Raw genomic sequence first — 54,306 nt, 5'->3', positions numbered from 1 at the left:
CTTCGTCCGTCGCGAGCGCAACTTCACCCGCGACGCCAGCCATGAGCTGCGCACGCCGCTGACCGTCATCCGAGTGGCCACCGACCTGATGCTGGCCGACCCGGAAACCAGCCCGCGCGCGCAGCGCTCGCTGGCGCGCGTGCAGCAGGCCGGCCGCGACATGGAGTCGGTGATCGAGGCCTTCCTGATCCTCGCCCGCGAAGCCGACGTGGCGCCGCAAAGCGAGGAGTTCGAGGTGCGCGACATCGTCGCCAGCGAAGTCGAGCGGATCCGGCCGATGCTGGCCGGGCGACCGGTCGAGCTGACCTTCCACGATGAGGGTGGCCCGCGGCTGGTGGCGCCGCCGCACGTGCTGCGGGTGATGGTCGGCAACCTGCTCAGCAACGCCGTGCGCTTCACCGGCAGCGGACACATCGAAGTGCGCGTCATGCCCGACCGGGTGGTAATCCGCGACAGCGGCATCGGCATGTCGCCGGAGATCCTGGCCAAGGCCTTCGACCCGTTCTTCCGTGCCGAGTTTGTCGAAAGCGACGGCAAGGGCATGGGCCTGTCGATCGTGCGCAGGCTCGGCGAGCGCTTCGGCTGGCCGGTCACCCTGGCCAGCGAACCGGGACAGGGCACGACGGCGGTGATCCGGTTCCAGTAAGGCGCGGTGTTGCGTCGATAGGCGGATGGCGCCACCGGGATGACAATGGGCTGAACCATCCGGTCCTCCTGCTGTCAACGCAACGCCACTTCGCGCGTTGGCGCGGGCATAACCTTTGAATCGAGCCACATGAGCGCAGCCCGCAAGTCCCCCCAGTCGTCGAGCCCCGCCCGCAAGTCCAATGTGTGGATCCGCCGCGGCATCGCCGCCGCCATCGTGCTCGCGCTGGCCGGAGGCGGATTCTGGTATTTCCGCCAGCGCGATGCCGAAGCCGCCACTGGCGCGTATCGCACTGCTCCGGTCGAACGCGGCGACATTCGCGTCGCCATTTCCTCGACCGGCACGCTCAGCGCCATTTCGACCGTCACCGTCGGCAGCCAGATTTCCGGCCAGGTGACCGACGTGCTGGTCGACTTCAACGACCCGGTCAAGCGCGGACAGGTCATCGCCCGCATCGACCCCAAGACCTACCAGGCGCAGATCGCGCAGGGCAACGCGCAGATCGCCAATGCCCGCGCCGCACTGTCGCAGGCGCAGGCGGCGCTGGTGAATGCCGAGCTCGACTACCGCCGCAAGGCCGACCTCGGCGCGCGCCAGCTGGTTGCGCGCAGCGACGTCGACCTGGCCCGCGCCGCGCTCGACCAGGCGCGTGCACAGGTCAACGCCGCGCAGGCTTCGATCCAGCAGCAGACCGCATCCACCGAAACGACCCAGGTCAACCTCGACCGCACGGTGATCCGTTCGCCGGTCGACGGCGTCGTGCTGACCCGCAGCATCGAACCGGGCCAGACCGTGGCGGCCAGCCTGCAGGCGCCGGAACTGTTCAAGATCGCCGAGGACCTGGCGAAGATGAAGATCGAACTGGCGGTGGACGAAGCCGACATCGGCCAGGTCCGCACCGGCCAGGGCGTGTCGTTCACCGTCGACGCCTTCCCGGACCGGCAGTTCCGCGGCACCGTCGAACAGGTCCGGTTGTCGGCGACGACCACGAACAATGTTGTCACCTATCCGGTCGTGGTGACGGTCGACAACAGCGACGGCACCTTGTTGCCGGGGCTGACCGTCAATGCAGAGATCGAAGTCAGCCGTCGCGACAATGTGCTGAAGGTCTCCAACGCCGCGCTGCGCTTCAAGCCGGCCGACGATGCGGGCAATGCCACGGCGGCCGCACCGCAGGCCAACCGCCAGGGCGGCGGCAGCGGCGTGATCGATGACCTGACCCGCACCGCAACCACGCTCAACCTGAGTGCCTCGCAGCAGGCGGCATTCGACGCTGCGATCACTGCCGTGCGCGAGCGCCAGGCCGCGCGGCAGGCGCAGGCGGCGCAATCCGGCGGCGGCAATCGCCTGTTTGGTGGCGGCGGCGGTGGTCGCGGCCCCGGCGGCGGTGGACCGGGCGTGGTGGTGACGGGCGGCGCCGGCGGCGCGGGCAACCTGCAGGCGCAGATGCGCCAGCGCATGGCCGACCGCTTCCGCGAGGATTTCGCCGGGTTCCGCGGCAGCCTCGACGATGCGCAGAAGGCCAAGTGGGACGGCGCGCTGGCGGCCCTGCTCAGTGCCAAGCGCGCGCCGCTTTACCGTCTCGCCGGCGGCAAGCCTGAGATGGTGATGGTGCGTATCGGCGCCAGCGACGGCAGCAGCACCGAAGTCTCCGGTGGCGGCCTCAAGCAGGGCGACCTGATCGTGACCGGCGAGCGTGCGCAGCAATGAGCGCGGTCGCCTCCTCACCGGCAGCGCAACCGGCGGTGATCCTCACGCGCGGATTGTGCAAGACCTATTCGGCGCACACCGAGGCAGAAGTGCTGGCCCTGCGTGATGTCGACATGCGCATCGACCGCGGCGAGTTCGTCGCGATCATGGGGCCGTCGGGGTCGGGCAAGTCGACGCTGATGAACCTGATCGGCTGCCTCGACACCCCCACCGCCGGCAGCTACCACTGCGATGGCGTCGACGTGTCGACGCTGGATGCCGAGGACCTGGCGGTCCTGCGCCGCGACAAGATTGGCTTTGTCTTCCAGGGCTTCAACCTGCTCCCGCGGATGAGCGCGCTGGAAAACGTGGCGATGCCGCTGGGCTACGCGCAGGTGCCGCCCCACGAACGGCTCGAGCGCGCCCGTGCCGCGCTGGTATCGGTGGGTCTGGGCGAACGCGTCGGCCATCGTCCCAGTGAGCTGTCCGGTGGCCAGCAGCAACGCGTGGCGATCGCCCGCGCGCTGATCAACCGGCCGCCGATCCTGCTCGCCGACGAACCCACCGGCGCGCTCGACAGCAAGACTGGCGAAGAGATCCTGGCGCTGTTCAAGCGCCTGCGCGACGACAACCACACCGTGGTGCTGATCACCCACGACGCCGAAGTCGCTGCGCACGCCGACCGCATCTACGTGATGCGCGACGGCGAGCTGCATGCGCAGGAGGACGTGGCATGAACTTCTCCGACATCCTGCGCACCGCGATCCATGCGCTGCGTGGCAACTGGATGCGCAGCGCCCTGACGTCGCTGGGCGTGATCATCGGAATAGCAGCTGTCATCGTGATGGTGTCGGTCGGGCAGGGCACCCAGGCCGAGATCGACAAGATGGTGTCGGGGCTGGGCTCGCAGCGCCTGGACATCAGCTCCGGCGCCGCTCGCGGCCCGGGTGGTGGTGGTGCGCGGCAGAGCTCGTCGAGCTTCTTCACCCTCAACGAGGGCGACGTCGAGGCGATCCGCAGCGAGATTCCGGAAGTGCAGTACGTCGCCGGCGCGCTGCGCGGCGGCACCCAGGTCGTGTACGCGGAGAACAATGCCTCGACCAGTTGGCAGGGCGTGCAACCGGACTTCTTCGACATCAACGCCTGGGTCATCGACAACGGCGAAGGTTTCGATGCGCAGGACTACACCAGCGCGGGCAAGGTGGTAATCCTCGGCGAGACGGTGCGACGCACGCTGTTCGGCGACGACCCGGGCGTGGGCCAGACCATTCGCCTGGGGCGCGTGCCGTTCACGGTGGTCGGCACGCTCAAGCCCAAGGGCCAGGGCGGCTTCGGCCAGGACCAGGACGACGTGGTGATGGTGCCGCTGCAGACGGCGCGCCGTCGCCTGATGGGCGCGATGGGCCTGCCGGCCGGTGCGGTCACGCAGATCGCGCTGACGGTGGCCGATGCCAAGGATCTGGGCTACGCGCAGGGCGAAGTGGAAGCGCTGCTGCGCCAGCGCCATCGCATCAAGCCGGGCGAGGATGATGACTTCAATGTGCGCAACATCTCCGAGATCGTCGCCACGCGCACGGCGACGACGCGATTGATGTCGCTGCTGCTCGGTGCGGTGGCGACGATTTCGCTGATCGTCGGCGGCATCGGCATCATGAACATCATGCTGGTGTCGGTGACCGAGCGCATCCGCGAGATTGGCCTGCGCATGGCGGTGGGCGCCGGTCCGTCGGACGTGCGCCGGCAGTTCCTGGCCGAGGCGATGCTGATCTCGCTGATCGGCGGTGCGCTGGGCATCGCCATAGGCGTGGTCGGGGCGTTGCTGGTCGGAAAGTTCGGTTCGCTGCCGGTTGCATTGAACGGCCAGGTGATTGCGCTGGCGGCGAGCTTCTCGATCATGACCGGGTTGTTCTTCGGCTATTACCCGGCGCGCAAGGCATCGCAGCTGGATCCGATCGAGGCGTTGCGGCAGCAGTAGCGCCACGGCAAAAGCGCCCCCCGAAGCGGAGCACCTCCACGGGCGGCTCAGTGCGGCAGCTTGCTGGCCAGCAGGTCGACCCGGTCGATCTGCGGCGGCTGCGACAGCAGTTCGTCGGCGCGTTCCATCAGCGCCGCGGCGATCGGGCCGTCCAGGTGCGCCTGGCGGCCGGCCTCGGTGTCGAAGGTGTCATAGATCCCGAAACTGCTCGGTCCGAAGCGCAGGGCGAACCAGGTGCGCGTGCCCGGCTCGGCTTCGGCCAGCGGCAGGGCGCTGCGAAGGAACTGCTCGAGCTGTTCTTCCTTGCCGGGCTTGGCCTCCAATCGTGCCAGCAGAGCGCATCGGGACATGGCGTCTTCCTCCCATCGGGCGGGTCACTCAGGTTAGGGCCTAGCACGCTAACGGCACGCGAAAAACACGCTAGGCGGCCATGACGGGCTGCCGTTCAGAAAGGCCGGGGCAGGCGCTCGGGGCTTGTGGCAAAATCGGCCCCCTGCCGCGACCGCCGGTCGCGCCTTCACACCTTTCCCAGACACCCGTCCATGCCGATCTTCGAGCAGTCCCAGCACTTGTGCGAGCCGCCGGAGTGCCGTCACGGTGGCTGACGAATTCGGACACATGCCGCGCGGTCCCGCGCGCGTTCTCAAGGCTGCCAGGTGGTCGATGCAGGGCCTGCGTGCGGCATGGCTGCACGAGTCTTCGTTCCGGCTCGAGGTGTACCTGTTCGTGGTCCTGGCGCCGCTGGGCTGGTGGTTGGGGCAGACCGCGGTGGAGCGCGTGCTGCTGGTCGGGTCGATGCTGCTGGTGCTGAGCATCGAGTTGCTCAATTCGGCGGTGGAGGCGGTGATCGAGCGTTACGGTCCCGAGTTCCACGAACTGGCCGGCCGGGCCAAGGACATGGGTTCGGCGGCGGTGTTCGTGCTGATGATGAACGTTGTGCTGACCTGGGGCGCGATCGTCGTGCCCCGCCTGTGGTGAACCCTGCGTTCGCCGCTCGCATCCATAGATAAGAATCCCAAAAGCCAAAGTGCAGGAAACCGCAAGTGATTGTTGAGCTGCTGACCGATCCGCAGGTGTGGATCACCCTCGTTACCTTGAGCGCCATCGAGATCGTGCTCGGTATCGACAACCTCGTCTTCATTTCGATCGCGGTCAGCAAGCTGCCGTACACGCAGCGCGAGAAGGCCCGCAAATTCGGTATCGCCGTGGCCTGCCTCACCCGTATCGGCTTGCTGCTGACGCTGGCGTGGCTGGCGGGTCTGACGTCGGACCTGTTCTCGATCTTCGGCCAGGGCATTTCGGTGCGCGATCTGGTGCTGATCCTGGGCGGCGCCTTCCTGCTGGTGAAGGGCTCGATGGAGATCCGGGACCTGGTCGTCGGCGAGGACGAGGCCGAGGACATCCACACCAAGCCGGTCGCGTCGTTCATGGGCGTCATCGCGCAGATCGCGGTGATCGACATCGTGTTTTCGCTGGACTCGGTCATCGCCGCGGTCGGCATGGCCAGCCACACCCCGGTCATGGTCGCGGCGATCCTGATCGCGGTGGGCGTGATGCTGCTGGCATCCCGGCCGCTGGGCAATTTCATCGACCACAATCCGACGATCAAGATGCTGGCGCTGGCCTTCATCGTGCTGGTCGGTGTGTACCTGATCGCCGACGGTTTCGAGCTGCACATCCCGAAGGGCTACATCTACGGTGCGATGGGCTTTTCGGCGCTGGTGGAGTGCCTGAACCTGTGGGCGAAGCGGCGCGCTCAGCGTCGCCTGCAGCCCGAGTAGGGGCCGAGCAGGGCCGAGCAGGAGGCCGTTACACATTCGTTATCCCGCGGTCGGTTTGCATGCCGCCGCGGTAGATGCTGCAATGCCTGCCATCGTCACGGAAGGAGTCGCGCGTCATGACCCGCTTTGTTCAAGCGCTCGTTTTGGTCCTCATGGCCGTCGCGCTCAGCGGCTGCGGCTACAACACCATCCAGTCGAAAGACGAAGCGGTGAAGGCAGCCTGGTCGCAGGTGCTCAACGTCTACAAGCGCCGTGCCGATCTGGTGCCGAACCTGGTCGCGACAGTCCGCGGTTACGCCACCCACGAGCAGCAGGTGCTGACCCAGGTCACCGAGGCGCGTTCGAAGGTCGGCAGCATCAACGTCAACGCCAACGATCCGGCCTCGCTGGCGCAGTTCCAGCAGGCGCAGGGCGAATTGCAGAGCGCGATCGGCCGCCTGCTGGTGGTCACCGAGAACTATCCGCAGCTCAAGGCCGACCAGAACTTCCTGCAGTTGCAGGCGCAGCTGGAAGGCACCGAGAACCGCATCACCGTCGAGCGCCAGCGTTACATCGGCACGGTGCAGGACTACAACACCTACATCCGCCAGTTCCCGACCAACCTCACCGCGATGATGTTCGGCTACAAGCCCAAGCCGAATTTCACGGTCGAGAACGAGGCGCAGATCCAGGAAGCGCCGAAGGTCGACTTCGGCCAGCCGGCGCAGCCTCAGCAACCCCAGCCGCAGCAGCCGGCGCCGCAACAGCAGCCGGCACCGGCCAACGGCTGAGCCGGGCGTGAGCCGTAGCGGAGCATTGCCGTGAACGCGCGGCGGTTGTGGTCGCAGGTCGCCCCGGTCGTGGCCGGGTTGCTGCTCGCCTGCGCCTCGTTGCAGGCGCAGCAGCTGGCGCCCATCCCGGCGATGACCTCGCCGGTGGTCGACACCACCGGCACGATCGACGCGACCACCCGCCAGCAGCTCGAGGCGCAGGCGTTGGCGTTGCAGCAACGCAAGGGCAGCCAGCTGCAGGTGCTGATGGTGCCGACCACGGCCCCCGAGGACATCGCCCAGTACGCGGTGCGCGTGTTCGACGAGTGGAAGGTCGGGCGCAAGGGCGTCAATGACGGCATCCTGCTGGTGGTCGCCAAGGACGACCGCCGGGTCAAGATCGAAGTGGGGTATGGCCTGGAGGGTGCGATTCCCGATGCCACCTCCTCGCGGGTGATCCAGGAATACCTGGTGCCCAGGTTTCGCGCCGGCGATTACGCCGGTGGCATCGCCGACGCCAGCGGCGCGCTGGTCAAGCTGATCGACGGCGAGCCGCTGCCGGCGCCCATGGCCGATCACGCTCCGGCGCGCGGCAACGGTGGCAGCGGCTGGTTGTTCGCGTTGTTCGTCGCCTTCATCGTCGCCCAGATCGCGCGCGGCATCTTCGGCCGCGCGCCGTCGCTGCTGCGCGGTGTGATCGGCGCCGGCGCTGCCGGCGGCATCGCCTGGTTGATCTCCTCGATGATGGTGGTCGGCGGCATCGGCGCCGCCATCGGCTTCTTCATGGGGCTGGCCAGCGTGCCGTCGGGACGCTTCGCGCGCGATCGCGGCCACGGTGGATTCGGCGGCTGGGGTGGCGGTGGCTTCGGTGGTGGCGGCGGTGGGGGCTTCGGCGGCGGTGGCGGCTGGGGCGGTGGCGGCGGCATGAGCGGAGGCGGTGGCGCCTCCGGGAGCTGGTGACCATGCGGCTGTTCAAGCACCTTTTTCCGCCTTCGGCCAAGCGACTGTTTCCGGCCGCGAGCCTGCAGCGCATCGCCGAGGCGATCGCCGCCAGCGAGCTGCACCACACCGGCGAAATCTGCTTCGCGGTCGACCCGAGCCTGCATCCGCGCCAGGTGCTGTCCGGCGTGGAGGCGCGCGAGCAGGCCAGCGAGGTTTTCGCCCGCCTGCGGGTATGGGACACGCAGGCCAACAATGGCGTGCTGCTGTACCTGCTGCTCGCCGACCATCGCATCGAGATCGTTGCCGATCGCGGCTTCGAGGGCCGCGTCAGCGCCGAGCAGTGGCGCGGCGTGTGCCAGCTGATCGAGGAGCGGATGCGCAGCGGCGAGGCCGAGGCCGGCGTGCTGGCCGGCATCGACGCGCTGTCGGCGCTGCTGGTCGAGCATTTCCCGCGCGGCGAAGGCGTGCACGACAGCAACGAGCTGCCCGATCTGCCGTACATCCTCTAGCCGTTGCGGTCAGCCCGCCCGCCCAAGGCGGGCGGGGAGAGGGCACAATAGCCACCACGCCGTCCGGAGCCGAACCGCCGCATGACCGTCCTGCACCAGATCGATCCGATCGCATTCCATCTCGGCCCGCTCCAGGTGCACTGGTACGGAATCATGTACCTGCTGGGCTTCGGCGTTGCCTGGTGGCTCGGCCGCCGCCGTGTCCGCGCCGGCCGCCTCCCCGGCGTCAACGAACAGGCCTACGGCGACCTGCTGTTCTACGGGATGCTCGGTGTCGTCCTGGGCGGGCGACTGGGCTACGTCTTCTTCTATTCGTTCCCGGCATTGCTGCAGGATCCGTTGATGCTGCTGCGCATCTGGGAAGGCGGCATGAGCTTCCACGGTGGCCTGATCGGCGTGGTCGTGGCGGCCTGGTGGTGGTCGCGCCGGCATCGTCTGCACCTGTTCGACACGGTCGACTTCATCGCGCCGCTGGTTCCGCCGGGCCTGGGCTTCGGGCGCCTGGGCAACTACATCGGCGGCGAGTTGTGGGGCAAGTTCACCGAAGCCGGCTGGGGCGTGGTGTTCCCGCGTGCGCCGGAGTTCGACGGCTGGAGCCAGGAGCAGATCTACAGCCAGTTCGCCAGCGGCGCGCTGGATCGTTACGCGCGCCACCCCTCGCAGCTCTACCAGGCGCTGCTCGAAGGCCTGGTGATGTTCCTGGCGTTGTGGTGGTTCTCCAGCAAGCCGCGCCCGCGCTATGCGGTGTCGGGACTGTTCGCGCTGCTGTACGGCTGCTTCCGCTTCCTCGTCGAATTCGTGCGCGTGCCCGACCAGCAGATCGGCTACCTCGCCTTCGGCTGGCTGACGATGGGGCAGGTGCTGAGCCTGCCGCTGATCGCGCTGGGTCTGTTCTGGCTGTGGTGGTCGCGGCGTCAGCCGACGTTGCAGCCGCAGCCGCTGGCCGTTCCGCCGAGCGCGGGCTGAGCCACGGGAGTTGATGCAATGAAGCAATACCTCGACCTGCTGCGTCACGTCCTGGAAAGCGGCAGCGACAAGGCCGACCGCACCGGTACCGGCACGCGCAGCGTGTTCGGCTGGCAGATGCGCTTCGACCTCGCCGAAGGCTTCCCGCTGGTCACCACCAAGAAGCTGCACCTGCGCTCGATCGTGCACGAGCTGCTGTGGTTCCTGCAGGGCGAAACCAACACCGCCTACCTCAAGGACAACAAGGTCAGCATCTGGGACGAGTGGGCCGACGCCGATGGCGAGCTTGGCCCGGTCTATGGCAAGCAGTGGCGGCGCTGGGCCGGCGCGGACGGCATCGAGATCGACCAGATCCGCTGGGTGGTCGATGAGATCAAACGCAATCCCGATTCGCGCCGGCTGATCGTGTCGGCGTGGAATGTCGCCGACCTGCCGCGCATGGCGTTGATGCCGTGCCACACGATGTTCCAGTTCTACGTCGCCAACGGAAAGCTCAGTTGCCAGCTGTACCAGCGCAGCGGCGACATCTTCCTCGGCGTGCCGTTCAACATCGCCAGCTATGCGCTGCTGACGCACATGGTCGCGCAGGTATGCGGCCTGGGCGTGGGCGATTTCGTGCATACGCTTGGCGATGCGCACCTGTACTCGAACCACTTCGAGCAGGCGCGCGAACAGTTGTCGCGCACACCGCGCGCGTTGCCGACGCTGCGGCTCAATCCGGACGTGCGCGACATCTTCGGCTTCACGTACGACGACATCGCCATCGAGCATTACGACCCGCTGCCGGCGATCAAGGCGCCGGTCGCGGTCTGACCCGATGCAGCCGGTGCAGCTCGAACTGGTCCTCATCGCGGCACTCGACCGCAACCGCGCCATCGGCCGCGACAACGACCTGCCTTGGCGCCTGCCCGACGACCTCAAGCGCTTCAAGGCGCTGACGCTGGGCAAGCCGGTGCTGATGGGGCGCAAGACCGCGCAGTCGCTCGGGCGCGCGCTGCCCGGCCGGCTCAACCTGGTGCTGACACGCTCGGGACAGGTGCCGTTCGACGGCATGCAGGCGGTTGCGTCGCTGGACGATGCCATGCGCGTTGCGGCAGCAGCCGGCGCGATCTCGCTGTGCGTGATCGGCGGCGGCGAGGTCTATGCGCAGTGCTTGCCGATGGCCACGCAATTGCATCTGACCCATGTCGACACGGTGGTCGATGGCGCAGACGCGTTCTTTCCGATGGTTGATGCCGCGCAATGGCGCGCTCTCGCCCGCGAACGGCATGGGGCCGATGCGAAGCACGGCTGTGCGTTCGAGTTTGTCGACTACCTGCGCGCCTAGTCCTGGTCGGTTTCCACTGGCGGCGGTGCGGCTGCGGTTTCGTTCTGGCGCTGCCGGCCTTGCCCCTGGCCACCCTGGTTGCTGCCCTGACTGCCCTGACTGCCCTGGCCGCGTGGCTGACCCTGGCGCGGCTGTCCGCCCTGCGGCTGCCGCTGCTGGCGCTGACGGTTGCGGTCGTCGGCGTGGTACGGCGGCCGCGGACGCGGCGGCGTGGCCGGCACGTCGCGCCCGGCGACCTGGACGATCCGCAGTTCATCGGTATCCAGCTGCAGTGCAGTGAGCTTGCCGCCCCACACCGCGCCCGAATCGATGGCATGGACGCCATGACCGATGAACAGTCCCAAGGTGGACCAGTGGCCGCAGACGATCTTGAGGTCGCGTTCGACGCGGCCGGGCACTTCGTACCAGGGGTACAGGCCGGCCGGCTGCGTGCCGGGGCTGCCCTTGTCCTCGAACGAGATGCGGCCGCGCGGCGTGCAGTAACGCAGGCGCGTGAAGATGTTGATGATCGCGCGCTGGCGCTCGAGGCCGGCCAGCTTGGGGTGCCAGGCCGGCTTGTCGCCGTACATGTTCTTGAGCAGCCGGCGGAACTGGTCGCTGTGCAGGCGCTCCTCGATCTCGCGCGCGAAGCGCTCGGCCATCTGGGTCGACCACTGCGGCGCCAGCGCGGCATGGACCATCATCCAGCCCAGCTTGCGATCGACGTGGGCCAGCTTCTGCATGCGCAGCCAGGTCAGCAGTTCGTCGCGGTCTTCGGCCAGGACGATGCGCTGCAGGTCCTGGTTGACCTTGCGCTGCTCGTCCTCGCGCCGCTCGCCAATGGCCAGCAGCGACAGGTCGTGGTTGCCCAGGACGACCACGCTGTTGGCGCGCAGCGAGTGCACCAGCCGCAGCGTTTCCAGCGACTGGCCGCCGCGGTTGACCAGGTCGCCGCAGAACCACAGCTGGTCGCGCGCCGGGTCGAAGGCGATCCGTTCCAGCAGGCGCTGGGTCGCGTCGTAACAGCCTTGGAGATCGCCGATGGCCCAGGTGGTCATGTGTTCAGGGGCCCGGTCAGTGCAAGGTTCGCGGCACGGACAGACTGAACGCCGGAATCGGCGCATCGAACTGCGTGCCATCGTCGGCGAGCATGTGATAGCTGCCTTCCATCATGCCGTGGCTGGTTTCCAGCACGGCGCCGGAGGTGTATTCGAAGTCTTCGCCGGGGCGCAGGTACGGCTGCTCGCCGACCACGCCTTCGCCCTCTACTTCCTGGATCTTGCCGTTGCTGTCGGTGATCAACCAGCGGCGGCTGAGCAGGCGTGCCGGCACGCGGCCGCGGTTGTGGATGCTGATGGTGTAGGCAAAGACGTAGCGGTCCTGCCCAGGCTCGGACTGGTCGTCGAGGTAACGGGTGGCGACGGAGACGTCGACGGCGTAGTCAATACTGCGTTCCATGCCGACAGTGTAGGGCGACCGGTCGAAAATTGGTCAACGTTATGTATGCAAACAGTGGGAATCGCCTTCTATTCGCTGTTCCCGCGCGTCATTCCCGCTTCAGGGAATTGGCCAGGCGGACGAAATCCGCCACTTCGATCTGCTCGGCACGCGCGTCCGGGCGCACGCCGGCGGCCTCGATCGCGGCCGCGTCGCAGAGCTTGGACAGGGCATTGCGCAGCGTCTTGCGACGTTGCCCGAACGCATCGCGCACGACGGCCGAGAACATCGCCGGATCGGCTATGCCGATCGTTTCCGGTGCGCGAGGCACCAGTCGCACCACCGCCGAATCGACCTTCGGCGGCGGCTTGAACGCGCCCGGCGGGACGTCGAACAGCGCGGTGACCTGGCAGTAGGCCTGCAGCATCACGCCCAGGCGCCCGTAGACCTTGCTGCCGGGGCCGGCAGCCATGCGATCGACGACTTCCTTCTGCAGCATGAAGACCATGTCGCTGATCGCCGCGGCATGTTCGAGTGCGTGGAACAGGATCGGCGAGGACAGGTTGTAGGGAAGGTTGCCGACCAGGCGGATCTTGCCGTCACCGGCCTGGCCTTCGCCGGAGGCGCTGTTGCGCGCGATGACGCTGAAGTCGACCGACAGCACGTCGCGATGGATCACTTCCAGCGTGCCGTGCGCACGCGCGGCTTCGGTCAACGGGAAGATCAGGTCGCGATCGAACTCGATGACGGTCAGTTCGCCATGGCGATCGAGCAGCGGAAAGGTGATCGCACCCTGGCCCGGGCCGATCTCGACGAGACGGTCGCCAGGCTTCGGATCGACGGCCTGCACGATCATGTCGATGATCCTGCGGTCATGCAGGAAGTGCTGGCCAAGGTGTTTCTTTGCCGGCTCGGTGAAGTTGCGCGTGCTCATGCGGGCATGCTCGTTGCAAAGTGGCTCGTGCCCCGCCGGATGCGGGCGATGCGGGCGCAGGTGTCGGCGGCGGCGAACAGGCTCGACGGGTCGGCCACGCCCTGGCCGGCCAGCTCCAGGGCGGTGCCATGGTCGACCGCGACGCGCGGGTAGGGCAGGCCCAGGGTCAGGTTCACCGCCTGCTCGAAACCGCTGTATTTCAGCACCGGCAGGCCCTGGTCGTGGTACATGGCCACCACTGCGTCGAAGCCCTTGAGTTTGCCGGGCAGGAAGGCGGTGTCGGCCGGAAGCGGCCCGACCAGACGCAGTCCTTGATCGCGCAGGGCGGCCAGCGCCGGCTCGATGACGTCCAGCTCCTCGCGGCCGAGGTGGCCGCCTTCGCCGGCATGCGGGTTGAGGCCCAGCACCGCGATCACCGGCTCGGCGATGCCGAAGTCGTCGCGCAGCGCCGCGTGGGTGGTCAGCAGCGTCCGCGCCAGCGACGGTGCGTCGATGGCGTCGGCGACCGCGCGCAGCGGCAGGTGGGTCGTGACCAGGGCCACGCGGACGATGTCGTTGGCCAGCATCATCACCACCTCGCGGCCGGCCTGGCCGGCGAGCAGCTCGGTGGTGCCGCTGTAGGCGATGCCGCCTTCATTGATCACCGCCTTGTGCACCGGGCCGGTGACCATGCCGTCGAAGCGGCCGTCCAGGCAGCCTGCGGCGGCCTGCAGCAGGGCGTCGATCACCGCCCGGGCGTTGCCCGGCTCGGGGCTGCCGAAAGCCGGCACGGTGGCATTGGGGATGTCGACCAGGGCCAGCGTCCCGGCCTCGAATGCCGGCTGGTCAGGCGCAAGCAGGCGCAGCGGCAGGCCAAGGGCCGTCGCGGCGGCCTGCAGGCTGCGCGCGTCGGCGAAGGCGGTCAGGGAGTAATCGCGTGGGCGCTGGGCCAGGCGCACGCACAGTTCGGGCCCCACACCCGCCGGCTCGCCCGGCACCAGCGCGAGCCGAACAGGGTTCATCCAGGCGTGCTCAGCCGCCCGTGGCAGGCGTGGCGGGCGCTGCGGCCGGCTCGGCGGCCTTGCCGACGCGGACGTCGACGAAGGCTTCGCCACGCAGCTCGCGCAGGAAGCGGTTCCACTCGTCCTCGAGCTTGCGACGGCCGATGGTCTCCTGGACCTGGGCGCGGCGGTTGCGGTCGCCGACGTCGGACTGGCGGGTGCCTTCGAGCTTGACCACGTGCCAGCCGGCCTGGGTGCGGATCGGTGCGGACACCTGGCCCGGCTGCAGCGCGGCGATGGCGGCGCCAAAGTCAGGACCGAATTCGTCGCGGGTGAACCAGCCCAGGTCGCCGCCCTTGCCCTTGGAGCTGGCGTCGTCGGAGTTTTCCTGAGCCAGCACCGCGAAATCGGCGCCACCGGCCAGGCGGGCCTGCAGCGTGGTCGCCTTGGCCTTGGCCTTGGCGTCGTCGGTGGTGTCGTCGACGCGGACCAGGATGTGGCGCGCCTGGTACTGGGTGACCATGGCCGGCGCCGCCTGCGAGGCGTCACGGGTCTCGACCAGCTTGACCAGCTGGAAACCGCTGGGGCCGCGGATCGGCGCGGTGACGTCGCCGACGTTCATGTTGCGCATCAGCGTGGCGAACGCCTGCGGAATCTCGTCGACACTGCGCCAGCCCAGGTCGCCGCCTTCCAGCGCGTTGGGGCTGTCGGAATAGCGCACCGCTGCCGCTGCGAAGTCCATCTCGCCCTTGTCGATCAGGGCCTTTACGCCCTCGATCTTCTTCTGCGCGACGGCGATCTGCTCGGCGGTGGCGCCTTCCGGCAACTGCACCAGGATGTGGGCGAGGTGGAACTGGCTGCCGCTGTTGGCCTGTGCGGCCATGGCGGAGTCGATCTCGGCGTCGCTGACCGTCACCCGGCTCTGCGCGAAGCGCTGGCGCAGGCGCTGGATCAGCAGTTCATCGCGGATCGAGCTGCGGAAATCGTTGTAGTTGGTGCCTTCGCGCGCCAGCTGCTGGCGCAGCTGCTCCGGGCTGACCCGGTTCTGCTGGGCGATGCCGGCGATGGCCTGGTCGACTTCCTGGTCGGTGACGCGCACGCCGGTGCTCTGGGCGCGGGCCACCTGCAGCTTGACCAGGACCAGGCGCTCGAGCACCTGGCGCTCAAGCACGTCGCGCGGCGGCAGCTGGTTCTCGCGGCCGGCGTACTGGCCGAGGATGTTGTTGACGGCGCGGTCGAGCTCGGTCTTGAGGACCACGTCCTCGTCGACCACCGCAGCGATGCCATCGATGGGCTGGACCGAGCTGGACGGCTGGGAGTCGGGCAGCTGCGAGGTCTGGGCCAGTGCGGTCGCCAGCGGCAGGGTGCCGGAGAGCACCGCGACGGCAAGGGCGGACGCGAATAGTTTCTTCATAGGGTCGGGTCGGGAGTGGGTTCGACTTGGCCGCCGCCGTTGTTCAGGCGCTCCGCGGAGCTGGGCGGCACGAGATAGAGGTCATCGCGGTTGTACCCGAGGATACCACGGCGCAGGGAGCGCTCTACGTTCTGCCCGGCCGAGCCCAGGCCCTTGAGTTCAAACTCGAACATGATGCGGGTATCCAGTTCGCCATCGCGATTGCGGAGGTAGCGGCGGGCCACCAGGCGGGCGGCCAGGCAGCAGCTTTCCCATTGGACACCGGCGATCGTCTCCAGTTCCTTCTTGTCGAGGATGGAGTAGTAGTAGCGCCCGACCACGCTCCAGGTGCGGTTGATCGGGTACAGGAACGAGAAGTCGGCCTGTTCCAGCAGGTCCTGGTTTTCCGGCGGGTCGATGCCCGGGCGGAAGCTGGCGTTGCGGCGGTAGCGGTAACCGAGGTTGACCACGCCGTTGTTGTCGAAGATGTACCGCGCCCGGAAGCTGGTCATGTCCTCGGCGCGGTACTTGGGGTTCCACATGTAGGTGCCCGAAAGCGTCCAGCGGTCGCTCGGGCTGACGCTGGCGTCGGCGATCCAGGCCGACTTGCCCTGCTCGATCGGCGTCTCGTTGGGCAGGGTGACCAGGCTGTCGTCGAAGTAGAAGATCTGGCCGATGCTGGCGGCCAGGCGCTCCTTGCCGTCGTCCTCGCTGATCAGGCGCGTGGTCAGGGCGGCGGTCAGCTGGTTGGCGTCGGCCTGGCGGTCGGCGCCGGTGTAACGGTTGTCGCGGAACAGCTGGCCCCAGCTGAAGGTGGTCGCGCCGGTGTCGTAGATCGGCAGGCCGTCCTGGTCGCGGTTGGGCACGTTCAGGTAGTAGATCCGCGGTTCCAGGGTGTTGAGGAAGGCGTCGCCGCGGACGGTGGTGTTGCGGTCGAAGTACAGGCCGGCGTCGACCGAGGTGATCGGCAGGCTGCGCGATTGCGAGTTGTCGCGGAACTGCTGGGCCAGCTCCTCTGGCGTGAGCGTGCTGCCATAGCGCGCGATGAATTCGTTGGCGCGCTCAATCGCGCTGCCGTCGTTCTGGTAGGCGGTGTAGCGCCAGGCCAGTTTGGGCCGGATGAACCAGCTGGCGCCTTCCAGCGGCACGGCGATGTAGGGCTTCACGTCGATGCGCGAGCCGCCGAGGAACTCGGTGTGCTGGAAGCGCACGGCCTCGGCGTCCACGCCGGCCTGCAGCCAGCTGCCGAAGAACGGCTGGCCCCAGTGGCCGTAGGCGCGCGGCAGCCGGTCGAAGGCCAGGCTGGAATCGGTCAGGGTGTAGTCGGCCAGCTGGTAGTGGTCGGCCATCAGGCTGGCCTCCCAGTGCTGGCCGCGACCGTACAGGCCGGCGTCGCTGCGGATCGAGTAGTTCGAGATGCCGTACAGGCTGCTGCTGAAATCCTCGAAATAGTGCGTGTCGCTGACCCAGCCGAGGTTGGTGTTGGCGTACCAGCTGCCGTTGAGGTTGTGCGTGGCCGTCATCGCGAACTGGCCGCGATTGTCCTCGGGCAGGGTCGCGCCGGGGATGGGATTGCCGTTGAGATCGTTGAGGTAGCGGTCCGGTTCGTTGCCCGGCAGATCGTCCTTCGGCATCCAGTTGCCGTAGACCTCGCCCTTGCCCTTGGGGTACAGCCAGCGGAACTCGGCGCCGAGCAGGCTGCCGCGATCGCTCATGTAGCGCGGATAGAGTGTTGCGTCGTAGTTGGGCGCGAGGTTGAGGTAGATCGGCTGTTTCCAGTCGAATCCGTTGCGACCCGACAGCGAGATCTGCGGATAGAGCAGGCCGGTGCGGCGGCGCTCGTCGACCGGGAACATGAACCACGGCACGTACATCACCGGCACCTTGCCGATGCGGATGGTGGCGTTGCGCGCCACGCCCATGCCTTCGGCGGTGTCGATGTCGATGCGGTGGGCGCGCAGTTCCCAGGCGCGCTCGCCCGGCGGGCAGGTCGAATAGGTCGATTCGACCATGCTGCCCTTGGCGCCATCGAGATCGATGCGCTCGGCGCCGCCGTTGCCGCGGCGCTGGGTCAGCTGGTACTGCACGTCCTCGATGCGGTGCTTGTCTGCGTTCTGGTCGCCTTCGGCACGGGCCGCGGTGACGCGCATGCCCGAGTCCTGGTAGCGGACGTTGCCGATCGCGCTGTACTTGCCTGTCTCGGCGTTGTAGCTGAGCTTGTCCGTGCCGAGGAACTGGTCGCCGCGATTGAGCTTGACGTTGTCCTGGACGACGATGTCCTGGTCGTTGGCCGAGCGCTCGAGCTGGCCGCCGTCGATGTCGGTGGGTTCCTGCCCGCGCGTGGCCAGGTCACCCACCGGAGCAGGCGCATCGTCGAAAGATGGCACCGCGTCGACGATCGGACACAGGCCCCAATCCTCCTCGTCGCCGTCGGCGGCGTGCGCGGGCAGGGCCAGCGCGATGCACAGCGACAACGGGAGCAGGCGTAGGGATTGGCGCACTCGGGATCCGTATCGTGGCGTGGGGAAACGGGCCGCTAGCTTGCCGTATCCACCGCAAGCGGGCAACGCGCGCATCATCATGCTCACAAGCCTGTTCATTTCCGCGTCAAGACGGCGCGGGTCCAACCAGCGCGGAAGCGGGCAATCCCACGGGCCTGGCCCACGGCGAGCCCGACGCCACCAAGCCGCGCGCAATGGCAGCCCCCTGGCGGGGAGTCAGGGCTGGGCGTCCAGCAGCGCCCCGACGTGGGCGATGCTGCACTCGCGCAACGCCGACAGGTCGTAGCCACCTTCCAGCATCGACACGATCCGGCCGTTGCCATGGCGGTTGGCCACGGCCACCAGCTGCCGCGTGAGCCAGGTGTAGTCGTCGGTTTCCAGTTCCAGTTGCGCCAGCGGGTCGCGCTTGTGCCCGTCGAATCCGGCCGAGACGAACAGCAGCTGCGGGCGGAACGATTCCAGTGCCGGCAGCAGCCGCTCCTGCCAGGCGCGGCGGAACGCATCGCTGCCGCACGCCGGCGGCAACGGCGCGTTGACGACGTTGCCCACGCCGCGCTCGTTGGCGTAGCCGGTGTCGGGATACAGCGGCATCTGGTGCGAGCTGAGGTACATCACGCGCGGATCGGTATCGAAGATCGCCTGCGTGCCGTTGCCGTGGTGCACGTCGAAATCGACCACCGCCACGCGCGTCAACCCGTGCTTCTCGCAGGCATGCGCGGCGGCGACGGCGATGTTGTTGAACAGGCAAAAGCCCATCGCCACCGTCGCGGTGGCGTGATGGCCGGGCGGGCGCACCGCGCAGAACACGCGCCGCGCGTCGCCGTGCATCACCGCATCGACGGCAGCGATGCCGGCGCCGGCGGCTCGCAGTGCAGCTTCAGCTGAGCCCGGTCCAAGCACGGTGTCCGGATCCAGCGCCATCGGCGCGTCGACCACGGTGTCCAGCACCAGTGCCAGCAAGGCGTCATCGTGCACGCGCAGCAGTTGTCCGCGGCTCGCGCGCGGTGCTTCGTGCCAGTCGAGTGAGGTGAAGTTCTCGCGCAGCGCCTCGATCACCGCGACCAGGCGCAAGGGCCGCTCGGCGTGGCCGGGGCCGGGGTCGTGACGGGTGCAGGCCGGATGGCTGTAGACGCGCATGTCAGCCGCTCCGCCGCTGCGTGCTCAGGCCTTGCGGCGCTCGTGGTTCCACAGCACTTCGCCGTGGCCACTGGCGCGCGCCAGCACGCGCGCCAGCACGAACAGCAGGTCGGACAGGCGGTTGAGATAACGCACCGCTTCGGCACGCACCGGTTCCAGCCGCGACAGGGCCACGGTTTCGCGCTCGGCGCGGCGCACCACGGTGCGTGCAATGTGGCAGCGCGCCGCCGCTTCGCCACCGCCGGGCAGGATGAAATCCTTCAGCGGCGGCAACGGTTCGTTGAAGGCATCGAGCTGCTGCTCGAGGCGGTCGATGTCGTTGTCGAAGATGGCGGCGTGGCCGGGAATGCACAGCTCGCCGCCGAGGTCGAACATCTGGTGCTGGACCGTGGTCAACAGGGTGCGGATGTCGTCGGGGACGTCCGTGGCCAGCACCAGGCCGATGCAGGAGTTGGCCTCGTCCACCGTGCCGTAGGCCGCCACGCGGGCCGAATCCTTGGCGACGCGGCTGCCGTCGCCCAGGCCGGTCGTGCCGTCGTCGCCGGTACGCGTGTAGATCTTGCTGAGGCGGTTGCCCACTGTGCCAGCGGTCCGGGGGTCAGACCGTCTGCATGCGCAGCGCCGGCACGCGGCTGCGCAGCAGGGCGAAGCCACCGAACAGCAGCGCCGCGTAGAACAGCGTGCCCAGCACGGTCCACTGGAAGAACGGGATGCCGGCGACGAAGGCCGCGCCGAGACCGCCTGCCGTCATCGGATAGGTCGGGGTCACCTGGAACGCCCACGAAGCGAAATTGGTGACGACGAAGAACAGCACCGAGCCGACCAGCGAATAGCCGAGCACGCGCGAGCCGTTGACGCGGCCACGCAGGTTCAGGCCCAGTGCCGTGATCAGGGCCACGCACAGATACACCACCCAGATGCCGGCGCTGCCGAACCAGGTCGAGTACAGGCCGCCATTGATCGCCGCCAGGGCGATGTCGGAAACGAACATGCCAACCAGCGGCACGATGAAAGCCCAGCGCCTGGACGCGAAGTAGGCGCCGCCGAACAGCGCCATGGCCTCGACCGGCGAGAAGTTCGGCGGGTGCGGCAGCAGGCGGGTGAGTGCGGCGACCACGATCATGCCGGCGAGCACCAGCGGGCCGGGGGCGAAGACTTTGTCCAGGGCGGACTTCTCGGAGGCAGGACGATTCATCGTGGTCGATTCTTGGGAAGGTAACGGCCTTCAGGAACCGCTAGCATAACGCAATGCCTGTTTTGCCCCCCACATCCCCGGCCCCCTCGTCGTCGTCGATGGCCGGACTGTCCGGCCCTTCCAGCAGCGGTCGTCACGATGTCCTCATCGTCGGCGGTGGCCTGGTCGGCGCCAGCCTGGCGATCGCGCTGGAGCGGATCGGCCTCGACGTCGGCCTGGTCGAAGCCGCCCCGGCTGGCGCGCTGCCGGCGGTGTTCGACGAGCGCAACCTCAGCTTCGCCGAAGCCACCGTCAATGCGCTGTCGGTCCTGGGCGTGCTGCAGAAGCTGCGCGCGCCCAGTGGCGCGATCGAGCGCATCCACATCAGCCGCCGCGGCGACTTCGGCCGCAGCCTGCTGGAGGCGCGGCGCTATGGCCGCAGCGAGTTCGGCCGGGTGGTGATCGCGCGCGATTTCGGCGAGGCGCTGGAGGCGAGGCTGGCGGAACTGCCGCGGCTGGCGCGGTACCGGCCGGCGCGCTTCCTTGGCCTGGCCCCGGCTGACGGCGACGGATGTGCGGTGCGCGTGAGCGAGGCAAACGGCGAGCGCGTGCTGCAGGCACAACTGCTGGTGGCCGCCGACGGCACCCGCAGCGGCGTACGCGACGCCCTTGGCATCGGCATCGAGGAACACGACTACCGGCAGACCCTGTTCGTCGCCCGCGTCCGCGCGGCGCGGCCGCCCGACGGCACCGCCTACGAGCGCCTGGGCGACGAAGGCCCGACCGCGCTGTTGCCGCGCGGCGATCGTCACTACGGCCTGATCCATGCCGTCGCCAGCGAGCACGCCGACGCAGTCGCCGCGCTGGACGAAGCCGCTTTCCTGGCACGCGCACAGGATGCATTCGGCTGGCGCGCCGGACGGTTTGTCGGCTGCGGCCCGCGCAGCACGCACGCGGCGATCCGCGTGCTGGCGCGGCGCACCACTGCACACCGCGCCGTGCTGGTGGGCAACGCCGCCCAGACCATCCACCCGATCGGTGCACAGGGCTTCAACCTCGGCCTGCGCGATGCACTGACCCTGGCCGAACTGATCGAGCAGGCGCGTCGCGCCGATCCGGCGGCCGATTGCGGCACGGCCGCATTGCTCGCTGCCCATGTCGCGCGCCGGCGCGAGGACCGCGAACGCACGATGGGTTTCTCCGACGGCCTGGCGCGCCTGAGCGCGAACGACGCGCCCTTGCTGCGGCCCTTGCGCAGCCTGGGCATGTTCGCGGTGGATCGCCTGCCGTCGGCGCAGTCGTTCCTGGTCGGCGGCGCGATGGGCTATCGCGGCGACGTGCCGGCGCTGTGCCGGGAGATGCAGCGATGAGCCGGCGCGGAGGCGTGGACGTAATCGTGGTTGGCGCCGGCGTGGTCGGTGCGGCCGCGGCCCTGGCCTTTGCCCGCGATGGCCTGCGCGTGGCGCTGGTCGAAGCGCGTGAACCGCCGCCATGGCGCGCGGAAGCAACCGGCGCCGATGCGATCGATCTGCGCGTGTATGCGTTCGCGCCGGACAACGCCGCGCTGCTCGACGGCCTCGGCGCATGGTCGGGCGTGCAGGCGGCACGCGCGCAGCCGTATCGCGCGATGCGGGTGTGGGATGCGGCCGGCGGCGGCGAACTCGCCTTCGACGCCGATGCGTTCGGCCGGCGCGAGCTGGGCTGGATCGTCGAGCACGCCCTGCTGGTCGACCGCCTGTGGTCGGCCTTGCCGGCGGCCGGCGTTGACCTGCATTGCCCCGATACCGTTACCGCGTTCGAACAGGACGAGCAGGGCGCTACCGTGCAATTGCACAGCGGCGTGTCGTTGCGGGCGCGCCTGGTCGTTGCCGCAGACGGCGCCGAGTCGAAGTTGCGCGCACTGGCCGGCATCGAAGCACCACGGCAGGATTACGGCCAGCGCGGTCTGGTGGCGTTCGTGCGCAGCGAGCTGCCGCACCAGTCGACCTGCTGGCAGCGCTTCCTGGCGACCGGTCCGCTCGCGTTCCTGCCATTCGCCGGCGATGGCCACGACAGTTCCATCGTCTGGACCCTGCCCAATGACGAGGCCGCGCGCCTGCTGGAAGCCGACGCTGCGCAGTTCCTGCGCGAGCTGGAGCTGGCGTTTGCCGGGCGCCTGGGCGCGCTGACGGAGGTGTCCAGGCGCGCTGCATTCCCGCTGCGCCTGCAACTGGCGCAGAGCCAGGCCAAGGGGCGCCTGGTGCTGATTGGCGATGCTGCCCATGCGGTGCATCCGCTGGCGGGGCAGGGCGTCAATCTCGGCTTGCGCGATGTCACGACGCTGCGCGCGGTCTTGGCGCAGGCGCATCAGCGCGGCGGCGACCCGGGCGCGGCACAGTCGTTGTCGCGGTGGGCTCGCCAGCAGCGCAGCGCCAACGCGGTGTCGGCCTATGCCTTCGACGGCATCAACCGGCTGTTCTCCAATGATGCGCTGGTGCCGACATTGCTGCGCGGGCCGCTGCTGGGCCTGGCCGGGCGCTTGCCTCCGCTCACGCACGCCTTCTGGCGCCACGCCGCCGGACTGTAGCGGTGGCGCGCTCTGGCGATGTCGGTTGCCGTTGCGCCTCCATCCCTTCCCGCTCCATGGGAAGGGATGGCCTGCACACCCCCGTGTGTACACACATTCGTAATCGGGTATTTGAAATCCAGCTGCGGCTTACATGCCGCCGGCAAGTTCCTTGCGGCTGATGCGACCGTTGTGGTCGGCGTCGATGCGACCGAAGTTGATAGCCAGCGTTGTGTCGGTGCCCACTTCGGTGCGGCTGAGATTGCCGTCGCGGTCAGCGTCGAGCGAATCGAAATCGACCTTGGTCGAAAGCGTCGAGTTCGGCGGGATCGATGTCACGTTGACCTGTTGCTTTGCGGCAACTGCCGGCACGGCAGGAGTGGCCGGCACGGCCGGGGCAGGCGGCGTCGATGCCTGCACGGCAGCCTCGGCGGCCTGCTGCGCCTGCGCGCTGGCGGCGCTGGCGGCCGACGCCGCCTCGCTCGCCTCGGCGGCGCCGGAGGCAGGATTGGCACCGGTGGCGGCGACGTCCTGCGCGGCGTGCGCATCATGGGCGGCATTGACCGAGCGGTTGGCAGCGTCCTGCGCGTCGCTGGCATGCATCGAGGTCTGCGGGCCATAGCCTGCCGCCGCATTGGCGGTGGCGTCACGCGCGCTCTGGGCACTGTCGCGCGCCGCTTCGGCGTTCGCAGTGGCCGCCTGCGCCGCGGCTTCGGCCTGCTGCTGCGACTTGGCCGGGCTGCCCTGGGTGCGTTGTGCCAGTGCAGTGCCGCTCGATGCGAGCGCGAGCAGCAATGCGACTGCGAGGACCTTCTTCGTGTTGATCGTGTGCGCGGTATTCATTGTCTGCTCTCGCCTCTGTCTGGGATGCACAGGCGACGCTAGTACCGCAGTTATCAACCGCAGATAAATTTCCCGTTCCAACGATGTGCAGCGTTCACGCAGGTGAGGGTGGCGTCATTGCCGCGCCGCCAGATGGATGAACCCTTCGCGACGCGTCATTGCCGCGTCGCGAAAACCGTGATTTCTTCGCGATCGTGATAGAGCTGGCGGGCGCGGATCAGCAGCGGCCTTTCGGCCTGGCGCTCGAACAGCTCCAGGCACAGCCGGGTTTCTTCCCAGCGCTTCTTCATCGGCAGCTTCAGGTTGAAGATGGTGTGCTTGCACCAGCCTTCGCGGATCCACGTGGCCATGCGTTCGGCGACGCGGCGCGGTTGTTCGACCATGTCGCAGACCATCCAGTCCAGCGGCCCCTTGGGTTGCCACTGGAACCCGTCCGCGCGCAGGTGTTCGACGCGCCCGCTGTCGAGCAGGTGCGGTTGCACCGGGCCGTTGTCGATGGAGATCACGCGCAGGCCCTGGCGCATCAGCACCCAGCTCCAGCCGCCCGGCGATGCGCCCAGGTCGGCGCCGCGCATGCCATCGCGGAACAGTCCTTCGCGTTCGTGCTCGTGGACCAGCGTCAGTAGCGCCTCTTCCAGCTTCAGCGCCGAGCGGCTCGGTGCGTCCGCATGCATGCGCAGGCGCGGAATGCCCAGTGGCCACGGCGAGCCGTCGCGCGGGCTGCCCTGCGCGAGCATGGCGTGGTCGCCGGCGAGGAAGATCACGTGCAGACGCGGACGCCTGGGGTCGTCGATGCGGGTCAGCCAGCCGGCTTTGCGCAGCGCCGGTCGCAGCGCGTTGCCGAATGCGCGCGCCAGGCCCGCGAGTGGCTTGGCCTCGTCGGAATCGGGATGCTCGACCCACAGGTCGCCGTAGGCAGACGGCTTGCCGTCGGGGTAGGCGGCGTCGAGCGCAGCGAGGATCGGCGTGATGCGGTCGCTCGGGTCGAGACCTTGCAGGTCGGCCAGGCGCAACAGCTTCTGGCGGGCGAAGATCAGCTCGTCGAAGGTCAGTGCGCGCGACAACGCGGCGGCATCGGTGCCGAGGAACTCGACGTAGGCCTGGTTGCGCTGCGTGCGCGCGTAACCGGGCAGGTCGACCAGCGCGGCGCGCTCGCCCAGCTCGGCGGCCAGCTCCGGTTCGAAGCCGGGGCGGCAGTAGCACAGCAGCGCGTCGACGATCGGCGTTACTTCGTTCATGGTCAGTAGCGCTCGCCGCCGCGTTCGCCGTACACGCGCAGTACCGCGCGTGCTTCGTCGCGGTGGATGTCGCGCACGACCTGTATTCCGCGGCGTTCCAGCTCGCCGGTCCAGTCGGCGGGCAGGGGGCCTTCGTCGAACTCGGTCAGTTCTTCGACGTCATCGCTGCGCGCGCCGATCAGCAGCCGGTCGATGCCGGCCCAGACCGTGGCGCCGTAGCACTGGCAGCACGGCTGCGAGGATGTGGCCAGCGTGATCGGGCCAACGCGCTCACCGTTGGCATCCTCGTTCAGACGCGCGCGCTGGGTGCGCTGCTGCGCCAGCATGTAGGCCATGGTCTCGGCGTGCGCCAGCGAGCAGGTGTGCGGCAGCACGCGGTTGACGCCGATGGAGATGATGCGGTTGTCCGGGCCGAACACCGCAGCGCCGAACGGTCCGCCGCTGCCGGCTTCGATGTTGTGCTGCGACAGCGCGATCGCGAGGGCGACCTTGGCCTCGTCGCCGTCGTAACTGCGGCCGGTGTCGACCGAGTCATGCACCCATGCCGGCAGGGTCAGGTGAACCTGTGCATACAGCATCAGCGCACCTGCTCCGGGCCGGGATCGAGACCGGACGAGACGTCGCTGCACTGCCCCTGCGTGCACTGGCAGCTGTCGATCGTCTTGAATCCGCACACGCCCATGCGCCCGCTCTTGGCGCAGGCGGCCTGGACGCTGGCCGGGTCGGTCGGGCTGTTGGCGTTGACACAGGCGGGCATCGCGCCGCAGCAGTTGCCGACGTCCTTGATGGCGCAATCGGCGTCGCTGCGGCAACTGCGATCAATTTTCACGGCCGCGGGCTTCGCTGGCGCCGCCACCGACTGTGCAGGTGCCGGTGCGGCGACCGGCGCCGGCGTGGCTGGAGTCACCGGCGCGGCAACCGGCGAGGGCGTTGCCGCGCCAGCGGCGTCCGAAGGGGGTGCGGCGCAGGCGCACAGCGTGCACAGCAGCAGTGCGATCAGTACCGTCGTCAGACGACGCATGGCCAAACTCCTCAGGCTTTGGTGGTCCAGGTGTCACGCAGGGTGACGCTGCGGTTGAACACCGGCGCGTCGCTGCGATGGTCATGGCGGTCGGCGACGAAATAGCCGATGCGCTCGAACTGGAACGACTGCTCCGGCTCGGCGACCGCGGCCGCCGGCTCGACATAGCCGGTGACGGTGCGGCGCGAATCCGGGTTGAGGTGGTCCTGGTAGGTCTTGCCGGTGCCTTCGTCGTCGTCCGGATCGGCGACGTTGAAGAGGCGGTCGTACAGGCGGATCTCGGCGGCGATCGCATGCTGCGCGCTGACCCAGTGGATCGTGCCCTTGATCTTGCGGTCGGCGCCGGCCATGCCCGGACGCGACTCGGGATCGAGCACGCCGCGGATCTCGACGACCTGGTCGCCGTCCTTGATCACTTCGTCGCAGCGGAAGATGCCGGCGCCGCGCAGTCGCACTTCGCCGCCCGGAATCAGGCGCTTGAAGCCCTTGGGCGGCACTTCCTCGAAGTCCTCGCGCTCGATCCACAGCGCGTTGGAGAACGGCATGGTGCGCACGCCGGCGTTCTCGTCCTTGGGGTGGTTGGGGAACGTCAGCGATTCCTCGTGGCCGTCGGCCAGGTTGGTGATCACCAGCTTGAGCGGGTCGATCACCGCCATGCGCCGCGTTGCGCTGGCGTCGAGGTCGTCGCGCAGGGCGCCTTCGAGGATGGAGATGTCGAGCAGCGAGTTCTGCTTGCTGATGCCGACGCGGTCGACCATCAAACGCAGCGCCGACGGCGTGTAACCGCGGCGGCGGATGCCCTGCAGCGTCGGCATGCGCGGGTCGTCCCAACCATCGACCAGCCCGGCCTGCACCAGCGCCATCAGCTTGCGCTTGCTCATCACCAGGTAGTTGAAGTTCAGGCGCGAGAATTCGATCTGGCGCGGCTTGCTGGCCTCGAACGGCAGGCCCTTGCTGGTCAGCGGAGCCACCAGCTCGCGCGAGTTGGCGAGGTCGACCTTGTCCACGCACCAGTCGTAGAGCGGGCGGTGGTCCTCGAACTCCAGCGTGCACAGCGAATGGGTGATGCCTTCGACCGCATCGCTGAGCGAGTGGGCGAAGTCGTACATCGGGTAGATCGGCCAGTCCATGCCGGTGTTCTGGTGCTCGACATGCTTGATGCGGTACAGCGCCGGGTCGCGCAGGTTCATGTTGCCGGCGGCCATGTCGATCTTGGCGCGCAGCGTGCGCGCGCCGTCGGGGAACTCGCCGGCGCGCATGCGGCGCAGCAGGTCGAGGTTCTCCTCGACGCTGCGGTCGCGGTAGGGCGAGTTGCGGCCGGGCTCGGTCAGCGTGCCGCGGTAGGCGCGCACCTCATCGGCCGACAGGTCGCAGACGAAGGCGTCGCCCTGGCGCACCAGCTTCTCGGCGGCCAGGTAGATGACTTCGAAGTAGTCCGAGGCATGGCGCAGGTCGTGCCACTCGAAACCGAGCCAGCGCACGTCTTCCTGGATCGCGCGGACGTATTCCGGGTCTTCCTTGACAGGGTTGGTGTCGTCCAGGCGCAGGTTGCACTCGCCGCCGAACTCGCGGGCGATGCCGAAGTCCAGGCAGATCGCCTTGGCGTGGCCGATGTGCAGGTAGCCGTTGGGCTCGGGCGGGAAGCGGGTCTTGATCGCCTGGTGCTTGCCGCTGGCCACGTCCTCGCGAACGATCTGCCGGATGAAGTCCTGCCTGGTGGATGCCAGGGCATCGTCGGCGGTGGGGACGGCGGTCGGAGCATTGGCGTGGGGCGTAGCGGACATTCGGGATCGCACGGGCGGGGAAGACCGGGAAGTTTAGCCGCTGGCGGACAATGGCGTCGTTTCCGGCCCGGAATCCGTCTCCGCGGCGCTCGCAGCCCGTTCAATTGCGCCGGCGTATGCTCGGACACAGCCCCCGCCGTGGATTCCCCCGTGAAAGTCGTCTACGAAGCCGCCAACCTGATCGACGCGCACCTGGTCCGGCATGCCCTGGAAGCCGAGGAGATCCCGGTGTTCCTCAAGGGCGAGGCGCTGCTGGGCGGCATGGGTGAGCTGCCCCTGTTCGGGACGATCCTGGTGTGCGTGCCGGATGTGGTCTGGCCCGAAGCCAGCGAGATAGTCGCCGCGCTGCCGCTGAACCATCCGCCAGACGAGGCCGGTGAGGCCGGTGAGGAAGCGTCGGACCTGCCCCCGGGCCTGCTGCCGGCCTGATCCGGCTGGCACCCAACTCCTGAACCCGTCGGCATGTCGGGTATCGTGACCCGCCCAGCCGCGCCCGTGCCCCCATGTCCTCTTTCGAATCCCTGATCCGCGAAGTCGCCGACTTTCCCAAGCCGGGCGTGGTGTTCCGCGATGTCACACCGCTGCTGGCCGACGCCGGCGGTTTCGCCCGCTGCATCGACGCGCTCGCCGAACCCTGGCAGGGCAGCGAGGTGCAGGCGGTGTGCGGGATCGAGTCGCGCGGCTTCATCTTCGGTGCGGCGCTGGCGCAGAAGCTGCACGCCGGCTTCGTGCCGCTGCGCAAGCCGGGCAAGCTGCCGCCGCCGCTGGTCGAGGTCGCCTACCAGCTCGAATACGGCAGCGATCGCCTGCAGGCGCGCAACGATGCCCTGCGACCGGGCGAACGCACCCTGATCGTCGACGACGTGCTCGCCACTGGCGGCACCCTCGCGGCGGCACAGGAGCTGGTGCTGAAACTGGGTGCCGAACTGGTCGGCGCGAGCGTGCTGATCGAGCTGGAAGCATTGCAGGGCAGATCGCGCTGGCCGGGTGCGACGCCCCTGCACGCCCTGCTTCGCTACTAGGCCCGCGACACAAGGCCCGCGACGGACACTTCACGCCGCCCACGCGCCCGGTCAGTAGCCTGACTGCGGCGCGGCTGCCGGGGCGGGTGGATGGACGCATTCAATTACCTGTCGGTCATGGTGTCGATGGTCCTCGGCCTGGGCCTGACCCAGCTGTTCGCCGGCATCGGCAACATGGTGCAGATCCGCCGCCGGGTCGATCACTACTGGCTGCATGGCGTCTGGGTAGGGCTGCTGATCGCGCTGCATATCCAGATGTGGTGGTCGTTCTGGGCGATGCGTTCGGAACGCGACTGGACCTACGGCGAGTTCGCCTATGTCCTGATCGGGCCGGGGACGTTGTGCATCGCCAGCCATGCCTTCCTGCCTGAACTGATCGACGGCAGCATCGATGTCCGCAAGCACTATTACGACGCCCGCAAGGTGTTCTTCGGAATGCTGATCGTGGCGGCGCTGTGGGGGATCTTCATCGAACCGCTCATGGGGCTGCGGCCGCTGCTGATTCCGTTCCGCCTGGTGCAGGTGGCGGGGATCGGGCTGATGGTGGCCTGCGCGATATCGGACCGGCCGCGCGTGCACGTGGTGTCCACGTTGCTGATCACCGTGATGCTGGCGGCGGGGACGGTGCTGACGCGCTATCGCCTCGGCCAGACCGGCCTGGAATGAGCCGCGCTACACCTGCAACGACTGCGAGGCGTGCGACCTGGGCGGCACCAGCAGCGACGCTGGCAGCTTGCGGAACTCGCCCGCCAGCTGCATCAGGAAATCGCCCATCGCCGAACTGCGTCGCCAGACCATCGCGATCTGCCGGTGCGGCGCGTCGCCGCGGAAACGCAGCAGGTGGATGTCGGAGGAGACCGGCACCGGTGGCTGCACCGCAAGCACCGGCAGCAGGGTGATGCCGACACCGGCGGCGACCATCTGCCGCAGCGTTTCCAGGCTGGTGGCGCGGAAGCCGTCGCGTTCGCCGGCACCGGCCATGTGGCACACGTCCAGCGCCTGGTCGCGCAGGCAGTGGCCTTCCTCGAGCAGGAGCAGGTGCTGGTTGTCGAGGTCCTGGACGTCGAGCGAGTCCTGGTCGGCCATCGGGTGGTGTTGCGGAACGGCCAGCAGGAACGGTTCGTCGAAGAGCACTTCGACGTGCAACTGGTCGTCGTGGATCGGTAGCGCAAGCAGGCCGGCGTCTAGGCGCCCGTCGCGCAGGCGCGCGAGGATCTGGTCGGTCTTTTCCTCGACCAGCAGCAGCTCCAGGCGCGGGAAGCGCTGGCGCAGGCCCGGCACCACGTGCGGGAGCAGATAGGGGCCCAGCGTGGGGAACAGGCCGAGCCGGACCGTGCCGGCCTCCGGATCCTGGCTGCGGCGCGCGATCTCGGCCATCTGCTCGACATCGGCGATGACCTTGCGCGCGCGCTCGGCGACTTCGCGCCCCACCGGCGTCAGCATCACCCGGCGCGGCGCCCGTTCGACCAGCGCGACGCCCAGCTCGTCCTCGAGTTTCCTGATCTGCGTGGACAGCGTCGGCTGGCTGACGAAGCTGGCCGCGGCGGCGCGGCCAAAGTGCTTGTGATCGGCGAGGGCTACCAGGTACTTGAGGTCGCGCAGGTTCAAGGGTGTTTCTCCAACACGGCTTGTGGGGCGACGGACAACTTCGGCTCTAGCGGTGGTGCCTTCGATCTACAACGCGCCCGACAAATCGGACCCTACTCTCGAATCAGGCTGCAACCGCGGTCGCGTTTTCCGCCGGTGCACTGGTGCGGATCAGGTGGTCGAACGCGCTCAGCGCAGCCTTGGAGCCTTCACCCATCGCAATCACGATCTGCTTGTACGGCACGGTCGTGACGTCGCCTGCGGCGAACACGCCCGGGATCGACGTACGTCCGAACGCATCCACTTCGATCTCGCCACGCGGCGACAGCGCCACCGTGCCCTTGAGCCATTCGGTATTGGGCAGCAGGCCGATCTGCACGAACACGCCTTCCAGCTCGACCCGGTGCGAGTCGCCGCCGACACGGTCCTTGTAGACCAGGCCGTTGACCTTCTGGCCATCGCCGAGCACCTCGGTGGTCTGGGCGCTGGTGACGATGGTGACATTGGCCAGGCTGCGCAGCTTGCGCTGCAGGACTTCGTCGGCGCGCAGCTGGTTGTCGAACTCGATCAGGGTGACGTGGCTGACGATGCCGGCCAGGTCGATCGCGGCCTCGACGCCGGAGTTGCCGCCGCCGATCACCGCCACGCGCTTGCCCTTGAACAGCGGGCCATCGCAGTGCGGGCAATAGGCCACGCCCTTGTTGCGGTACTGGTCTTCGCCGGGCACGTTCATCTGCCGCCAGCGCGCGCCGGTGGCGAGCACCACGCTGCGCGACTTCAGCGACGCGCCGTTTTCCAGCTGGATCTCGATCAGGCCGCCCGGCTCGCTGGCCGGAACCAGCTTGCTCGCGCGCTGCAGGTTCATGATGTCGACGTCGTACTCGCGCACGTGCTGTTCCAGTGCGCTGGCCAGCTTCGGGCCCTCGGTGTAGGTCACCGAGATGAAGTTCTCGATCGCCATGGTGTCGAGCACCTGGCCACCGAAGCGCTCGCCGGCAATGCCGGTGCGGATGCCCTTGCGCGCGGCGTAGATCGCCGCTGCGGCGCCGGCCGGGCCACCGCCGACGACGAGCACATCGAACGGCGCCTTGCCGCCGATCTTCTCGGCATCGCGCTGCGAGGCGCCGGTGTCGAGCTTGGCCAGCACCTGCTCGATGGTCATGCGGCCCTGGTCGAACGGCTGGCCGTTGAGGAACACGGTCGGCACCGACATCACCTGGCGCTGCTCGACCTCGTCCTGGTACAGCGCGCCGTCGATGGCGACGTGACGGATGTTGGGGTTGATCACGCTCATCAGGTTCAGCGCCTGCACCGTGTCCGGGCAGCTCTGGCACGAGAGCGACATGAAGGTCTCGAACACGTACTCGCCTTCGAGATCGCGAACCTGCTCGAGCAGTTCCGGCGCAGCCTTCGACGGATGGCCGCCGACCTGCAGCAGGGCCAGCACCAGCGAGGTGAATTCGTGGCCCATCGGAATGCCCGCGAAGCGCACGCCGACATCGGTGCCGACGCGGTTGATCGCGAACGAGGGCTTGCGCGCATCGTCATCGCGGCGCGCATAGGAAATCCTGTCCGACAGCGAGGCGACGTCCTGCAGCAGGGCCTCGAGCTCGCGCGACTTTTCGCCGTCGTCGAGCGAGGCGACCAGCTCTATTGGTTGTGTGACCTTTTCCAGGTACGCCTGCAACTGGGTCTTGAGATCGGCATCCAACATGGGGGACGGCTCCATCGTTTGTTCGAGACGGCTTTGTTCGGAATGAACGCCGCGAGCGCCCGGGCAGGGAGGGAGGGAGAGCTGCCCGAACGTCGCGACATCCAAAAAGGAAAACTGGCGGGCATCTGGCCGGCCGTGGTCCGCGGGGGCGGACGGTCGGGGCGGGCCGCTGTGAAAAGCGTGGCGCCCTGGCCCCACCCCTCTCCCGTGCGGGAGAGGGGTATCGGAACGGCTTTAGATCTTGCCGACCAGGTCCAGCGACGGCTTCAGGGTCTTCTCGCCCTCGTGCCACTTGGCCGGGCAGACCTCACCCGGGTGGGCGGCGACGTACTGGGCAGCCTTGACCTTTCGCAGCAGCTCGGAGGCATCGCGGCCGATACCGCCGGCGTTGATCTCGACGATCTGGATCTTGCCGTCCGGATCGATCACGAAGGTGCCGCGATCGGCCAGGCCGGCTTCCTCGATCATCACGCCGAAGTTGCGGGTGATCACGCCGGTCGGGTCGCCGATCAGCGGGTACTGGATCTTCTTGATCGTGTCGGAGGTGTCGTGCCAGGCCTTGTGGGTGAAGTGGGTGTCGGTGGACACGCCGTAGATCTCCACGCCCATCTTCTGGAACTCGGCGTAGTTGTCGGCCAGGTCGCCCAGCTCGGTCGGGCAGACGAAGGTGAAGTCGGCCGGGTAGAAGAACACCACGGACCACTTGCCCTTCAGGGTGGCGTCGGTGACTTCGACGAACTCGCCGTTCTTGTAGGCAGTGGCCTTGAACGGAAGAACTTGGGTGTTGATCAGCGACATCAGGGGATTCCTTATGCGGGGTGGGTGGAAGCGATGGACAGAGGTTAAGGAAGGTGTGGTGATCCATCAAGTTGATTGATGGAATTGATTCAATAGGCACAGCCTATGGCTGGTCGGGCAGATAGGCGGCGCTTATCCATCCTGAGGTGCGGATGTTTCCGCCGGCGTCAAGGCGCGCCGGCTCGCGCCGCCCGGCCGCGCACGCGACAATGCCGCGATGAACGACTCCTCCCATTCAGGTGCGGCGACGGTAGCCCGGCTGCTGGCCGATGCCGCTGCGCGCCTGCCCGGCGATGAGGCCCGCGCCGAGGCCGAACGGCTGCTGGCGCACGCCCTGGGCGTGTCGTCGACCTGGCTGTACAGCCACGGCGAGGACGTACCCGATTCCGTCCGCGCAGGCGATTTCGAGCGCCTGCTACTGGGACGGCTTGCCGGCGAACCGGTGGCCTACCTGTTGGGCGAGCGCGGTTTCTGGCGATTCGACTTGCAAGTGACCCCGGCCACGCTGATTCCCCGTCCCGAAACCGAGCGCCTGGTCGAACTGGCACTGGAACGCCTGCCGGCCGGCCGCGCGCTGCGCATCGCCGACCTGGGCACCGGGACCGGCGCCATCGCGCTGGCATTGGCGCACGAGCGGCCGCAGGCCCAGGTGGTGGCGGTCGATGTCAGCGAACCGGCACTGGCGGTGGCGCGCGCAAACGCCGGACTGCTCGGCCTGGCGCGCGTCGAGTTCCGCCATGGCGACTGGCTGGCGCCGCTGGCGGGCGAACGCTTCGATCTGATCGCTAGCAATCCGCCATACATCGCCGACGACGATGCCCACCTGCAACAGGGCGACCTGCGCTTCGAGCCGCGCAGCGCGCTGGCCTCCGGCCACGATGGCCTCGACGCGATCCGCGTCATCGTCGCCGACGCGCCCGACCATCTGGCGCCGGGCGGATGGCTGCTGATCGAGCACGGCTGGGAGCAGGGCGGTGCGGTGCGCGAACTGATGCTGGCGGCGGGATTGCAGCAGGTCGAGACCGCCACCGACTGGGAACAGCGCGACCGTGTGACGCTCGGGCGTTTGCCGCAGTAGATGCCTGCCGGCGCGCGCCGGCATTGGCATGCATGCATTGGCGTGCATGCCCAGCGGCTAGAATTGCCGACCTCTGATTTGCACCCCTGCCCAGGCGAGGCCCCGCGATGCGCACGCTCTATCCCGAGATCGAACCCTTCGACAGCGGCACCCTCCAGGTCGACGGGCGCCATACGCTCTATTTCGAGCAGTGCGGCAATCCCGACGGCAAACCGGTGGTGCTGTTGCACGGTGGTCCAGGCGCGGGTTGCAGCCCGAAGATGCGGCGCTTTCATGACCCGGCCAAGTACCGGATCGTGCTGTTCGACCAGCGCGGCAGCGGCCGCTCGACGCCGCACGCCGACCTGGTCGACAACACCACCTGGGACCTCGTCGCCGACATCGAAAAGCTGCGCGACAAGCTGGGCATCGACAAGTGGCAGGTGTTCGGCGGCTCGTGGGGTTCGACGCTGGCGCTGGCCTATGCCCAGGCACATCCGCAGCGCGTGACCGAGCTGGTCCTGCGCGGCATCTTCATGCTGCGTCGCTGGGAGCTGGAGTGGTTCTACCAGGACGGCGCCTCGCGCCTGTTCCCGGATGCGTGGGAGCACTACCTGAAGGCAATCCCGGTGGTCGAGCGCCACGACCTGATCAGCGCGTTCCACCGCCGCCTGACCTCCTCCGACGAAGCCACGCGCCTGGCCGCGGCCAAGGCATGGAGCGTGTGGGAGGGCGCGACCAGCTTCCTGCACGTCGATCCGGATTTCGCCGCGAGCCACGAGGATCCGCAGTTCGCGCTCGCGTTCGCGCGCATCGAGAACCACTACTTCGTCAACAGCGGCTTCTTCGAGGTCGACGACCAGTTGCTGCGCGACGCGCACCGCATCGCCGACATCCCGGGCGTGATCGTCCACGGCCGCTACGACGTGGTCTGCCCGGTCGCCAATGCCTGGGACCTGAAGAAGGTCTGGCCCAAGAGCGAACTGGTGATCACGCCGGCGTCGGGGCACTCGGCGTTCGAGGCCCAGAACGTCGACGCGCTGGTGACGGCAACCGACCGCTTCGCCTGACGCGCGCAGGGCCTGGGGGGAGGGGCTGCATACGTATTCAAGGACGGCCCACCCCCGCCTCGCGCAGAATCGCCCGACAGCCGCCAGCAGGCGGCCCCAGGGGAGCCCGAATGAGCGCGATTGCCGAGTCCGAGCGACAACACGTCACCGCACGCGTGGTGCTGATATCCGCCGCCGCCGCTCTAGGCGGATTCCTGTTCGGCTTCGATACCGCGGTCATCAACGGTGCCGTCGATGCCATCCGCGGTGGCTTCGGCCTCGGTGCGGCGCAGACCGGCTTCGCCGTGTCGTGCGCGCTGCTGGGCTCCGCGCTGGGCGCCTGGTACGCCGGGCCGCTCGCCGACCGCTTCGGTCGCGTCCGCACGATGCAGGTTGCTGCGTTGCTGCTCGCCGTCAGTGCGCTCGGCTCGGGGCTGGTGTTCGGCGTGCTCGACCTGATGTTCTGGCGCGTGATGGGTGGCATAGGCGTGGGCGTGGCCTCGGTCATCGCCCCTACCTATATCGCCGAGGTCTCGCCGGCGGCGGTGCGCGGCCGCCTGGGTTCGCTGCAGCAGCTGGCGATCGTGCTTGGCATCTTCATGGCGCTGCTCAGCGATTCATGGCTGGCAGGACTGGCCGGTGGCGCTGCAGGAAAGCTGTGGTTCGGGCTGGAGGCGTGGCGCTGGATGTTCCTGGTCGCGGTGGTGCCGGCGCTGATCTACGGCGCACTGGTGCTGGGCGTGCCGGAGTCGCCGCGTCACCTGGTTGCGCGTGGCCGCCCGCGTGAAGCGCGCGACGTGCTGCGCCAGGTGCTGGGTCTCAACAGCGAATCGGCGCTCGACCAGAAGGTCAGCGACATCCAGAACAGCCTGCGCTCGGAGTACCGTCCCACGCTCAAGGATCTGCGCGGTCCGCGCGCCGGGTTGCTGCCGGTGGTGTGGATCGGCATCGCGCTGTCGGTGTTCCAGCAGTTCGTCGGCATCAACGTGATCTTCTATTACTCGTCCACGTTGTGGCATTCGGTGGGCTTCAGCGAGGCCGACTCGTTCACGATCACCGTGGTGACCTCGGTGGTCAACGTGCTGGTGACGCTGGTCGCCATCGCCCTGGTCGACAGGATCGGCCGCAAGCCGCTGCTGACGATCGGTTCGGCCGGCATGGCCGTCACCCTGGCGCTGATGGCGTGGTGCTTCTCGCAGGCGACCGGCAGCGGTTCCCAGCTGAGCCTGCCCGAGCCGTGGGGCATGGTCGCGCTGGTGGCCGCCAATGCCTACGTCGTGTTCTTCGGCCTGAGCTGGGGGCCGATGGTGTGGGTCCTGCTGGGCGAGATGTTCCCCAACCGCATCCGCGCGATCGCGCTGGCGGTGGCGGCTTCGGCGCAGTGGATCGCCAACTTCGTCATCACCAGTTCGTTCCCGTCGCTGGCCGAGATCGGGCTGTCGTTCGCCTATGGCCTGTATGCGCTGTTCGCGCTGGGCTCGCTGGTGTTCGTGCTGACCTCGGTGCGCGAGACCAAGGGCATGGAGCTCGAGGAAATGCGCGACTAGAGCGCCGCTGAGCCGTCCGGGTTGTGTTCGATCATCCACAGCCCGGCCCACAGCTTCAGGTCCAGCTCGTAGCCCTCGCGCTGCTTCTGCATCAGCCATGCCGGTGCCTGCGCGCGGGGGATTTCGTGGACGGTGATGTCCTCGTTGTCGATGCCGCCGCCGTCGCCGACCTTGCTCAAGCCGCGCGCGCGCACGAAGGCGATGCGCTCGTTGCTCATGCCGGCCGAGGTCGGGCCGACCAGCAGCACGTCGACGCGCTGCGCCGACCAGCCGGTTTCCTCGATCAGTTCGCGCCGCGCCGCCGCTTCCAGTGTGTCGCCGGCATGGTCGTCGCCGACCAGTCCCGCCGGCATCTCGATCGTTCGCGCGCCCAGCGGCACCCGGTACTGCTCGACGAACAGCACGTTGTCCTCCGGCGTCACCGCGACCACGATCACCGCCATGCCGTCGCCGTTGGTGCGCTCCACGTACTCCCAGCGGCCACGCCGGCGCATGCGCAGCCAGGGGCCTTCGTAGAGGGTTTCCAGCGGTTCTTGTGCGTGATCGTCCATGGGGCGCCCTGATGTTTTGCCGTTTGCCGAATGCTACGCCTGGGCCTGTGACGTGGCGAAGTCGAGGCCGGCCGACTGATACAGGCGGCGTCGTGTCATCGGGCCGAAGCGGACCGCATCGCACAGCACGCCAAGGCCGGCGCTGTCGCCGTCGCCGCGTACGAATTGCAGGCCCGTGTCGCCCAGCGGCGCGTCGAGCGCGATCGTGGTCAGCTGCCGGCACAGCAACGCCTGTTCGCGATGCTGGCGCAGTTTCGCCGCTGCGCTGGCGGCGCCGCGCAGGCGCAGGTAGGGCACTTCCTCGACCCGGGCCAGCAACGCATCGAGGGTGTCGAAATGCGCCAGCAGCGCGGCCGCGGTCTTGGCGCCGATGCCGGGCACGCCGGGAATGTTGTCCACGGCATCGCCGGTGAGCGCCAGGTAGTCGGCGATCTGCCGCGCCTGCACGCCGTGGCGCTCGGGCACGCCGGCCGCGCCCCAGCGCTGGCCGCGGGCGAAGTCCCACTGCTCGTCGTGGTCGCCGAGCAGCTGCGACAGGTCCTTGTCGGCCGAAACGATCACCGAGCGGAAACCGTTGCCACGGGCGGCATGCACGGCGCTGCCGATCAGGTCGTCGGCTTCGTACTGGCCGTGCGACAGCACCGCCAGGCCGAGCGCGCTGCACAGCGCCTTGCAGTGGACGAACTGGCGCTTGAGCTCTTCCGGCGCCGACTCGCGGTTGGCCTTGTACGCCGGGTACAGCGCATTGCGGAAGCACGAGTCGAGCGCTTCGTCGAAGGCGATGGCGATGTGCTGCGGGCGGGTGCGGTCGATCAGCTCCAGCAGGAAGCGGGCGAAGCCGTGCACGGCGTTGGTCGGCCAGCCGTCGGCGTCGTGGAATTCGTTGGGCATCGAGTGCCAGGCGCGGAACACGTACATGCTCGCGTCGACCAGGTAAAGCGTCTGCCCCGGTGCGGGCGCTGCGGCGTCGACGCTGCTCATGCCGGTGACCACGCGCTCAGCAGGGCGGCCGGGTCGGGGCGCTCGCGCTCGGGCGCGTCCAGCTTCGGCGTACCTATATGGACAAAGCCGACGACACGCTCGTGCTCGCCAAGGCCCAGCCATTGGCCGACCTGGGCGTCATAGGCCAGCCAGCCGGTCAGCCAGATCGCACCGTAGCCCAGCGCCTGCGCGGCTTGGAGCAGGGCGAAACAGACGCAGGACGCCGTGGAAAAGCGTTCAGATTCGGGAATCTTCTCGTCCGGCCCGAGTTGTCCGATCACCGCGACCACCAGCGGGGCGTGGGAGAATCGCGTCCGGTCCTTCTCGATGACCGCGTCGCTGGCGTCCGGATCGCGCTGGCGGCTGCGCTGGGCCAGGCGTTCGCCAAACGCATGGCGGGCGTCGCCGCTGAAGCTGATGAAGCGGAAAGGCACCCGCTTGCCGTGGTCGGGGACCCGGACGGCCGAGCGCAGCAGGCGCATCAGGGTGTCCGGATCGGGGCCGGGCTCGCCCAGCTGCTTCGGCGGGACCGAGCGGCGGGCGTCCAAAGGGGCGAGGGCGAGGTCGAAATCCCGGGACGGGTCAGAAGTGTTTCGCGACATCAGTCACAATTGCTCAAAGTGGGCCTGCAAGGCGAGGTCGTATCTTGCCACTATGCGCCTACCACCTGCCGGCGCACGGCAGATTCGGTCCACGCAACTCTGGGGAACAAGCTAGTGTCCGGCTATCCGCACGGCGTCGCTCAAGCTACGCGTACCGATCCGATGCGCATGCTTGAGGAGATCAAGCGTCAGGCCCTGGAAGCGCTCGGCGGGCTGCCGGGGACGCTCTATGGCCCGATCGAGGACGCGCTCAAGCTCGCCTCCCTCAAGACCGATGGCAAAAACAACTTCTACGAAGAGCAGGCCGCGTTGTGGGTGCTGCGCCAGCAGCAGGCGTCGCATGTCATGCGTTTCCGCCAGCAGGTCGCGCAGGGCTTCGATGACTTCCGGGCGCTGCGCATCCGCAGCGGCGGCGAAGTCCAGCTGCGCCTGGTGGACGAGCAGCAACTGGAATACGAGCTTGCCAGCGGCCGCCTGAACGAGGCGCTGGTGGCGCGGTTCGCGCGCCCGCTGGACACCCTGCAAAGCCGCCTGCAGACCCTCTCCGAGGCAATGCGCGTGCCGATGGGGGTCAACCCGATCGGTCCGGACCGCCTGGTCGCGGCCTTTTCCCAGACCTTCCTGGAAGCGCAGGTCCCGGACACGCTGCGCGCACGCCTGTTCCGTCATTACGAAACCGAGCTGGTCCGCGTGCTCGGCGAGTTGTACGCACGCGTCAATACCGTATTGGCGACGTCAGGCTATGGCAGCGCCGCTCCGGCCACGCCGGCGCCGCGCGGCGACGACTCGCGCCGCGAGCGCGGCGGCCAGGGCGACGGCTACGGGCCGGCGCCGGGCTTCCCCGGCGGCGATGGTTTCGGTGGTCCCGGTGCTGGGCCGTCGTTCGCCCACGCCTCCGGGGCGGGCAATTTCGGCCGGACCCTGTCGACCCCCATGTCCAACCAGGACATGGCGGCGATGGCCAGCGAGCTGGCCGAGTTGCGCAGCCAGTTGCATGCCTGGCGCGAAAGCGCGCCCAGGGCCGACGCCAGCCCGGGCTCGGTGTCCGCGCGCGTCGGCGGGCCGCGCCGCGAGTTGCGCGTCGATGAAATCCTCAGCGTTGCCTCGCTGCTGCAGGCCGAGCCGCCGGACGCGTTCGCGCGCGCGCTGGCAGTGACCGGCAGGCTGGGCGAGACGATCCGCGACCATATCCAGGACGGCGCCCGCCGCCTCGGCCTCAATCCCGAACAGGCCTGTTTCAGCTCCGAGGAAGAGGACGCGATCGACCTGGTCGCGCTGCTGTTCGACTCGCTGTTCAAGCACAACGCCCTGCAGGACCGCGCCCGCCGCCTGTATGCGCGACTGGTGCTGCCATACGTGAAGGTCGCGCTGACCGATAACGGCGTGTTCGTCAAGCGCGAGCACCCGGCGCGCCGTCTGCTCGACGCGATCACCGAGGCCTGCGAAGGCAACGACGCCGAGACCGCGCAGGATCGCGAACTGCTCGATCGCGCCACCGAGATCTCGCAGCGCATCGTCTCCGAATACAACGAAGACCTGGCCGTGTTCGAGCTGGCCCATGCCGAGCTCGACGCCCTGCTGGCGCAGCAGCGCCGACGCATCGAGATGCAGGAACAGCGCGCTGCCAAGGCCACCTATGGCCGCGAGCGTCTGGGCGCCGCGCGCGAGCAGGCCGAGTCGGCGCTGTCCGATCGCCTGGCCGAGCCGGAACTGACCCAGGCCGTCGCCGATTTCCTGGCGATGCCCTGGCGCCATCATGTCGTCCAGACGCTGCTGCGCGACGGCGCCGATCCGCGCCGCCACGCCGAAGCCATCGCTCTGGGCGACGCGCTGTTGATGGCCGATCGCATGGCCGAGCAGAACCGCGGCCGCGAGTTGGCCGACCAGCTGCTGGCGCTGCAGCCGGCCATCGTCGAATGCCTCGCCAGTTCCGGCCTCGACGACAGCGCCGCGCAACACGGCATGGCCGGCCTGGTGCGCGCGCTGGCGACACCGGATACGCCGCGCCGCCGTCGTCCGGCACCGCCGCTGACCATGCCCGAGGACGATGTCACCGAGAACGAGCGCAAGTTGTGGCTCGCCGGCGGCACCGACACCATGAGCCACGACCAGATCCTGGCCGAGCGCATGCGCAGCCTGGAATCGGGCGACTGGGTGCGCCTGACCGACCCGCAGGGCGAGTCGGTGGCGGCCAAGATCGCCTGGGTCAGCCCGCTGACGTCACGCTTCCTGCTGGTCAACCGCCGCGGCATCCGCATGCTGGTCGCCTCGCCGGAAGAACTGGCCGCACTGGCCAGCGCCGGGCGCCTGACCATCGGCGCCGAACGCACCGCCTTCGACGAGGCGATGCGGCAGGTGCGTCGTCATCTGGACAGGGCGCCGGTCGCGCGCTGAGCGTTGTCCCGGCGATTCAATCTCGCCCCGGCGGACGCCGGGCCGGTCAAGGCAACGTCCATGGATCCCCGCCAGCGCGGGGATGACGGTTTGCGCGAAGGCTAGGCCTGCGCTGGTGAGGGTGCCGGCGCCGGCGCCTCACGCTCCGGCCATACCGTGCGCGCCAGCAGCTCATCGTTCCAGTCGATGGCAAGGCGACCTTCTTTCGACGCTTGCTCGGTCACGAACAGGCTGACGAAGTTGAGCAGGTTGCGCGCGTACATCTCACTGGCATGCACCGCGCCGCTGCTGGCGAGGTTGAGCGGGCCGGCGATGGTGACGCCATTGCGCTCGATGGTTTCGCCCGGCTGCGTCAGTTCGCAGTTGCCGCCGGTTTCGGCGGCGAGGTCGACGATCACGCTGCCCGGCTTCATCCCGGCCACCATGGCCGCAGTGATGATCTTCGGCGCCGGACGGCCCGGCACGGCGGCCGTGCAGACGATGACGTCGATGCCCCTGAGATGTTCGCCCAGGCGACGCTGCTGTTCGGCGCGCTCCTCATCGGTGAGCGCACGCGCATAGCCGCCTTCGCCGGCGGCACTGACGCCCAGGTCGAGGAACTTGCCGCCGAGCGATTCGATCTGCTCGCGCGTCTCCGGGCGCACGTCGAAACCTTCGACCTGCGCGCCTAGGCGCTTGGCTGTCGCCACCGCCTGCAGACCGGCGACGCCGGCGCCGACGATGAGCACCTTCGATGGCCGGATAGTGCCGGCCGCGGTGGTCAGCATCGGGAAGAAGCGCGGCGCAAGCTGCGCGGAAATCAGCACGGCCTTGTAGCCGGCCATGCCGGCCTGCGAACTGAGCACGTCCATCGCCTGCGCGCGCGTGGTGCGCGGCAGGCGTTCGAGCGGAAAGGCGAGCAGGCCGCGCGCGGCGATGGCTTCGCCGCGTGCCGCGTCGCCCTGCGGCGCAAGGATGCCGACCAGCACTGCGCCCTGGCGCAGCCCGGCAAGTGCCTGCGCGCCCGGCGGTTGCACGCACATCACGACATCGGCATCGGCCCATGCCGCGGCGGCGTCATCGGCGAGGTCCGCACCGGCGTCGCTGTAGGCCTGGTCGTCGAAGCTGGCCGCACGGCCGGCGCCACGCTGCACACGCACGCGCGCGCCTCGCGCAACGAGTTTCTTGCAGGTTTCCGGAGTCACGGCGACACGGCGTTCGCCGGTTGCGGTTTCGCTTGCAACGCCAATGGTGATGCCCGCCATGCTCCGCTCCAGAACCTGATGGCTGCATCCTAGTGTAGGAGCGAGCTTGCTGGCGACCCCTGGCCGCGGAGATCGCCGCCAGCCGGGTCCGGCTGGCGCCTGCGAGCTGCGCCTGTCAGCGGCGCCGTGGCTGGTCGTCGCTGTCGGCCGGGGCGGGGTTCGCCTGCACCCAGGCGCGGCGCTGTTCGGGCGTCATCGCCCGCCATTGCTCCTTGAGCGCGGCCCGCTGCGCGTCGTCGAGGCCGCGCATCCGGGCGTACAGCGCCCGCATCTGTTCGCGCTGCTCCGGGCTCATGTGTTCCCAGCGATTCATGCCGTGACGCGCGCGCTGGCGCTGGTCGGGCGTCATCTCCTGCCAGCGCCCGGCGCGATCGAGCATGCGCTGGCGCTCGTCTGGCTGGCTGTTCCAGCGCTCGCGAACCGGCGCGATCAATTGCTCGCGTTGCGCCGGGGTGAGCTGCTCCCAGGCAGGCAATGGCTTGGCAGGTGCGGCTGCAGGCGCGCTGGTCGCGGCCGGCGCTGCGGCCTTGGGCGGATCGGCCGCGAATGCCGGCGTAACCGCCAGCAGCAGCGCCATCACGGTTGCAACGCGCCCGAGGCTGGAGGGAAGGGAAACCTTGCGCATGTCGTTGCTCCGCATGTCACTGTTCCAGATCATCACTGTTCAAGATCCGGCATGGCATCGTCGTTCGCTGCCAGCCACAGGTAGAGGTCGGGGTTTTCGTCGAGGACGGCGACGGCGCTGTCGGGGTCGTAGTGCGGCGCGGCCGTCGTTGCGACTGCCGCCGCGGGCTGGGACACGGCCACGGCTGCTGCCGGTACCGGTGCCTGCGGCGACGGCCGCAGCAGCAGTCCGATCGCCAGCGCGAACACTGCGGCGAAGCCGCTGGCCATCACCCAGCCCGGGCCGCGGCGGCGATCGCGCGCAGACGCCGGGGTGGTGGCTGCCTGACGCGCAACGCGCAGGCGCGTGCGTGTCGCCGGCGAGACCTGGTCCACGGCCTGCGCGTGCAGGCGGCGCATGGCCTGGTCGAATGCGCGCTCGTCAGCGGTGCGCTCGTCTTGTTCGTTGCGGCTCATCGCCAGTCCTCCAGTTGTCGCTGCAGCGCTTCGCGTGCACGCGACAGGTGTGTCTTGACCGCGCCTTCGCTGCAGCCCATCGCCCGCGCGGTCGTGGCGACGTCGAGTTCTTCCAGGATGCGCAGGCTGAAGGCCTCGCGTTGCCGGCGCGGCAGTGTTGCCAGTGCTTCGGACAGCTTGGCGTAGGCCTCGCGTCCGTCGAACGTGCGCGCCGGATCGGGGCCGTCGTCGGCCCAGTCCAGCGGGCCGTCTTCGCGCCCGTTCTTGTCCAAATGCGGCGTCGGCATCAGCCAGCGCAGGCGGAACGTGCGGCGGCGCTGCACATCCACGATGCGGCTGCGCAGGATGCTCCAGAACAGCGGCGTCCATTCCTCGGCGGGGCGGTCGCGGTAGGACAGCATCTTCATCATCGCGTCCTGCACGGCGTCGAGCGAATCCTCGCGCTGGCGCAGGCCGAGTTCGGCGAAGCGGAAGGCGCGGGTGCCCACACCCGCCAGGAACTCCTCCAGCGATGCCGGCAAGCGCGCAACCGCCTCCTCGCTGGAGGCGGCGCGCGCGTGTGCCTGCGCCGCAGTGGCGGTCAGCACGTCGTCTTCGGGTTCGCGGCTCACGGGTCGAAGCATACGGGGCCTGGCTTAATGCCGACGGTCTCCATGCTGATAATCCCAGCGGGCGTCGAAACGGTCGCCACGACGGTCCCAGCGCGCATCGGCGAGGTCGCCGCGGCGGTCCAGGCGGCGCTCGATGCGATCGCCCTTCCTGTCCAGCTGGTAGGCGCGGCGGTCATGGCCGAGTGCCTGCTGCCAGGCGGCACGCTGGTCCAGGCGGTGGTCGATGCGGTTGCCACGGGCGTCCAGGCGCGCGTCGATGCGGTCGCCCTTGCGGTCCATACGCTGCTCGACCCGGTCGCCCCGGTCGCCGGCGAATGCGCTGGCGGCGGTCATCAACCACACGATCCCGAGTGCTGCCAACAGCGTGCGCTTGCGTGCTGCATGCCTCATTGCGGTTTCTCCCGGTCCGACGAGCCGGCATGGCCCGTCCTGCGGGGGAGACAACGCCCGCCGGTGGCGGCGGTTGACAGCGCTGGCGCCGCGTTCATCCGCGGTTATGATGCGGGAGACATCGAGATGGGGTACGGATGATGGGTGACGGGTTGGTAGCTCTGTACATCTTCATGCTGGCGGCCATCGCCGGCCACGTGATCATCTCGCGGGTGCCGGTGATCCTGCATACCCCGCTGATGTCCGGGTCCAACTTCATCCACGGCATCGTCCTGATCGGCGCCATGGTCGTGCTCGGCCATGCCGACACGACGCTGGAAAAGGTCATCGGGTTCGTCGCCGTCCTGCTCGGCGCCGGCAATGCCGCCGGTGGCTACGTCGTCACCGAGCGCATGCTGGAAATGTTCAAGGCCAGCCGCAAGCCCGGCGCCGGCCAGAGCGGAGGCAAGGCATGAGCGGCGTCCAGAACGCATTCGCGTGGATCGCCGCGGCCAGCTATTTCGTTGCCGCCACCTTGTTCCTGCTGGGCCTGCAGCGCATGGCCTCGCCCGTCAGTGCGCGCAGCGGCATCCGCTGGGCCGGCCTGGGCATGGTGATCGCGACGGTGGCGACGTTCCTGCTGCCGGGCCTGCACAACATGGCGCTGATCGTGCTGGCGCTGGGTATCGGCACCGCAGCGGCGTGGGTGTCGGGCAAGAAGGTCGCCATCACCGACATGCCGCAGATGGTTGCGCTCTACAACGGCATGGGTGGCGGTTCGGCGGCGGCGATCGGTGCGGTCGAGCTGTTGCGTTTCTCCGGCGAGGGCCAGGCGCCGCCGATGACATCGCTGGTGCTGGCGGTGATCGGCGCGGCGATCGGTTCGGTGTCGCTGTCGGGTTCGATCATTGCCTGGGCCAAGCTCGACGGACGCCTGGACAAGCGTGTGGTGTTCCCGGGGCAGCAGTTGTTCAACCTGGCGGTGTTCGTGGCGATGATCGTGATGGGCGGCATCGCCATCAACACGCTCGCCACGCCGGCGATCATCGCGTTCTTCGTGCTGGCGCTTTCGCTGGGCGTGCTGATGACGCTGCCGATCGGCGGCGCCGACATGCCGGTGGTGATCTCGCTGTACAACGCGCTGACCGGCCTGGCGGTGGCGTTCGAAGGTTATGTGCTCGGCAACGAGGCATTGATCATCGCCGGCACCATGGTCGGTGCGGCCGGTACGCTGCTGACGCAGTTGATGGCCAAGGCGATGAACCGGCCGATCCACGGCGTGCTGTTCTCCAGCTTCGGCGGGGGCGGGCAGGCGCAGGAGATCAGCGGTACGCAGAAGCCGATCGAGGCTGGCGATGTCGCGGCGATGATGGCCTATGCCGAGCGCGTGGTGATCGTGCCGGGCTACGGCATGGCGGTGGCGCAGGCGCAGCACAAGATCTGGGAACTGAGCCAGAAGTTGATGGAGCGCGGGGTCAAGGTGAAGTTCGCGATCCATCCGGTGGCCGGGCGCATGCCGGGGCACATGAACGTGCTGCTGGCCGAGGCCGGTGTGCCGTACGACCTGATCGCCGACATGGACGACATCAATCCGGAGTTCGCCAACACCGATGTCTCGCTGGTGATCGGCGCCAACGACGTGGTCAATCCGGTTGCCAAGACCGATCCGGCGTCGCCGATCTACGGCATGCCGATCCTGGACGTGACCAATTCGAAGAACACGATCGTGATCAAGCGCGGCAAGGGCACCGGCTTCGCCGGTATCGAGAACGCGCTGTTCTACCAGGACAACACGCGCATGCTCTACGGCGACGGCGCGGAGATGGCCAGCGCGCTGGTGAGCGAGCTGAAGGCGCTGGACGGCGGCGGGCACTGAGGCGCCAACTGCAGAAGCTTCAACTGCAGGAGCGTCGCCTTCGTTTTGGCGCCGTCCGCCGGGCCGGGGATTGCTCCGCCCCTTAATCAGCCATCCATGGCTGATGCGGGGCGCGGGACATCCATGTCCCGCTGCGGATCAATCCCCGGCCCGTCGAACGACGCTCTGCCAATTCATTGCCCGGTCTTCGTCCGAAGCGTCATTCCCGCCTTCGCGGGAATGACGAGTACCCGTTCTTTTGGAACCACCTGATCCTTTCGCGGGCGTCCGGGCCCGAGCTCACCGAGCGGACGCGCGAATGAGTAGGGCACGGACCCCGCCCTCGATCGCTGCACCCCACCTCCTCCCCAAGCGACCACGCATGCAAAAACACCAAAAAACCCCCTCAACCGCGTCCGGAAGAGGGGTAGGGGGAGGGAAGACCCTGCTGCTGGCGGATCACTTCTGGAAGCAGATCTCGCCATTGATGAAGGTTTCGACCAGGCCCAGGCCGTCCTTCTCGCCGCTGACGAAGAAGTAGCCCGTCGCGCCGGCGAACTCGCCGGTTCCGGCGACGATCTTCTGGTAGGCCGTGACGACGCCAGGTACCGGGCCGGACGTGGTGACGCCGGTTTCGCGCATCGTGAGGTTGCCCTTCTCCAGGCGGTACTCGAACGGCCCGCTGTAGGAGATGAACCCCGGCGACGTCGACGGCCCCGCGGCGCCGCTGTCGGCAGCGAAATGGGTCACGCCGCGTACGCCATGGTTGCCGTCGACTTCGCCCAGGAAGCATGACGACAGACCGGGGTTGCAACCTTCCGTGGCCGACACTTCGACCAGGTCGGCGTGGATCTTCTTGCACTTGTTGCCGCCACCGTGGGCGTAGGCAGGTGCAGTGGCGAGAGTGAGCAGGACGAGCAGTCCGGGGGCGAGGTGGTTCATTGCAGTCTCCGTGCAGAGGGGCGGAACCGCGGCGCGTGCGGAATCCGGTGACGCCTGGATCGCTGCGCGCCGGGCGTTTCGAAGCCGGGACGATCAGCCTGGACGTTCGAGCATCGTCGCCAGAGGCGGCGAGCCCCACGCGCCCAGCCAGGCGCGTCGCGCGAACCAGGCGCAGGGCCAGCCGACCAGGACCACGTGTGCGACGACACTCGACGCGACCCAAAGCGGCAACGGGTTGCCATTGCGTGGCGCCGCCGACAGCGGCACGACGATGAAGGACATCACCGCGTACAACGCCAGTCCGTACAGCGCGCCGTAACGCCACGGATGCCGCAGCAGCGCGGTGGCATCGCGTGCGGCCATGGCGTAGGCACTGGCCATCGCGATCGCGATCATCAAATGCAGCAACAGGCCCAGCATCGCGCTGGCGCCGCCACCGCCGAAGCTGGCCTTGCCGAGCACGCCGGCGGCCACGCTCTGCAGGATCCGCTGCGGCGCAACGCCGCGCAGCGCCCAGAAACCGGTGGCGAAGACGATGTCGAGCGTGCCTGCGCACAGCCCGCCCAGCAGCATCCACGTGAGTGCGCGCCGCGCCCCGGGCTCGATCGATGTGCTCAGGCTGCGCATGAGTCCAACTCGCTGCGGCGCGCCTGCGTCGCGGTCATGCCGAAGGTGTGCTTGAACGCACGGCAGAACGCGCTCTGGCTCTCGAAGCCGAGCGCCTGGGTGATCTCGCCGACCGGCATCGCGGTCTCGCGCACCAGTCGCCATGCACGCGCACTGCGCAGCCGAACCAGGTACTCCGACGGCGTTTCGCCGAACACCTCGCGGTGGATCCGGATCAGGTGGCCAGACGAGTAGTGGGCGCGTTCGGCCAGCCAGGTCAGGTCGATGGACGGTTCCGAGTCTTCTTCGGCGTCGACATGGCAGCGCACCAGATGCCGCACGTGCAGCAGGCGCAGCAGGGTCTGGCGCCGGTGCGACTGGTTGCGGCCGCGACAGCGCGGGAGGCGCGCGGCGATCGCCTGCTGCTGTTCAACCAGCAGGTTGCCGAGCTCGTCGACCGCGTTGTCCTCGTCGGACCCGGCCGCCGGTGCATCGCGCAGCCGTCGTGCCACCTGCAGGAGCAGGCGACGCAGGCGGCGCGGCGCCGCGTGCTGCCAGGGCAGTGGCTCACGGCCGCCATGGGCATGGCCGAAGTGGCGCGCCCACGCCTCGGGGCTGCCGGCCAGGCACAGCCATAGCGCGTCCTTGCCCCCTTCCGCCTGCACCGCTCCGCCGCACCACAGCTGCGACTGGTGCGAATGCAGGAGCCATTGGCAGTCGCTGCCCAGCAAGTGCACGTTGCCGCGCAATGGCAGCCACAGCGATATCGCGTTGCGTGGCAGCCGCAGCGGCACGTCCTTGCCGATGGTCAGCAGCAGGCAGCGATCGTCGGGCAATGCCGGCGTGGACGCCGGAGCGGAAGGTACGTGACAGCGCAGGGCCATGACGATCTCGCGGTGCGGCGCATGCGTTCGCGCGCCAATGGCACCACGCTATCGGTCTGAAACGGCAGATTGGAGAACCACTCGACGCCGGATCGGCAGAGCCAATTTCCCGGCGTGCCCTCAGCCGCGCTTGCGAACGCCGATGCCGTGCTCGTAGACCAGCCTGCCCCCCATCCAGCCCGCCCCGCACAGGCTGAGGAATCCCAACACCCCCAGCCCGATCGCCAACGCGCCCGGACGCGTCAGCGCTCCCTCCTCGATGCGCAGAAACAGGCTGGCGGCGTAGCAGCTCCAGGCCGTTGCGGCCAGGAGCATGTGGCGACGGGCGTCCCGCGATGGCGTGCTGCCGGGCTCCAGGTCCGGCAGTTCGGCCAGGCCCGCCGCCATCGCAACGGTTGCAACCAGGGTGCCAATCGCCAGCAGCAGCCCGGACAGCTGCCAGTAGGACGCTGCGCGGAACAGCCCGACCGTGTCCGCGGCCGTCGCCAGCGACCAGCACGCGACCGGGAAGTGGACGAGGGCCGGGTGCAACGGATGCTTCATATCGTCAGCACGGCGCTGAGCAGCACGAGGAAACCGGTCACGGCCACGCCCGCGTGCACGAACACGACCGCCTTGGGGGCGACCTTGCCGCGCAGATGGATCGAGGCCAGATAGAAGCCGCCGAGCGCTGCCAGCGCCAGCACTGCCAGCGCCGCGGTGACACGTGCCGATGCGCCGCCTTGCCCGACCGCCATCACCAGCATCACCAGCCCGCAAAAACCCAACAGTGCGTGCATCAGGGAAACCGCCCACGGCGCCAGTCGCCCGCGCAGAACATGAGATGCCAGGAACAGGCCGCCCATGGCGGCAATCGCGAACACGATCAGGGCATACGTCAGCATGGTCACAGTCTCGTCAGTGGGTGGGTGGGCGGGTGTGTGGGTTGGTCGTCGTCGGCCGGCGCCAAGGCGTCGATCCTGGTCATCACGGCCGCGCTGATGCGCGCGCAGCGCGAACCCAGGAACGGAAACGCCTCCGACAACGTCGCCGACAGCGTGTCATTCAAGGCGGCGCGCAGCAGCCGCCGGGCGCGGTGCAGGCGCGTCTTCACCGTTTCGGTGCGCAGGGCCAGGCTGCCTGCGGTTTCCTCCACCGTGCAGCCTTCGATGTCGCGCAGTACGAAGACGATGCGGAACGGTTCGGGCAGTTCGTCGACGGCATGTTCGATCAGGCGTCGCACCTGCTCGCGTGACGCGGCGGCAGCGGGATCTTCGCTGCCGGTGGATTCGCTGACGAACCGGGAAGGGAAGGGCACGACACGGTCTCCGTCGGTCTGCAGGGTATCGATCTGGTCCAGCTCGACGGTCATGCGGCGTTGCCTCAGTCGGCTTTGCGCGCCATTGAGCACGATCCGCGTCAACCAGGTGGTCAGTGAGGACTCGCCGCGAAATGTCGCGATGTGTTCGAAAGCGCGAAGGTAGGCGTCCTGCACGATATCTTCAGCCTCGGCATCGTTGCCGACCATGCCGCGTGCCGTGCGGAACAGACGCTGGTTGCAGCGCTGCATCAGGTGGCAGAACGCGTCGCGGTCGCCCGCCGCCACCCGGGCCGCCAGCCGCGCGTCATCCAGCGCAGCGTAGTCAACGGTCCGCTCGGTGCCGGGCTGGGCCATGATCGAACTCTCCTGGGCGAAGGCATTGCTCCACTGCGCAGACGCAGGCCAGGGAAAAAGGTTCCCGCGTGGCCGGATAAGACGCCTGTCAGGCGGCGGACGTCAAGGCGGCCGACGTCACGGTGGCAGACGTCAGGGCGGCCGACGTCAGGGCGGATCGGACGAACGCGCCAGGCGGATCTGCTGCGGTGCCTGCTTGAACCAGCGTCGGCACGCATGGTTGAACGAGCTCTGTTCGGCATAGCCCAGCAGTCCGGCGATCTGGGTCATCGGCATCGCTGGCTCGGCCAGGTACTCCTGCGCCCGCTCGCGCCTGACCGAGTCGAGCAGGCCCAGGAAGGTCAGGCCCTCGTCGGCGAGCTGGCGTTGCAGTGTCCGCGGGTGGACGGCCTGCTGCTGCGCCACCGCCACCAGCGAGCAGCGCCCGGTCGGGAGCAGGCGATCGATGGCGGCCGTGACCTGCTCGCGCGCGGTGCGCGGGCGCTCCTCGATCTCGCGACTGACGAAGTCGACCAGGAACGCCCGCATCATCTTGTTGTGACTGTCGATCGGACGTGCGATCTGCTGCCGGGTCAGCACCAGCGCATTGGCCTCCTGGAGGAACAGCACGCGGGTGCCGAAATGCTTGCGATAGAGCACCTGGGGAAGTGCGCTGGCGTGCCGGCACAGCACCGTCTGCGCATGGAAGCCCGGGTCGTCGAGAAGCATTCCCACGATGTGGTGCATCAGGCCCAGCGCACGCTCCACCGCCTGGCGGCCAGGTTCGAACCTTTTGCCAACCTCGAAGCGGAACGTCAGGCGCGGCGCCTCGGGGTCGCTGACGCGATCGAGTTCGAAGACGGCGCCGGGGCTGTAGAAACCGATGAAGTGGGCGAAGTCGTCGATTGCGGCGCCGACATCCGGGGAGTTGCGGGCAATCAGTGCCACCGGGCCGACGATGTTCCAGTCCTGCACGCGCGAAAGGGACAAGCCGAAATCGGGCCGGTCCAGTTCGGTCGCGGTCAGCTCGAACAGTTGCACCACCGACTGCAGCGGCACCATGGCGTAGTGCACGTCCAGCAGGTCAGGGGCGATGTTGAAGCGCCGCAGCAGCGCCTCGGGATTGCCGCCGAGCTCGCGCACGAGTTCGCGGTAGTTGGTCAATGCGGTGGTGCGGATCAAAGGGCCGGACAAAGGGGCAGCTGCGATCTTGATGGCGTCGCAGATTCGCACCCGCTGGTGATTGTCGCGTGAGGGCAAACATCTGTCGCGTCAGGCCAAGCCAGAACTGGATATCCCTGCGCTAATCCGAACGTGGCGGGCATATGTCCCGATGAAGGTCGAGCTGCATACACGCGATGTCCGAAGGGGATCGAAAATCCGAACAGGCAGCGCGTCGCCGTCCGCCGCGAACGGACCGGTCCGGCCGGGCCACCGTCGCCGGTCGTGTCGACGGTTCGACGCGTTTCACCCTCGAGCAATGGCGCGCGGTATCGCGAGAGCGCTACAACTGGGACCTGCAGGTGCAGTCCGATGCGCTGGGCGCGCACCAGTTCGTCGGCGAGTACAGCGCCTGGGGGGACGGCGATGTGCGCTTCCTGCACAGCCGTGCGATGGCCGCGCGCGTGCGGCCGTTCGACTCGGCGCGCGGGCACCTGCGGCTGGTATTCCTGCTGGCGGGCCAGGCGCGCATCCGGGCACACGGTCGGCGGGACGGTGTGGAGGTCGGCCAGGGCGACCTGTTCCTGCTCGATACGACCGCGGTCAAGGAAGCCCAGTGGACTGCCCATTCCGACCTGTGCCTGCAGTTGCCGGGTCTTGAAATGCAGTCCGACACGCTCCCTGTCGATCAGCGAGCGTGGGCGCAGTCCGGGCGCGCCGTCATTCCGATCGACGACCCGGTGCTGTCGAACGCGCTCAAGGCGCAGTTGCGCCTGCTCGCAGCGCGTGGCGATGAGCTGGCCGATGGCGCTCGCGCGCGGGTGCTGTCGGCGATGGTCGACCAGACGGCCATGGGCCTGCGTGCGACGGCAATCAGCCGCAGCGATTCCAGCGCCGGCCACGAGATCCTGCTGGCCAAGGCGCAACTGCACATCCAGACGCATTTCCGCCGCCATGACTTGTCGGTGGATGAAATCGCGGCGACGGTCGGGTGTTCGCGCACGTCGCTATACCGGTTGTTCTCCGCCCAGTCGCTCACGGTGCTCGGCTTCCTGCGCGAGACCCGCCTGCAGCGTTGCCGGGCGGCACTGGCCGCCGCGCCGGCACAGGCCAACATCGGCCAGATCGCCTTCCACCACGGTTTTGTCGATCTCCACGCCTTCACGCGCTTGTTCAAGCGGCGCTTCGGCATGACGCCGGGGCAGGCAAGGGCATCGGAGATCGACTGACGCCTGTTCATGCGTGCGCGCGGTACGCACGGTCAAACGTTGGGACCGGCGATCAAATCCACGCCCAATTTCGCTGCATAGGCTGAAAGCGTGCGTTCTGGGGGAACCGCGACGCATGCACGCCTCTACCTCATGCAATCGAACCGGCGCGCCGAGTCGCGTCGATGGAGAACTCCGTGAATCTTCCGTCCGCAACCCGCCGCCCGCGTCCTGCACGCCTGGCGCACGCCATTGTCCTTGCTTTGGGCCTGGTGCCCGCGATCGCCAGCGCGCAGTCGTTCTGCGTTGACTCGTCCGGCAATCCGGTCGGCGCGGCCACTGACCCCGAGGCTGTGGCCTGCGGCGTCAACGCACTGGCCAGCGGCGCGGCCGCTACCGCATTGGGCACGCTGAGCTACGCATCGGGCAACGCGAGCACCGCGACCGGCGCCTACGCGATGGCCGACGCCGACAACGCCGCCGCCTTCGGTGCCTACAGCTGGGCCGGCGGCGCCAACAGCGTCGCCCTCGGCACCGGCACCTTCGCGCTGGGCGAGAACAGCACCGCCACCGGCTTCAACGCCTCCGCCGTCGGCGCCAATTCCAGTGTCTACGGCTACGGCTCGATCGCCGAAGGCGACGACAGCACGGCAATGGGCACTGCCAGCTATGCCAGCGGCACGGCCAGTGTTGCGCTGGGTGCTGGCAGCAGCGCCAGTGCCGCCAATGCGCTGGCCCTGGGCAGCGGCAGCGCCGGCAGCGGCGTCGGCTCGGTCGCGATCGGCGGCGCGAACGCGCAGGCCGACTACGCCATGGCCATGGGCGCGGATTCGGTCTCGTCGGGAACCAGCGCCTTCGCTCTCGGCAACGGTTCACTCGCCACGGGCAGGGGCGCTGCTGCCATCGGCACCGAGGCATGGGCCAAGAGCGATAACGCCATCGCCATGGGAACGCTGGCCACCACGGATGGTTACCTCTCCCTGTACGCCAACACCAACGTCGTAAAGAGCCCCGACAAGGTCAACGCGACCGGACAGGTCGCGATCGGTTTCGCTTCGGTCGCACAGGGCTACAACACGGTGGCGCTGGGCTCGAATTCGCATGCTTACAACGACAACGCGATCGCCATCGGCAACTACGCCGGTTACCACCAGAATTTTCGTCTCGAGCCAGGTGTCGGGGCCAATTCCATCGCAGTGGGTTACAGCGCGGTGGCGCCGGGAAGCAACAACACGGTGATCGGCTCCAAGGCCATGACCGCCTACTACGGCCAGGCCGGCGCGCCGGCGACGATCTCCGGCGAGTATCTGTTCACCGCCAACGGGACCGCCATCGGCGCCACCGCGGCTGCCAGCGAGAGCGCGACTTCGCTGGGTTCTGCCGCAGTCGCAGGCAGCGTGCGCAGTCTCGCGCTTGGCACCAGCGCGGGCGTGCAGGACATCTCGCCAGTGGCCAGGGCCGGTACCGGAGGGGACCCGACTGCGCCGGGATACGCGCCGGACTCACTCGACTTCAGCCTCCTCAAGTCGTCGAACTCCGTTGCGATGGGTTACAACGCAAAGGTCCAGTACGCCGCCAACGCGATGGCGCTCGGTCCCAACGCACGGGTCGCCGGAACTTCAAACGGCGCCGTCGGGAGTGACAATTCGATCGCGCTGGGCAGCGGCAGCCAGGTGGCTGCTGCGACGCCGAACGCGCTGGCGCTGGGTGCTGCCGCCAATGCCTCGTTCGCCAACTCCGTTGCGCTTGGTGCCGGTTCGCGCACGACGGTTGGCGCACTCGCCAACTACGTCGACGGCAGCGGCCGCCTCACGGGCCAGGCCTCGGTGGGCGAAGTATCGGTCGGCAGCGCCACCGGCCA

Annotated in this window: 57 protein-coding genes and 1 pseudogene (1 of these 58 only partly in view); 25 read left to right on the top strand and 33 right to left on the bottom strand. The window is 68.5% G+C overall.

Going from position 1 to position 54,306, the window contains the following annotated elements; all coding sequences use genetic code 11:
* The 4 genes from AB4Y64_RS16770 to AB4Y64_RS16755 all read left to right on the top strand — a co-directional run.
* Positions 1-646: the 3' portion of a sensor histidine kinase gene (locus tag AB4Y64_RS16770; RefSeq protein ID WP_441817611.1), read on the top strand. The gene continues 626 nt to the left of window position 1, outside the view; the window shows 646 of its 1,272 coding nt (coding positions 627-1,272); its start codon lies off the left edge, out of view; it ends in the stop codon at positions 644-646.
* A gap of 129 nt (positions 647-775) precedes the next feature.
* Positions 776-2,356, top strand: a complete 1,581-nt coding sequence (locus AB4Y64_RS16765; protein WP_441817610.1) for an efflux RND transporter periplasmic adaptor subunit — start codon at positions 776-778, stop codon at positions 2,354-2,356.
* On the top strand, positions 2,353-3,072 hold the full coding sequence (locus tag AB4Y64_RS16760; RefSeq protein ID WP_441817609.1) for an ABC transporter ATP-binding protein: 720 nt from the start codon (positions 2,353-2,355) through the stop codon (positions 3,070-3,072). Before AB4Y64_RS16765 ends, AB4Y64_RS16760 begins: the two co-directional genes overlap by 4 nt.
* Positions 3,069-4,310: an ABC transporter permease gene (locus AB4Y64_RS16755; RefSeq protein WP_441817608.1), complete on the top strand. Its 1,242-nt coding sequence runs from the start codon at positions 3,069-3,071 to the stop codon at positions 4,308-4,310. Before AB4Y64_RS16760 ends, AB4Y64_RS16755 begins: the two co-directional genes overlap by 4 nt.
* A 47-nt stretch (positions 4,311-4,357) precedes the next feature.
* Here AB4Y64_RS16755 and AB4Y64_RS16750 read toward each other — a convergent pair whose 3' ends face one another.
* Positions 4,358-4,660 (bottom strand): putative quinol monooxygenase, encoded by a 303-nt coding sequence (locus AB4Y64_RS16750; RefSeq protein WP_441817607.1) that lies wholly within the window; start codon positions 4,658-4,660, stop codon positions 4,358-4,360.
* A gap of 247 nt (positions 4,661-4,907) precedes the next feature.
* Here AB4Y64_RS16750 and AB4Y64_RS16745 point away from each other — a divergent pair, with 247 nt between their 5' ends.
* The 8 genes from AB4Y64_RS16745 (at position 4,908) to AB4Y64_RS16710 (ending at position 10,584) form a co-directional block, all read left to right on the top strand.
* A complete protein-coding gene (locus AB4Y64_RS16745; RefSeq protein ID WP_441817606.1) occupies positions 4,908-5,288 on the top strand; it encodes a diacylglycerol kinase in 381 nt (126 codons plus the stop codon).
* 65 nt (positions 5,289-5,353) lie between these two features.
* Positions 5,354-6,091, top strand: coding sequence for a TerC family protein (locus AB4Y64_RS16740; RefSeq protein WP_441817605.1), 738 nt, complete (start codon positions 5,354-5,356; stop codon positions 6,089-6,091).
* Positions 6,092-6,207: 116 nt separating this feature from the next.
* Positions 6,208-6,861, top strand: a complete 654-nt coding sequence (locus AB4Y64_RS16735) for a LemA family protein (RefSeq protein WP_441817604.1) — start codon at positions 6,208-6,210, stop codon at positions 6,859-6,861.
* A gap of 69 nt (positions 6,862-6,930) precedes the next feature.
* On the top strand, positions 6,931-7,800 hold the full coding sequence (locus tag AB4Y64_RS16730) for a TPM domain-containing protein (protein ID WP_441817648.1): 870 nt from the start codon (positions 6,931-6,933) through the stop codon (positions 7,798-7,800).
* A gap of 2 nt (positions 7,801-7,802) precedes the next feature.
* Positions 7,803-8,291 (top strand): TPM domain-containing protein, encoded by a 489-nt coding sequence (locus AB4Y64_RS16725; protein ID WP_441817603.1) that lies wholly within the window; start codon positions 7,803-7,805, stop codon positions 8,289-8,291.
* Between the two features lie 81 nt (positions 8,292-8,372).
* Positions 8,373-9,257 (top strand): prolipoprotein diacylglyceryl transferase, encoded by an 885-nt coding sequence (lgt, locus tag AB4Y64_RS16720; protein ID WP_441817602.1) that lies wholly within the window; start codon positions 8,373-8,375, stop codon positions 9,255-9,257.
* A gap of 18 nt (positions 9,258-9,275) precedes the next feature.
* Positions 9,276-10,070 carry a thymidylate synthase gene (locus tag AB4Y64_RS16715; protein WP_441817601.1) on the top strand — a complete coding sequence of 265 codons (795 nt, stop codon included), beginning with the start codon at positions 9,276-9,278 and terminating at the stop codon, positions 10,068-10,070.
* A gap of 4 nt (positions 10,071-10,074) precedes the next feature.
* On the top strand, positions 10,075-10,584 hold the full coding sequence (locus AB4Y64_RS16710) for a dihydrofolate reductase (protein ID WP_441817600.1): 510 nt from the start codon (positions 10,075-10,077) through the stop codon (positions 10,582-10,584).
* Here AB4Y64_RS16710 and AB4Y64_RS16705 read toward each other — a convergent pair.
* The 9 genes from AB4Y64_RS16705 to AB4Y64_RS16665 form a co-directional block, all read right to left on the bottom strand.
* Positions 10,581-11,621: a symmetrical bis(5'-nucleosyl)-tetraphosphatase gene (locus AB4Y64_RS16705; RefSeq protein WP_441817599.1), complete on the bottom strand. Its 1,041-nt coding sequence runs from the start codon at positions 11,619-11,621 to the stop codon at positions 10,581-10,583. The two genes, AB4Y64_RS16710 and AB4Y64_RS16705, sit on opposite strands and share 4 nt — an antisense overlap.
* 16 nt (positions 11,622-11,637) lie before the next feature.
* Positions 11,638-12,021, bottom strand: a complete 384-nt coding sequence (gene apaG, locus AB4Y64_RS16700) for a Co2+/Mg2+ efflux protein ApaG (protein WP_441817598.1) — start codon at positions 12,019-12,021, stop codon at positions 11,638-11,640.
* Between the two features lie 88 nt (positions 12,022-12,109).
* Positions 12,110-12,934, bottom strand: a complete 825-nt coding sequence (gene rsmA, locus AB4Y64_RS16695; RefSeq protein WP_441817597.1) for a 16S rRNA (adenine(1518)-N(6)/adenine(1519)-N(6))-dimethyltransferase RsmA — start codon at positions 12,932-12,934, stop codon at positions 12,110-12,112.
* Complete coding sequence (pdxA, locus tag AB4Y64_RS16690; protein ID WP_441817596.1) at positions 12,931-13,935, bottom strand: 4-hydroxythreonine-4-phosphate dehydrogenase PdxA; 1,005 nt, start codon at positions 13,933-13,935, stop codon at positions 12,931-12,933. Before pdxA ends, rsmA begins: the two co-directional genes overlap by 4 nt.
* A gap of 10 nt (positions 13,936-13,945) precedes the next feature.
* The gene (locus AB4Y64_RS16685; protein ID WP_441817595.1) at positions 13,946-15,328 is read right to left on the bottom strand and encodes a peptidylprolyl isomerase; all 1,383 of its coding nucleotides are present in this window, start codon (positions 15,326-15,328) and stop codon (positions 13,946-13,948) included.
* A complete protein-coding gene (gene lptD / locus AB4Y64_RS16680) occupies positions 15,325-17,808 on the bottom strand; it encodes an LPS assembly protein LptD (RefSeq protein ID WP_441817594.1) in 2,484 nt (827 codons plus the stop codon). The genes AB4Y64_RS16685 and lptD overlap by 4 nt, the downstream gene beginning before the upstream one ends.
* 216 nt (positions 17,809-18,024) lie before the next feature.
* Positions 18,025-18,945 (bottom strand): histone deacetylase family protein, encoded by a 921-nt coding sequence (locus AB4Y64_RS16675; protein ID WP_441817593.1) that lies wholly within the window; start codon positions 18,943-18,945, stop codon positions 18,025-18,027.
* Positions 18,946-18,969: 24 nt separating this feature from the next.
* Positions 18,970-19,524, bottom strand: coding sequence for a cob(I)yrinic acid a,c-diamide adenosyltransferase (locus AB4Y64_RS16670; RefSeq protein ID WP_441817592.1), 555 nt, complete (start codon positions 19,522-19,524; stop codon positions 18,970-18,972).
* Positions 19,525-19,543: 19 nt separating this feature from the next.
* A complete protein-coding gene (locus AB4Y64_RS16665; RefSeq protein WP_441817591.1) occupies positions 19,544-20,140 on the bottom strand; it encodes a DUF6580 family putative transport protein in 597 nt (198 codons plus the stop codon).
* Between the two features lie 98 nt (positions 20,141-20,238).
* Between AB4Y64_RS16665 and ubiH the strand changes: the two genes are divergently transcribed.
* Positions 20,239-21,489 (top strand): 2-octaprenyl-6-methoxyphenyl hydroxylase, encoded by a 1,251-nt coding sequence (gene ubiH / locus AB4Y64_RS16660; protein ID WP_441817590.1) that lies wholly within the window; start codon positions 20,239-20,241, stop codon positions 21,487-21,489.
* A complete protein-coding gene (locus AB4Y64_RS16655; protein ID WP_441817589.1) occupies positions 21,486-22,685 on the top strand; it encodes an FAD-dependent oxidoreductase in 1,200 nt (399 codons plus the stop codon). Before ubiH ends, AB4Y64_RS16655 begins: the two co-directional genes overlap by 4 nt.
* Positions 22,686-22,814: 129 nt before the next feature.
* On the opposite strand, the gene AB4Y64_RS16650 is transcribed toward AB4Y64_RS16655, so the two are convergent.
* The 5 genes from AB4Y64_RS16650 to AB4Y64_RS16630 form a co-directional block, all read right to left on the bottom strand.
* On the bottom strand, positions 22,815-23,507 hold the full coding sequence (locus AB4Y64_RS16650; protein ID WP_441817588.1) for a hypothetical protein: 693 nt from the start codon (positions 23,505-23,507) through the stop codon (positions 22,815-22,817).
* Between the two features lie 155 nt (positions 23,508-23,662).
* On the bottom strand, positions 23,663-24,745 hold the full coding sequence (gene rlmM / locus AB4Y64_RS16645; RefSeq protein WP_441817587.1) for a 23S rRNA (cytidine(2498)-2'-O)-methyltransferase RlmM: 1,083 nt from the start codon (positions 24,743-24,745) through the stop codon (positions 23,663-23,665).
* Positions 24,746-24,747: 2 nt separating this feature from the next.
* The gene (locus AB4Y64_RS16640; protein ID WP_441817586.1) at positions 24,748-25,323 is read right to left on the bottom strand and encodes a nucleoside deaminase; all 576 of its coding nucleotides are present in this window, start codon (positions 25,321-25,323) and stop codon (positions 24,748-24,750) included.
* Positions 25,323-25,766, bottom strand: a complete 444-nt coding sequence (locus AB4Y64_RS16635; protein WP_441817585.1) for a hypothetical protein — start codon at positions 25,764-25,766, stop codon at positions 25,323-25,325. Before AB4Y64_RS16635 ends, AB4Y64_RS16640 begins: the two co-directional genes overlap by 1 nt.
* 11 nt (positions 25,767-25,777) lie before the next feature.
* Positions 25,778-27,550: a glutamine--tRNA ligase/YqeY domain fusion protein gene (locus AB4Y64_RS16630; RefSeq protein ID WP_441817584.1), complete on the bottom strand. Its 1,773-nt coding sequence runs from the start codon at positions 27,548-27,550 to the stop codon at positions 25,778-25,780.
* Positions 27,551-27,700: 150 nt separating this feature from the next.
* On the opposite strand from AB4Y64_RS16630, the gene AB4Y64_RS16625 reads away from it, so the two are divergent.
* From AB4Y64_RS16625 to AB4Y64_RS16615, 3 genes are all read left to right on the top strand, one after another.
* Positions 27,701-27,979 carry a putative signal transducing protein gene (locus AB4Y64_RS16625; protein ID WP_441817583.1) on the top strand — a complete coding sequence of 93 codons (279 nt, stop codon included), beginning with the start codon at positions 27,701-27,703 and terminating at the stop codon, positions 27,977-27,979.
* 74 nt (positions 27,980-28,053) lie between these two features.
* Positions 28,054-28,572, top strand: coding sequence for an adenine phosphoribosyltransferase (locus AB4Y64_RS16620; RefSeq protein WP_441817582.1), 519 nt, complete (start codon positions 28,054-28,056; stop codon positions 28,570-28,572).
* A 90-nt stretch (positions 28,573-28,662) separates the two neighbouring features.
* Positions 28,663-29,238, top strand: coding sequence for a hypothetical protein (locus tag AB4Y64_RS16615; RefSeq protein WP_441817581.1), 576 nt, complete (start codon positions 28,663-28,665; stop codon positions 29,236-29,238).
* 6 nt (positions 29,239-29,244) lie between these two features.
* Here the strand turns inward: AB4Y64_RS16615 and AB4Y64_RS16610 are convergent, their stop codons facing one another.
* From AB4Y64_RS16610 to ahpC, 3 genes are all read right to left on the bottom strand, one after another.
* Positions 29,245-30,180 carry a LysR substrate-binding domain-containing protein gene (locus tag AB4Y64_RS16610; protein WP_441817580.1) on the bottom strand — a complete coding sequence of 312 codons (936 nt, stop codon included), beginning with the start codon at positions 30,178-30,180 and terminating at the stop codon, positions 29,245-29,247.
* A 103-nt stretch (positions 30,181-30,283) separates the two neighbouring features.
* Entirely contained in the window at positions 30,284-31,873 is a 1,590-nt protein-coding gene (ahpF, locus tag AB4Y64_RS16605) for an alkyl hydroperoxide reductase subunit F (RefSeq protein ID WP_441817579.1), read from the bottom strand.
* Between the two features lie 234 nt (positions 31,874-32,107).
* A complete protein-coding gene (ahpC, locus tag AB4Y64_RS16600) occupies positions 32,108-32,671 on the bottom strand; it encodes an alkyl hydroperoxide reductase subunit C (protein WP_241918628.1) in 564 nt (187 codons plus the stop codon).
* Positions 32,672-32,888: 217 nt separating this feature from the next.
* Between ahpC and prmC the strand changes: the two genes are divergently transcribed.
* The 3 genes from prmC (at position 32,889) to AB4Y64_RS16585 (ending at position 36,324) form a co-directional block, all read left to right on the top strand.
* Complete coding sequence (gene prmC / locus AB4Y64_RS16595; protein WP_441817578.1) at positions 32,889-33,749, top strand: peptide chain release factor N(5)-glutamine methyltransferase; 861 nt, start codon at positions 32,889-32,891, stop codon at positions 33,747-33,749.
* 107 nt (positions 33,750-33,856) lie between these two features.
* On the top strand, positions 33,857-34,798 hold the full coding sequence (gene pip, locus AB4Y64_RS16590) for a prolyl aminopeptidase (RefSeq protein ID WP_441817577.1): 942 nt from the start codon (positions 33,857-33,859) through the stop codon (positions 34,796-34,798).
* A gap of 110 nt (positions 34,799-34,908) precedes the next feature.
* Positions 34,909-36,324, top strand: coding sequence for a sugar porter family MFS transporter (locus AB4Y64_RS16585; RefSeq protein WP_441817576.1), 1,416 nt, complete (start codon positions 34,909-34,911; stop codon positions 36,322-36,324).
* Here the strand turns inward: AB4Y64_RS16585 and AB4Y64_RS16580 are convergent.
* From AB4Y64_RS16580 to AB4Y64_RS16570, 3 genes are read right to left on the bottom strand one after another with little or no spacing between them, the layout of a single operon-like run.
* Positions 36,321-36,875, bottom strand: a complete 555-nt coding sequence (locus AB4Y64_RS16580) for an NUDIX hydrolase (protein WP_441817575.1) — start codon at positions 36,873-36,875, stop codon at positions 36,321-36,323. The two genes, AB4Y64_RS16585 and AB4Y64_RS16580, sit on opposite strands and share 4 nt — an antisense overlap.
* A 33-nt stretch (positions 36,876-36,908) precedes the next feature.
* Entirely contained in the window at positions 36,909-37,856 is a 948-nt protein-coding gene (locus AB4Y64_RS16575; RefSeq protein ID WP_441817574.1) for a 5'-3' exonuclease, read from the bottom strand.
* Positions 37,853-38,458: a nitroreductase family protein gene (locus AB4Y64_RS16570; RefSeq protein WP_441817573.1), complete on the bottom strand. Its 606-nt coding sequence runs from the start codon at positions 38,456-38,458 to the stop codon at positions 37,853-37,855. The genes AB4Y64_RS16575 and AB4Y64_RS16570 overlap by 4 nt, the downstream gene beginning before the upstream one ends.
* Positions 38,459-38,620: 162 nt before the next feature.
* On the opposite strand from AB4Y64_RS16570, the gene AB4Y64_RS16565 reads away from it, so the two are divergent.
* Positions 38,621-40,852 (top strand): DUF1631 family protein, encoded by a 2,232-nt coding sequence (locus AB4Y64_RS16565; RefSeq protein WP_441817572.1) that lies wholly within the window; start codon positions 38,621-38,623, stop codon positions 40,850-40,852.
* A gap of 101 nt (positions 40,853-40,953) precedes the next feature.
* Here AB4Y64_RS16565 and AB4Y64_RS16560 read toward each other — a convergent pair whose 3' ends face one another.
* From AB4Y64_RS16560 to AB4Y64_RS16540, 5 genes are all read right to left on the bottom strand, one after another.
* Positions 40,954-42,096 carry an NAD(P) transhydrogenase subunit alpha gene (locus tag AB4Y64_RS16560; protein WP_441817571.1) on the bottom strand — a complete coding sequence of 381 codons (1,143 nt, stop codon included), beginning with the start codon at positions 42,094-42,096 and terminating at the stop codon, positions 40,954-40,956.
* Positions 42,097-42,211: 115 nt separating this feature from the next.
* Entirely contained in the window at positions 42,212-42,721 is a 510-nt protein-coding gene (locus AB4Y64_RS16555) for a DUF3106 domain-containing protein (RefSeq protein WP_441817570.1), read from the bottom strand.
* A gap of 32 nt (positions 42,722-42,753) precedes the next feature.
* A complete protein-coding gene (locus AB4Y64_RS16550) occupies positions 42,754-43,176 on the bottom strand; it encodes a hypothetical protein (RefSeq protein ID WP_441817569.1) in 423 nt (140 codons plus the stop codon).
* Positions 43,173-43,763 (bottom strand): RNA polymerase sigma factor, encoded by a 591-nt coding sequence (locus AB4Y64_RS16545; protein ID WP_441817647.1) that lies wholly within the window; start codon positions 43,761-43,763, stop codon positions 43,173-43,175. The genes AB4Y64_RS16550 and AB4Y64_RS16545 overlap by 4 nt, the downstream gene beginning before the upstream one ends.
* Before the next feature lie 48 nt (positions 43,764-43,811).
* Positions 43,812-44,177: a hypothetical protein gene (locus tag AB4Y64_RS16540; protein ID WP_441817568.1), complete on the bottom strand. Its 366-nt coding sequence runs from the start codon at positions 44,175-44,177 to the stop codon at positions 43,812-43,814.
* Between the two features lie 140 nt (positions 44,178-44,317).
* Between AB4Y64_RS16540 and AB4Y64_RS16535 the strand changes: the two genes are divergently transcribed.
* Together AB4Y64_RS16535 and AB4Y64_RS16530 are read left to right on the top strand one after the other, a co-directional pair.
* Positions 44,318-44,632 (top strand): NAD(P) transhydrogenase subunit alpha, encoded by a 315-nt coding sequence (locus AB4Y64_RS16535; protein ID WP_441817567.1) that lies wholly within the window; start codon positions 44,318-44,320, stop codon positions 44,630-44,632.
* Positions 44,629-46,032: an NAD(P)(+) transhydrogenase (Re/Si-specific) subunit beta gene (locus tag AB4Y64_RS16530; RefSeq protein WP_441817566.1), complete on the top strand. Its 1,404-nt coding sequence runs from the start codon at positions 44,629-44,631 to the stop codon at positions 46,030-46,032. Before AB4Y64_RS16535 ends, AB4Y64_RS16530 begins: the two co-directional genes overlap by 4 nt.
* Before the next feature lie 438 nt (positions 46,033-46,470).
* Here the strand turns inward: AB4Y64_RS16530 and AB4Y64_RS16525 are convergent, their stop codons facing one another.
* The 7 genes from AB4Y64_RS16525 to AB4Y64_RS16495 form a co-directional block, all read right to left on the bottom strand.
* Positions 46,471-46,953: a hypothetical protein gene (locus AB4Y64_RS16525; protein WP_441817565.1), complete on the bottom strand. Its 483-nt coding sequence runs from the start codon at positions 46,951-46,953 to the stop codon at positions 46,471-46,473.
* Between the two features lie 93 nt (positions 46,954-47,046).
* On the bottom strand, positions 47,047-47,580 hold the full coding sequence (locus AB4Y64_RS16520) for a hypothetical protein (RefSeq protein WP_441817564.1): 534 nt from the start codon (positions 47,578-47,580) through the stop codon (positions 47,047-47,049).
* Complete coding sequence (locus AB4Y64_RS16515) at positions 47,568-48,443, bottom strand: helix-turn-helix transcriptional regulator (protein WP_441817563.1); 876 nt, start codon at positions 48,441-48,443, stop codon at positions 47,568-47,570. The genes AB4Y64_RS16520 and AB4Y64_RS16515 overlap by 13 nt, the downstream gene beginning before the upstream one ends.
* Before the next feature lie 120 nt (positions 48,444-48,563).
* Complete coding sequence (locus AB4Y64_RS16510; RefSeq protein WP_441817562.1) at positions 48,564-48,986, bottom strand: DUF2231 domain-containing protein; 423 nt, start codon at positions 48,984-48,986, stop codon at positions 48,564-48,566.
* On the bottom strand, positions 48,983-49,327 hold the full coding sequence (locus tag AB4Y64_RS16505) for a hypothetical protein (RefSeq protein ID WP_441817561.1): 345 nt from the start codon (positions 49,325-49,327) through the stop codon (positions 48,983-48,985). The genes AB4Y64_RS16510 and AB4Y64_RS16505 overlap by 4 nt, the downstream gene beginning before the upstream one ends.
* 2 nt (positions 49,328-49,329) lie before the next feature.
* Positions 49,330-50,097, bottom strand: coding sequence for an RNA polymerase sigma factor (locus AB4Y64_RS16500; protein WP_441817560.1), 768 nt, complete (start codon positions 50,095-50,097; stop codon positions 49,330-49,332).
* 147 nt (positions 50,098-50,244) lie between these two features.
* Positions 50,245-51,270, bottom strand: coding sequence for an AraC family transcriptional regulator ligand-binding domain-containing protein (locus tag AB4Y64_RS16495; RefSeq protein ID WP_441817559.1), 1,026 nt, complete (start codon positions 51,268-51,270; stop codon positions 50,245-50,247).
* A gap of 164 nt (positions 51,271-51,434) precedes the next feature.
* Between AB4Y64_RS16495 and AB4Y64_RS16490 the strand changes: the two genes are divergently transcribed.
* Positions 51,435-52,466: a helix-turn-helix domain-containing protein gene (locus tag AB4Y64_RS16490; RefSeq protein ID WP_441817558.1), complete on the top strand. Its 1,032-nt coding sequence runs from the start codon at positions 51,435-51,437 to the stop codon at positions 52,464-52,466.
* Between the two features lie 176 nt (positions 52,467-52,642).
* Positions 52,643-54,306 (top strand): annotated as a pseudogene (locus AB4Y64_RS16485) (hypothetical protein); the annotation flags it as partial.

The organism is Lysobacter sp. TAF61, from assembly GCF_052113485.1.
In the GTDB taxonomy this organism is placed as follows: Bacteria; Pseudomonadota; Gammaproteobacteria; order Xanthomonadales; family Xanthomonadaceae; genus Lysobacter_J.
Note: the sequence above shows the minus strand (reverse complement) of the source record. Positions and strands in the feature narration are given on the sequence as shown.

Coding starts and splice junctions, on each gene's coding strand:
- AB4Y64_RS16765 (WP_441817610.1), top strand. CDS start 776: ATGAGCGCAGCCCGCAAGTCCCCCCAGTCGTCGAGCCCCGCCCGCAAG.
- AB4Y64_RS16760 (WP_441817609.1), top strand. CDS start 2,353: ATGAGCGCGGTCGCCTCCTCACCGGCAGCGCAACCGGCGGTGATCCTC.
- AB4Y64_RS16755 (WP_441817608.1), top strand. CDS start 3,069: ATGAACTTCTCCGACATCCTGCGCACCGCGATCCATGCGCTGCGTGGC.
- AB4Y64_RS16750 (WP_441817607.1), bottom strand. CDS start 4,660: ATGTCCCGATGCGCTCTGCTGGCACGATTGGAGGCCAAGCCCGGCAAG.
- AB4Y64_RS16735 (WP_441817604.1), top strand. CDS start 6,208: ATGACCCGCTTTGTTCAAGCGCTCGTTTTGGTCCTCATGGCCGTCGCG.
- AB4Y64_RS16725 (WP_441817603.1), top strand. CDS start 7,803: ATGCGGCTGTTCAAGCACCTTTTTCCGCCTTCGGCCAAGCGACTGTTT.
- lgt (WP_441817602.1), top strand. CDS start 8,373: ATGACCGTCCTGCACCAGATCGATCCGATCGCATTCCATCTCGGCCCG.
- AB4Y64_RS16715 (WP_441817601.1), top strand. CDS start 9,276: ATGAAGCAATACCTCGACCTGCTGCGTCACGTCCTGGAAAGCGGCAGC.
- AB4Y64_RS16710 (WP_441817600.1), top strand. CDS start 10,075: ATGCAGCCGGTGCAGCTCGAACTGGTCCTCATCGCGGCACTCGACCGC.
- AB4Y64_RS16705 (WP_441817599.1), bottom strand. CDS start 11,621: ATGACCACCTGGGCCATCGGCGATCTCCAAGGCTGTTACGACGCGACC.
- apaG (WP_441817598.1), bottom strand. CDS start 12,021: ATGGAACGCAGTATTGACTACGCCGTCGACGTCTCCGTCGCCACCCGT.
- rsmA (WP_441817597.1), bottom strand. CDS start 12,934: ATGAGCACGCGCAACTTCACCGAGCCGGCAAAGAAACACCTTGGCCAG.
- pdxA (WP_441817596.1), bottom strand. CDS start 13,935: ATGAACCCTGTTCGGCTCGCGCTGGTGCCGGGCGAGCCGGCGGGTGTG.
- AB4Y64_RS16685 (WP_441817595.1), bottom strand. CDS start 15,328: ATGAAGAAACTATTCGCGTCCGCCCTTGCCGTCGCGGTGCTCTCCGGC.
- AB4Y64_RS16675 (WP_441817593.1), bottom strand. CDS start 18,945: ATGCGCGTCTACAGCCATCCGGCCTGCACCCGTCACGACCCCGGCCCC.
- AB4Y64_RS16665 (WP_441817591.1), bottom strand. CDS start 20,140: ATGAATCGTCCTGCCTCCGAGAAGTCCGCCCTGGACAAAGTCTTCGCC.
- ubiH (WP_441817590.1), top strand. CDS start 20,239: ATGGCCGGACTGTCCGGCCCTTCCAGCAGCGGTCGTCACGATGTCCTC.
- AB4Y64_RS16655 (WP_441817589.1), top strand. CDS start 21,486: ATGAGCCGGCGCGGAGGCGTGGACGTAATCGTGGTTGGCGCCGGCGTG.
- AB4Y64_RS16650 (WP_441817588.1), bottom strand. CDS start 23,507: ATGAATACCGCGCACACGATCAACACGAAGAAGGTCCTCGCAGTCGCA.
- rlmM (WP_441817587.1), bottom strand. CDS start 24,745: ATGAACGAAGTAACGCCGATCGTCGACGCGCTGCTGTGCTACTGCCGC.
- AB4Y64_RS16640 (WP_441817586.1), bottom strand. CDS start 25,323: ATGCTGTATGCACAGGTTCACCTGACCCTGCCGGCATGGGTGCATGAC.
- AB4Y64_RS16635 (WP_441817585.1), bottom strand. CDS start 25,766: ATGCGTCGTCTGACGACGGTACTGATCGCACTGCTGCTGTGCACGCTG.
- AB4Y64_RS16630 (WP_441817584.1), bottom strand. CDS start 27,550: ATGTCCGCTACGCCCCACGCCAATGCTCCGACCGCCGTCCCCACCGCC.
- AB4Y64_RS16620 (WP_441817582.1), top strand. CDS start 28,054: ATGTCCTCTTTCGAATCCCTGATCCGCGAAGTCGCCGACTTTCCCAAG.
- AB4Y64_RS16615 (WP_441817581.1), top strand. CDS start 28,663: ATGGACGCATTCAATTACCTGTCGGTCATGGTGTCGATGGTCCTCGGC.
- ahpF (WP_441817579.1), bottom strand. CDS start 31,873: ATGTTGGATGCCGATCTCAAGACCCAGTTGCAGGCGTACCTGGAAAAG.
- ahpC (WP_241918628.1), bottom strand. CDS start 32,671: ATGTCGCTGATCAACACCCAAGTTCTTCCGTTCAAGGCCACTGCCTAC.
- prmC (WP_441817578.1), top strand. CDS start 32,889: ATGAACGACTCCTCCCATTCAGGTGCGGCGACGGTAGCCCGGCTGCTG.
- pip (WP_441817577.1), top strand. CDS start 33,857: ATGCGCACGCTCTATCCCGAGATCGAACCCTTCGACAGCGGCACCCTC.
- AB4Y64_RS16585 (WP_441817576.1), top strand. CDS start 34,909: ATGAGCGCGATTGCCGAGTCCGAGCGACAACACGTCACCGCACGCGTG.
- AB4Y64_RS16580 (WP_441817575.1), bottom strand. CDS start 36,875: ATGGACGATCACGCACAAGAACCGCTGGAAACCCTCTACGAAGGCCCC.
- AB4Y64_RS16575 (WP_441817574.1), bottom strand. CDS start 37,856: ATGAGCAGCGTCGACGCCGCAGCGCCCGCACCGGGGCAGACGCTTTAC.
- AB4Y64_RS16570 (WP_441817573.1), bottom strand. CDS start 38,458: ATGTCGCGAAACACTTCTGACCCGTCCCGGGATTTCGACCTCGCCCTC.
- AB4Y64_RS16565 (WP_441817572.1), top strand. CDS start 38,621: ATGCGCATGCTTGAGGAGATCAAGCGTCAGGCCCTGGAAGCGCTCGGC.
- AB4Y64_RS16560 (WP_441817571.1), bottom strand. CDS start 42,096: ATGGCGGGCATCACCATTGGCGTTGCAAGCGAAACCGCAACCGGCGAA.
- AB4Y64_RS16555 (WP_441817570.1), bottom strand. CDS start 42,721: ATGCGCAAGGTTTCCCTTCCCTCCAGCCTCGGGCGCGTTGCAACCGTG.
- AB4Y64_RS16550 (WP_441817569.1), bottom strand. CDS start 43,176: ATGAGCCGCAACGAACAAGACGAGCGCACCGCTGACGAGCGCGCATTC.
- AB4Y64_RS16540 (WP_441817568.1), bottom strand. CDS start 44,177: ATGAGGCATGCAGCACGCAAGCGCACGCTGTTGGCAGCACTCGGGATC.
- AB4Y64_RS16535 (WP_441817567.1), top strand. CDS start 44,318: ATGGGTGACGGGTTGGTAGCTCTGTACATCTTCATGCTGGCGGCCATC.
- AB4Y64_RS16530 (WP_441817566.1), top strand. CDS start 44,629: ATGAGCGGCGTCCAGAACGCATTCGCGTGGATCGCCGCGGCCAGCTAT.
- AB4Y64_RS16525 (WP_441817565.1), bottom strand. CDS start 46,953: ATGAACCACCTCGCCCCCGGACTGCTCGTCCTGCTCACTCTCGCCACT.
- AB4Y64_RS16520 (WP_441817564.1), bottom strand. CDS start 47,580: ATGCGCAGCCTGAGCACATCGATCGAGCCCGGGGCGCGGCGCGCACTC.
- AB4Y64_RS16515 (WP_441817563.1), bottom strand. CDS start 48,443: ATGGCCCTGCGCTGTCACGTACCTTCCGCTCCGGCGTCCACGCCGGCA.
- AB4Y64_RS16510 (WP_441817562.1), bottom strand. CDS start 48,986: ATGAAGCATCCGTTGCACCCGGCCCTCGTCCACTTCCCGGTCGCGTGC.
- AB4Y64_RS16505 (WP_441817561.1), bottom strand. CDS start 49,327: ATGCTGACGTATGCCCTGATCGTGTTCGCGATTGCCGCCATGGGCGGC.
- AB4Y64_RS16500 (WP_441817560.1), bottom strand. CDS start 50,097: ATGGCCCAGCCCGGCACCGAGCGGACCGTTGACTACGCTGCGCTGGAT.
- AB4Y64_RS16490 (WP_441817558.1), top strand. CDS start 51,435: ATGTCCGAAGGGGATCGAAAATCCGAACAGGCAGCGCGTCGCCGTCCG.